The sequence below is a fragment of the Methanocella arvoryzae MRE50 genome, from assembly GCF_000063445.1.
GTDB lineage: Archaea > Halobacteriota > Methanocellia > Methanocellales > Methanocellaceae > Methanocella_A > Methanocella_A arvoryzae.
In genome coordinates this window covers 2621369-2677948 of sequence record NC_009464.1, presented here as the reverse complement: position 1 = coordinate 2677948, position 56580 = coordinate 2621369, and the positions used below count along the sequence as shown (strand labels likewise).

Annotated in this window: 54 protein-coding genes (2 of these 54 only partly in view); 27 read left to right on the top strand and 27 right to left on the bottom strand. The window is 55.5% G+C overall.

What is annotated here, in order from left to right; genetic code table 11:
- Positions 1 to 767, top strand: the 3' portion of a protein-coding gene (gene aspS, locus RCI_RS13125) for an aspartate--tRNA(Asn) ligase (RefSeq protein WP_012036936.1). It extends 538 nt beyond the left edge of the window; the window shows 767 of its 1305 coding nt (coding positions 539–1305); the start codon falls outside the window, past its left edge; its stop codon occupies positions 765 to 767.
- Between the two features lie 532 nt (positions 768 to 1299).
- On the opposite strand, the gene RCI_RS13120 is transcribed toward aspS, so the two are convergent.
- Together RCI_RS13120 and RCI_RS13115 are read right to left on the bottom strand one after the other, a co-directional pair.
- On the bottom strand, positions 1300 to 1962 hold the full coding sequence (locus tag RCI_RS13120; RefSeq protein WP_012036935.1) for an MBL fold metallo-hydrolase: 663 nt from the start codon (positions 1960 to 1962) through the stop codon (positions 1300 to 1302).
- A 357-nt stretch (positions 1963 to 2319) separates the two neighbouring features.
- On the bottom strand, positions 2320 to 2586 hold the full coding sequence (locus tag RCI_RS13115; protein ID WP_012036934.1) for a DUF504 domain-containing protein: 267 nt from the start codon (positions 2584 to 2586) through the stop codon (positions 2320 to 2322).
- A 112-nt stretch (positions 2587 to 2698) separates the two neighbouring features.
- On the opposite strand from RCI_RS13115, the gene RCI_RS13110 reads away from it, so the two are divergent.
- Complete coding sequence (locus tag RCI_RS13110) at positions 2699 to 3703, top strand: stage II sporulation protein M (RefSeq protein WP_048198621.1); 1005 nt, start codon at positions 2699 to 2701, stop codon at positions 3701 to 3703.
- A 177-nt stretch (positions 3704 to 3880) separates the two neighbouring features.
- Entirely contained in the window at positions 3881 to 4243 is a 363-nt protein-coding gene (locus RCI_RS13105; RefSeq protein ID WP_148266632.1) for a hypothetical protein, read from the top strand.
- Positions 4244 to 4286: 43 nt separating this feature from the next.
- Here the strand turns inward: RCI_RS13105 and RCI_RS13100 are convergent, their stop codons facing one another.
- The 8 genes from RCI_RS13100 to gyrB all read right to left on the bottom strand — a co-directional run bounded on the left by RCI_RS13100 (position 4287) and on the right by gyrB (position 15760).
- The gene (locus RCI_RS13100) at positions 4287 to 5660 is read right to left on the bottom strand and encodes a transglutaminase domain-containing protein (RefSeq protein ID WP_012036931.1); all 1374 of its coding nucleotides are present in this window, start codon (positions 5658 to 5660) and stop codon (positions 4287 to 4289) included.
- Positions 5661 to 5737: 77 nt separating this feature from the next.
- Complete coding sequence (locus tag RCI_RS13095; protein ID WP_048198616.1) at positions 5738 to 6544, bottom strand: ABC transporter permease; 807 nt, start codon at positions 6542 to 6544, stop codon at positions 5738 to 5740.
- Positions 6537 to 7502, bottom strand: coding sequence for an ABC transporter ATP-binding protein (locus RCI_RS13090; RefSeq protein ID WP_012036929.1), 966 nt, complete (start codon positions 7500 to 7502; stop codon positions 6537 to 6539). Before RCI_RS13090 ends, RCI_RS13095 begins: the two co-directional genes overlap by 8 nt.
- Before the next feature lie 271 nt (positions 7503 to 7773).
- Positions 7774 to 8511 carry a GltB/FmdC/FwdC-like GXGXG domain-containing protein gene (locus RCI_RS13085; RefSeq protein ID WP_012036928.1) on the bottom strand — a complete coding sequence of 246 codons (738 nt, stop codon included), beginning with the start codon at positions 8509 to 8511 and terminating at the stop codon, positions 7774 to 7776.
- A 1-nt stretch (position 8512) separates the two neighbouring features.
- Positions 8513 to 10024, bottom strand: coding sequence for a glutamate synthase-related protein (locus RCI_RS13080; protein ID WP_012036927.1), 1512 nt, complete (start codon positions 10022 to 10024; stop codon positions 8513 to 8515).
- A complete protein-coding gene (locus RCI_RS13075; RefSeq protein ID WP_012036926.1) occupies positions 10024 to 11118 on the bottom strand; it encodes a class II glutamine amidotransferase in 1095 nt (364 codons plus the stop codon). Before RCI_RS13075 ends, RCI_RS13080 begins: the two co-directional genes overlap by 1 nt.
- A 247-nt stretch (positions 11119 to 11365) precedes the next feature.
- On the bottom strand, positions 11366 to 13846 hold the full coding sequence (gyrA, locus tag RCI_RS13070) for a DNA gyrase subunit A (RefSeq protein WP_012036925.1): 2481 nt from the start codon (positions 13844 to 13846) through the stop codon (positions 11366 to 11368).
- A gap of 6 nt (positions 13847 to 13852) precedes the next feature.
- Complete coding sequence (gyrB, locus tag RCI_RS13065; protein ID WP_012036924.1) at positions 13853 to 15760, bottom strand: DNA topoisomerase (ATP-hydrolyzing) subunit B; 1908 nt, start codon at positions 15758 to 15760, stop codon at positions 13853 to 13855.
- A gap of 495 nt (positions 15761 to 16255) precedes the next feature.
- On the opposite strand from gyrB, the gene RCI_RS13060 reads away from it, so the two are divergent.
- From RCI_RS13060 to RCI_RS13035, 6 genes are all read left to right on the top strand, one after another.
- Entirely contained in the window at positions 16256 to 16906 is a 651-nt protein-coding gene (locus RCI_RS13060; RefSeq protein WP_012036923.1) for a S4 domain-containing protein, read from the top strand.
- A 123-nt stretch (positions 16907 to 17029) separates the two neighbouring features.
- On the top strand, positions 17030 to 18238 hold the full coding sequence (locus RCI_RS13055) for an anaerobic sulfatase maturase (protein ID WP_012036922.1): 1209 nt from the start codon (positions 17030 to 17032) through the stop codon (positions 18236 to 18238).
- Positions 18239 to 18250: 12 nt separating this feature from the next.
- On the top strand, positions 18251 to 19756 hold the full coding sequence (locus RCI_RS13050; RefSeq protein WP_048198612.1) for an arylsulfatase: 1506 nt from the start codon (positions 18251 to 18253) through the stop codon (positions 19754 to 19756).
- 38 nt (positions 19757 to 19794) lie between these two features.
- On the top strand, positions 19795 to 20868 hold the full coding sequence (locus RCI_RS13045; RefSeq protein ID WP_173363049.1) for an HAD family hydrolase: 1074 nt from the start codon (positions 19795 to 19797) through the stop codon (positions 20866 to 20868).
- Positions 20852 to 21220 carry a DUF1622 domain-containing protein gene (locus tag RCI_RS13040; RefSeq protein ID WP_148266631.1) on the top strand — a complete coding sequence of 123 codons (369 nt, stop codon included), beginning with the start codon at positions 20852 to 20854 and terminating at the stop codon, positions 21218 to 21220. The genes RCI_RS13045 and RCI_RS13040 overlap by 17 nt, the downstream gene beginning before the upstream one ends.
- The gene (locus RCI_RS13035; RefSeq protein WP_012036918.1) at positions 21195 to 21593 is read left to right on the top strand and encodes a YidH family protein; all 399 of its coding nucleotides are present in this window, start codon (positions 21195 to 21197) and stop codon (positions 21591 to 21593) included. Before RCI_RS13040 ends, RCI_RS13035 begins: the two co-directional genes overlap by 26 nt.
- Before the next feature lie 28 nt (positions 21594 to 21621).
- Here the strand turns inward: RCI_RS13035 and RCI_RS13030 are convergent, their stop codons facing one another.
- Positions 21622 to 22482: a bile acid:sodium symporter family protein gene (locus RCI_RS13030; protein WP_148266630.1), complete on the bottom strand. Its 861-nt coding sequence runs from the start codon at positions 22480 to 22482 to the stop codon at positions 21622 to 21624.
- A gap of 96 nt (positions 22483 to 22578) precedes the next feature.
- Here RCI_RS13030 and RCI_RS17080 point away from each other — a divergent pair, with 96 nt between their 5' ends.
- Positions 22579 to 22716 carry a hypothetical protein gene (locus tag RCI_RS17080; protein WP_158308918.1) on the top strand — a complete coding sequence of 46 codons (138 nt, stop codon included), beginning with the start codon at positions 22579 to 22581 and terminating at the stop codon, positions 22714 to 22716.
- A 118-nt stretch (positions 22717 to 22834) separates the two neighbouring features.
- Here RCI_RS17080 and RCI_RS13025 read toward each other — a convergent pair whose 3' ends face one another.
- Together RCI_RS13025 and RCI_RS13020 are read right to left on the bottom strand one after the other, a co-directional pair.
- Entirely contained in the window at positions 22835 to 23143 is a 309-nt protein-coding gene (locus RCI_RS13025; protein WP_012036916.1) for a hypothetical protein, read from the bottom strand.
- Between the two features lie 146 nt (positions 23144 to 23289).
- Entirely contained in the window at positions 23290 to 24129 is an 840-nt protein-coding gene (locus RCI_RS13020; protein ID WP_012036915.1) for a DUF362 domain-containing protein, read from the bottom strand.
- A gap of 11 nt (positions 24130 to 24140) precedes the next feature.
- Between RCI_RS13020 and RCI_RS13015 the strand changes: the two genes are divergently transcribed.
- The 3 genes from RCI_RS13015 to RCI_RS13005 all read left to right on the top strand — a co-directional run bounded on the left by RCI_RS13015 (position 24141) and on the right by RCI_RS13005 (position 25631).
- Positions 24141 to 24353 carry a hypothetical protein gene (locus RCI_RS13015; protein WP_012036914.1) on the top strand — a complete coding sequence of 71 codons (213 nt, stop codon included), beginning with the start codon at positions 24141 to 24143 and terminating at the stop codon, positions 24351 to 24353.
- Between the two features lie 28 nt (positions 24354 to 24381).
- Positions 24382 to 25038 carry a tetratricopeptide repeat protein gene (locus tag RCI_RS13010; RefSeq protein WP_012036913.1) on the top strand — a complete coding sequence of 219 codons (657 nt, stop codon included), beginning with the start codon at positions 24382 to 24384 and terminating at the stop codon, positions 25036 to 25038.
- A gap of 113 nt (positions 25039 to 25151) precedes the next feature.
- Positions 25152 to 25631, top strand: a complete 480-nt coding sequence (locus RCI_RS13005; protein ID WP_148266628.1) for a hypothetical protein — start codon at positions 25152 to 25154, stop codon at positions 25629 to 25631.
- Between the two features lie 12 nt (positions 25632 to 25643).
- Here the strand turns inward: RCI_RS13005 and RCI_RS13000 are convergent, their stop codons facing one another.
- Complete coding sequence (locus RCI_RS13000) at positions 25644 to 27209, bottom strand: FAD-dependent oxidoreductase (RefSeq protein WP_012036911.1); 1566 nt, start codon at positions 27207 to 27209, stop codon at positions 25644 to 25646.
- A gap of 315 nt (positions 27210 to 27524) precedes the next feature.
- Between RCI_RS13000 and RCI_RS12995 the strand changes: the two genes are divergently transcribed.
- Positions 27525 to 28232, top strand: a complete 708-nt coding sequence (locus tag RCI_RS12995; protein WP_012036910.1) for a hypothetical protein — start codon at positions 27525 to 27527, stop codon at positions 28230 to 28232.
- A gap of 2 nt (positions 28233 to 28234) precedes the next feature.
- On the opposite strand, the gene RCI_RS12990 is transcribed toward RCI_RS12995, so the two are convergent.
- A complete protein-coding gene (locus RCI_RS12990) occupies positions 28235 to 29605 on the bottom strand; it encodes a dihydrolipoyl dehydrogenase (RefSeq protein ID WP_012036909.1) in 1371 nt (456 codons plus the stop codon).
- 168 nt (positions 29606 to 29773) lie between these two features.
- On the opposite strand from RCI_RS12990, the gene RCI_RS12985 reads away from it, so the two are divergent.
- Together RCI_RS12985 and RCI_RS12980 are read left to right on the top strand one after the other, a co-directional pair.
- A complete protein-coding gene (locus RCI_RS12985) occupies positions 29774 to 30958 on the top strand; it encodes a hypothetical protein (RefSeq protein WP_048198607.1) in 1185 nt (394 codons plus the stop codon).
- A 72-nt stretch (positions 30959 to 31030) separates the two neighbouring features.
- Positions 31031 to 31744 carry a 4Fe-4S double cluster binding domain-containing protein gene (locus tag RCI_RS12980; protein ID WP_012036907.1) on the top strand — a complete coding sequence of 238 codons (714 nt, stop codon included), beginning with the start codon at positions 31031 to 31033 and terminating at the stop codon, positions 31742 to 31744.
- 26 nt (positions 31745 to 31770) lie between these two features.
- Here the strand turns inward: RCI_RS12980 and RCI_RS12975 are convergent, their stop codons facing one another.
- Positions 31771 to 32229, bottom strand: a complete 459-nt coding sequence (locus RCI_RS12975) for a flavodoxin domain-containing protein (protein ID WP_012036906.1) — start codon at positions 32227 to 32229, stop codon at positions 31771 to 31773.
- Positions 32230 to 32454: 225 nt separating this feature from the next.
- Between RCI_RS12975 and RCI_RS12970 the strand changes: the two genes are divergently transcribed.
- Both RCI_RS12970 and RCI_RS12965 read left to right on the top strand, forming a co-directional pair.
- Positions 32455 to 32880 carry a hypothetical protein gene (locus tag RCI_RS12970; protein WP_012036905.1) on the top strand — a complete coding sequence of 142 codons (426 nt, stop codon included), beginning with the start codon at positions 32455 to 32457 and terminating at the stop codon, positions 32878 to 32880.
- A gap of 459 nt (positions 32881 to 33339) precedes the next feature.
- Positions 33340 to 34314, top strand: coding sequence for a transposase (locus RCI_RS12965; RefSeq protein ID WP_048198606.1), 975 nt, complete (start codon positions 33340 to 33342; stop codon positions 34312 to 34314).
- A 442-nt stretch (positions 34315 to 34756) separates the two neighbouring features.
- Here RCI_RS12965 and RCI_RS12960 read toward each other — a convergent pair whose 3' ends face one another.
- The 3 genes from RCI_RS12960 to RCI_RS12950 are packed head-to-tail and all read right to left on the bottom strand — an operon-like array spanning position 34757 to position 37860.
- The gene (locus RCI_RS12960) at positions 34757 to 36034 is read right to left on the bottom strand and encodes an MFS transporter (protein WP_231844849.1); all 1278 of its coding nucleotides are present in this window, start codon (positions 36032 to 36034) and stop codon (positions 34757 to 34759) included.
- A 43-nt stretch (positions 36035 to 36077) separates the two neighbouring features.
- Positions 36078 to 36929, bottom strand: coding sequence for an ABC transporter permease (locus RCI_RS12955; RefSeq protein ID WP_012036903.1), 852 nt, complete (start codon positions 36927 to 36929; stop codon positions 36078 to 36080).
- Position 36930: 1 nt separating this feature from the next.
- Positions 36931 to 37860 (bottom strand): ABC transporter ATP-binding protein, encoded by a 930-nt coding sequence (locus RCI_RS12950; protein WP_012036902.1) that lies wholly within the window; start codon positions 37858 to 37860, stop codon positions 36931 to 36933.
- A 162-nt stretch (positions 37861 to 38022) separates the two neighbouring features.
- Here RCI_RS12950 and RCI_RS12945 point away from each other — a divergent pair, with 162 nt between their 5' ends.
- On the top strand, positions 38023 to 39768 hold the full coding sequence (locus tag RCI_RS12945) for a helix-turn-helix domain-containing protein (protein WP_012036901.1): 1746 nt from the start codon (positions 38023 to 38025) through the stop codon (positions 39766 to 39768).
- Between the two features lie 33 nt (positions 39769 to 39801).
- On the opposite strand, the gene RCI_RS12940 is transcribed toward RCI_RS12945, so the two are convergent.
- Positions 39802 to 41232: an aldehyde dehydrogenase family protein gene (locus RCI_RS12940; RefSeq protein WP_173363048.1), complete on the bottom strand. Its 1431-nt coding sequence runs from the start codon at positions 41230 to 41232 to the stop codon at positions 39802 to 39804.
- Between the two features lie 410 nt (positions 41233 to 41642).
- Positions 41643 to 42227 (bottom strand): hypothetical protein, encoded by a 585-nt coding sequence (locus RCI_RS12935; RefSeq protein ID WP_148266627.1) that lies wholly within the window; start codon positions 42225 to 42227, stop codon positions 41643 to 41645.
- Positions 42228 to 42338: 111 nt separating this feature from the next.
- Between RCI_RS12935 and RCI_RS12930 the strand changes: the two genes are divergently transcribed.
- The 4 genes from RCI_RS12930 (at position 42339) to RCI_RS12915 (ending at position 45474) form a co-directional block, all read left to right on the top strand.
- A complete protein-coding gene (locus RCI_RS12930; protein ID WP_012036898.1) occupies positions 42339 to 43283 on the top strand; it encodes a class I SAM-dependent methyltransferase in 945 nt (314 codons plus the stop codon).
- A gap of 331 nt (positions 43284 to 43614) precedes the next feature.
- A complete protein-coding gene (locus tag RCI_RS12925; protein ID WP_012036897.1) occupies positions 43615 to 43989 on the top strand; it encodes a non-histone chromosomal MC1 family protein in 375 nt (124 codons plus the stop codon).
- A 348-nt stretch (positions 43990 to 44337) separates the two neighbouring features.
- Positions 44338 to 44523 (top strand): hypothetical protein, encoded by a 186-nt coding sequence (locus tag RCI_RS12920; protein WP_048198604.1) that lies wholly within the window; start codon positions 44338 to 44340, stop codon positions 44521 to 44523.
- Between the two features lie 108 nt (positions 44524 to 44631).
- Positions 44632 to 45474 (top strand): hypothetical protein, encoded by an 843-nt coding sequence (locus RCI_RS12915; RefSeq protein WP_012036895.1) that lies wholly within the window; start codon positions 44632 to 44634, stop codon positions 45472 to 45474.
- 458 nt (positions 45475 to 45932) lie between these two features.
- Here the strand turns inward: RCI_RS12915 and RCI_RS12910 are convergent, their stop codons facing one another.
- On the bottom strand, positions 45933 to 46292 hold the full coding sequence (locus RCI_RS12910) for a sirohydrochlorin chelatase (protein WP_012036894.1): 360 nt from the start codon (positions 46290 to 46292) through the stop codon (positions 45933 to 45935).
- Entirely contained in the window at positions 46289 to 47563 is a 1275-nt protein-coding gene (gene thiC, locus RCI_RS12905; protein ID WP_012036893.1) for a phosphomethylpyrimidine synthase ThiC, read from the bottom strand. The genes RCI_RS12910 and thiC overlap by 4 nt, the downstream gene beginning before the upstream one ends.
- A 62-nt stretch (positions 47564 to 47625) precedes the next feature.
- On the opposite strand from thiC, the gene RCI_RS12900 reads away from it, so the two are divergent.
- Entirely contained in the window at positions 47626 to 48252 is a 627-nt protein-coding gene (locus RCI_RS12900) for an MBL fold metallo-hydrolase (RefSeq protein ID WP_012036892.1), read from the top strand.
- 98 nt (positions 48253 to 48350) lie between these two features.
- Here RCI_RS12900 and RCI_RS12895 read toward each other — a convergent pair whose 3' ends face one another.
- Positions 48351 to 50108, bottom strand: coding sequence for a PKD domain-containing protein (locus RCI_RS12895; protein ID WP_048198602.1), 1758 nt, complete (start codon positions 50106 to 50108; stop codon positions 48351 to 48353).
- Between the two features lie 513 nt (positions 50109 to 50621).
- On the opposite strand from RCI_RS12895, the gene RCI_RS12890 reads away from it, so the two are divergent.
- Both RCI_RS12890 and RCI_RS12885 read left to right on the top strand, forming a co-directional pair.
- Positions 50622 to 51119: an Lrp/AsnC family transcriptional regulator gene (locus RCI_RS12890; protein ID WP_012036890.1), complete on the top strand. Its 498-nt coding sequence runs from the start codon at positions 50622 to 50624 to the stop codon at positions 51117 to 51119.
- 193 nt (positions 51120 to 51312) lie between these two features.
- Positions 51313 to 51807: an Lrp/AsnC family transcriptional regulator gene (locus RCI_RS12885; RefSeq protein WP_048198600.1), complete on the top strand. Its 495-nt coding sequence runs from the start codon at positions 51313 to 51315 to the stop codon at positions 51805 to 51807.
- Between the two features lie 78 nt (positions 51808 to 51885).
- Here RCI_RS12885 and RCI_RS12880 read toward each other — a convergent pair whose 3' ends face one another.
- The gene (locus tag RCI_RS12880; RefSeq protein WP_012036888.1) at positions 51886 to 52335 is read right to left on the bottom strand and encodes an Lrp/AsnC family transcriptional regulator; all 450 of its coding nucleotides are present in this window, start codon (positions 52333 to 52335) and stop codon (positions 51886 to 51888) included.
- 187 nt (positions 52336 to 52522) lie between these two features.
- Between RCI_RS12880 and RCI_RS12875 the strand changes: the two genes are divergently transcribed.
- Positions 52523 to 53962: an RAD55 family ATPase gene (locus RCI_RS12875; protein WP_048198598.1), complete on the top strand. Its 1440-nt coding sequence runs from the start codon at positions 52523 to 52525 to the stop codon at positions 53960 to 53962.
- A gap of 342 nt (positions 53963 to 54304) precedes the next feature.
- Here the strand turns inward: RCI_RS12875 and RCI_RS12870 are convergent, their stop codons facing one another.
- Together RCI_RS12870 and RCI_RS12865 are read right to left on the bottom strand one after the other, a co-directional pair.
- Positions 54305 to 55366, bottom strand: coding sequence for an aminopeptidase (locus RCI_RS12870; RefSeq protein WP_012036886.1), 1062 nt, complete (start codon positions 55364 to 55366; stop codon positions 54305 to 54307).
- Positions 55367 to 55529: 163 nt separating this feature from the next.
- A protein-coding gene (locus RCI_RS12865) for a DUF7289 family protein (protein WP_012036885.1) crosses the window boundary here: on the bottom strand, positions 55530 to 56580 show its 3' portion. Its footprint extends 1034 nt past the window's final position; only the last 1051 of its 2085 coding nucleotides appear in the window; the start codon falls outside the window, past its right edge; the stop codon is at positions 55530 to 55532.

Sequence of the window (56580 nt, the reverse complement as noted above, 5' to 3'; positions counted from 1 at the left end):
ATTTCGACAGGGAGGCTTTCCTGAACCAGAGCCCGCAGCTCTACAAGCAGATGATGATGGCCGCCGGCATGGACCGGGTGTACGAGATCGGCCCCATCTTCAGGGCAGAGGAGCACGCGACCAGGAAGCACCTGAACGAAGCCACGTCCATCGATGTGGAGCTCTCGTTCGCCACGCATGAGGACGCCATGATCCTGCTGGAGAACACCATCGCCTACGTGTACAACTATGTAAAGGAGCACTGCGCCAGCCAGCTTAAAGTGTTAAACATCGACCTACAGGTGCCAAAGACACCATTCAGGCGGGTGCCGTACACCGAGGCCGTCGAAATCGCGAAGACCAGCCCGGAGTGCGCCCACTTAGAGCTGGGCGACGACCTGGATACTGCAGCAGAGCACGTGATCGGCGAGACCATCGGCGAACACTACTTCATCGTGGACTGGCCGACCAACATCAGGGCATTCTACTCCCAGGCCTACGACGATAGGCCGGAAGTCTGCAAGGCCTTTGACCTCATGCACCCGCGCATGGAATTGTCGTCGGGCGCCCAGCGTGAGCACCGGGTCGACAAACTGATAAAGAACTTAGAGGACCGGGACCTGAACCCGGACAGCTTCAAGTTCTACCTGGACTCCTTCAGGTACGGCATGCCCCCACACGCAGGCTGGGGCCTGGGTGCAGAACGTCTGCTCCAGACGATGCTCAACCTGAACAACGTCAGGGAAGCAGTCCTGTTCCCGAGAGACAGGGTCAGGATCACCCCCTGATCCCCTTTTTCACTTTTCTATTTCAGCTTGCAAAACGAACGCTGCGCTGTGCTATTCCTGATTGCTAACGTGTGGTGAGACTGCAAAACAAACGCTGCGCTGTGCTATTCCTCACAGATTCCACGGATTACGACAGAATCCACAGATTCCTACTCGATAGCACAGATGACGCAGAATCTGATGATTCTGACGGATTTCACAGATAAACAAAAAATAATCTGATTAAGTACTCTTATGATTGCTATCATTGATCTAATAGTATTAGCGTATTTCTTCTGTGATATCGAGTAGTAATCTGTGGATTCAGCAGAGAAATCTGTGGAATCAATCAGAATCTGTGGCATCTGTGAGGATTAGCACAGCGCAGCGTTCGTCTTGCTATCTCGGGAGCCAGTGCAATCACGCGGGGCACAGCGCAGCGTTCGTCATCCTTCACTAGAGTATACGCAAGAGCTATACACCATACAATTTGATCGGGCATCAGTTAAAAAAGTTTCAGTAACGACTGTATATGAAACACTGCAAGATAATTCTATAATAAGAACTTCTTCCGGACCGTCGATGCATCCCACCGGTTCCCGTGGCCGGGATAGATGTACCTGGATCCGCTATCCAGCACCTTTTTGAGCCCGGCACCGATCAGCTCCGGGGATTCGGCGAAGGGTGGCATCCCCGGCCTGTTTTTGAATACCAGCGCCGCAAGATTGTCGCCGACAGCGCAGCTACCGTCGGATGCGAGCACGGCAAGCGATCCTATAGTGTGGCCCGGCATAGTGAGGACTCTGGCATCTATACCATAAGAGCTCAAGTCCATATCCTCTTTGACGATTACGTCGACCTTGCAGGGGGTCACCTTTGCCCCGGTGAAGAGCCCGATCATCCTCCCGGCCAGGCTGATAGGCACGACTGGGGCACTTTCACCCTTCTCGATATAGCTGGCGTCGGGCCAGCCGGCCATAACCGGAACGTGGAGAGCATCTTTCAGGGCGCTCAGGCTGCCGTAGTGATCGCCGTGGCCGTGGGTGAGGATGATGAGCTTTACCTGATCCCTTGCGATGCCATCAGCCTCCAGCGCGGCAAAGATCTTTTTCTCGTGCCCCGGCAGGCCGGCATCGATGATGGCTACAGCTTTGTCGTCTTTCAGAAGGTATGCATTTGTGAAGCTGTTTCCGGTGGACAGGATGGTGGAGGCCATGCGGGAAAATTATCAGTCAAAGTTATATAAAGATATTCTGAGCAATCGCCTAATTAAAAATGGATTTTCAGGTAGAGGCTATGAAAAATTGAAAGTTGGCCCGGTATAGGTCGAAAATACCGCCAAGTCCGCCAAGGTGCCAAGTACGCCAAGATAACAATTTTTCATGGAACGCCAAACTATAATTAGTGATCGGCGTGGTTCCGATAGAAAAAGTCCCTGGCACCCAATGAAAAAATTAGCTCTTGGCGAGCTTGGCCTCTTGGCGGACTTGGCGGTATTTTCGACTCATACCAATGAAAATTTTTCATGCAACTGATCCGCCGCAGGAGTCGGTATCGCTGTAATCAGCCACTGTCAGTGCCTCAGAGTATGCCTGTACCACAGCCGGTCGAAAATTATGCCGCCCCGGTAGTCTATCCTGTATATGCGATGGTACGGGATTACAGCGCCGGACTCCAGCTCCAGACCGAAGGCCCCTATTTCCTTGATCTCGTCACCGTTCACCGTAGCCGAGTCCCCGGGGCTGCCCCGGCTCACATAGTAGATGGTTGCATCTGAGAGGCTTTCGCCGGCCTTCCATTTGAGCCTGTTCAATACATCCCGCGGGCTTACATGCATCATCTATAAGATATGATGAAAGGACAGATTATAATTTAGTCCGGGAAGCCCCGGGAATTTCCTGTGCTTCTGCGTGCAGGTAAAACTTTAATATTTGAATATTGATCATCCAGCTATGCGCCTCCTCGAAGATGTCAAGACTATCTTCCGCAAGGACTGGAAACTGTTCCTGATCATCAATGCCATATACTTTGGCGCCATTCTCCTCGGAGCCCTGATCGCTCTCGCATACCCCGACCTGCAGATATCTTTGATAGCGGCTACCAGCCAGACCTACGGCTCGGCAGGCCCGCTCTCCATAGTCGGAGACGCTTACCTTTCAGGCAATATCATCATAGCAGCAGCAATTACGTTCGTGGTTAACTTCTTCTTCGGGACCGTCGGCATGATCATCATACCCTCGCTGATCCTGCCATTTTGGGCACTGCTCTTCTGCGCTTACAGGGCTCTGCTATGGGGCATCATGCTGGTCGTGCCCGTTCCAGGCATTATGCCGCTGAGCGTTCTGGCACCCCACTACCTGACGCTCCTGCTGGAAGGGGAGGCCTACGTCGTAGCGATGTTTGCCTGCACCAGAGGGCTGATTGCGCTGCTGAAGCCGCAGTCGTTCGGAACCGATTCCCGGCTGCAGGCATACAAGAAGGCGATCATAGACATCGGCAAGCTGCTGATCGTGGTGGCGTTGCTGCTCGGCGTAGCGGCAGTCTATGAGGCGGCAGAAGTCATACTGGTGGCAGGCACCGCCGGCGGCGCCACTCAGGGTGGCCAGTTCGGTTTCTACGACGAGGAGTTCGGGGCTAATTCCAGCTACTCCAACTGGACACAGACAATCCCTGGCAACTCGTCAGCATGGACAAGCTTTGGCCTGAGCACCGGGAAGCTGACCAGGATGCACTTCGAGAGTTACGGTACTCCGATCGACGTCATGATCATGGATAAGAACAACTTCACCGCGTATAATTCTGGCACCGCAGGGTGGAGCGCCTACGTGACAAAGGAAGACGCCGTCAACGAAACCTTCGACTTCATCCCTCCGCACGATGACGTATACTGGATTGTCATGAATAACGACGGGCCGGAAGATGTGAAGATACGCATGCAGCTCAGGTATAAACTATAGGCGAGCCATATAGTTGTCAGCGTGGACGTGTTCGAGGAATCGCAAGCAAGGGCAGGGCCCGGTCACTATATACTGTAGAGTCCTGAGACCCGACGCAAACCTGCATTTCAGCCCGTGTTCATAAGTATAGCATGCCCACATTTTATCCCCGCTATTGCCGAAACCTCACCGGGGATAATGATGTGCAGTATAAGAATACGTCACCTTACAATTGCCGTGCTGGCGGCAATAGCCATCTTAAGCCTGGTCATGCCGGCTGCGGCGTTGAACCCTCAGCCTTTACCGCCGGGCGTATACGGTAATTACCAGCAGTACTACCAGACAAATCCCGCGTACTCTACGAATGTGATCGGGCAGCAGCCGGTCGGTTACACGGTACAGCCTCAGTTCTCGGCGCAGCCTCTGGTGTCCCAGTACCAGCCATACCAGTACGGATCTCTGCAGACATCGCCTTCGGACGTCATGCTGAATCCGCAGCCGCTGCCGCCGCGTGACCTGAGCCGGTATCCAGCGTATTATACCCAGTACCGGGCGCTTTAATAAATAAGGCCGGCTGTGCCGATTTCTTATTTCTTTTCAGCCATTACTTGATCTTTACGGGCGGTCCCGAGATGTAGATCGCAAACTCCTCGGCGGCTTCAACCCTGGTGCCCGGGGCGGTACCCCTGCTCAGCGAAATCCAGTAGCCTCTGGCATCGCTGTGGCCGTAGGCCTGGGTGACTCCGAACCAGGTCTTTAGGTCCGCTTTGACTGCTTCATAGTCGTCGGAAGTGTTCGCTACAAGTATTTCCGGGTAGTAGTACAGCTGGTTGTTTTTATAGTAGGCTATGATCCGGGATTCCAGGCCGACCGAGGTCGTCAGCGAGCACATGAGGACGCTGTAGTCCCTTGAATTGCCGCCGAGCGCCTGAGTCAGGGTGCTGGCTGGCAAGCCCTGGGAGGTCAGATCGTCAGTATAGTTCCACCGGGTATTCACAAACGTGTAGAGATCGTAGGCCTGCCTGATTTTGTTGGCCCCCGAGTTTGCGGCGATATGCTCGGCTGCAAAAGCGGACACTGCCGGACTATCTATGTTGATCAGGGGCTGAATCCGGAGCGCTTCTGTGGCTACGTTCTGAGGCTCGGAGACCGGTTCCGGGGCAGGCTCTGGCGTGGCCGTGACCTCAGGCTCTGCAGTGGGGAGGGGGGTGGGTTGCGGCACCGGTGTGGGCGCATAAAGCGAGGTGAGGCCATCGAATGCTTCAGGCTTTAGCACGTAGGCGCCGGCTATCGCTGCGATCAGGATGACGAGAATAAGCCCTATTGCGAGGGGGACCGTCATTGGTCGGGTTTTCCGGGGCTTACGTGCAAGAGGCTCAGCTTCAGGCGATTTCTCCTGCGCGCTAACAACAGGCTCGGCAGGGCTGGCCTTAACTTCGGGAGCGACAGGCTCCTGGCTCGGTTCAGGCTCAGTTATAGCGGGGGGTGCCGGCTCTTCTGGCGCGGGCTCTTCTGACGCAGGCTCTTTTGATGTAGGCTCTTCTTGCACAGGCACTTCTTGCACAAGCACTTCTGGCGCAGGGACTTCTTGCGCAGGCTCTTCTAACGCTGGCTCTTCTGCAACGACCTTTTCCTCTGTCCGGGGGACAAACACGTCTTCGGGCAGCTGCCTGCCGCTCCGGGGCGAGGCGTTGACCAGCCGGGAGATCTCTTTCTCCTCGTATGCGGGGTCGTTAGCCGGGATAGTCGGGAAATCCAGGTCAAGCTCGACATAGTACCGCACGGCCCCGCCTATCTCCGTAAGGACAGGATAGTATAGCCGTCCCTGCTCGTCCTTGAATATCTCCTTCTCGTTACAGTCTATGGCACCCTCGTAGAAGAACTCGCTGCCATCGCTGCCGACCAGCCGGAAGGCTTCAAGGCCGTTCTTCTTATACACTTTTGGCTCGAACAAGGTGTTACCCCGTAGTGGGTTCATATATCTCAGTCACCCTATTTTATCCTTGCCGTGCCCGGAATACCGATCTTAAAAAAAGGGCATGCTGCCCCTCCAAACTAAATTTCCAGCTTTTCCACCCTACACAGCGAGCCGGCGATGAAGATCACGATCCAGACGACCGTTGCAAGGATCGGCATTGCTATCTCGGCCGTCAACGGCGTACCGAGAGATACTGCTGTGGCTATGTCGACGAGCTTCCAGGGGGTGAAGTAGGCCGACTGGCTAAAGAACATCGGCACAAGGCCGCCAAGCATGAAGAAGCCGATCGCGGAGCCGAGGACCAGGCCCCGGGAAGTCGTAACTGTGCCGAGCAGGAGGAGCAGCGCCATGTAAAACATACATGCCAGCCAGATCAGCGCGAGGCCCCCGATGAAGGGCAGCAGGGCTATCGTGCTGCCATGGAAGAGAGAGATGACTGTGTAGGACAGCGCACCCTGCAGGAGTACCATGATCACGGTCATGCCGATCGTGCTGGCGATCAGCTTGGCGATGACGAACGCTTTTCTGGACAGTGGCTTTGACAGCAGCCATTCGATTGTGCCGGAATCTCGCTCTTTGATGATGGCGTCGTGGGTGAGAATGATGACTCCGAAGACCATGGCAAACCCGGCGATGCTGAAGAAGAGCTCTGAGCCGAGAACTGCCAGGCTGCCCATGTCCTGGATCTCAGTCTCGTCAGGCGGCGCCACGTGGGTCACGATATAGAGGGTGGCGGCCAGAAGGCCGGTGACGACGACGGTCCAGACGAACATCTGGATCAGCCATCTTTTGTCGCCCCACCAGAGGCGGTTTTCTTTCTTCAGCATGTTGGCCAGCCCAAGGGTCCAGCCTGAACCGGTTACCGGCTGCATTGTTTCAGGCATTGCACTTTTCCTCCTGCACAAATCTCATGAAAACGTCTTCCAGGTCGTATCGTTCCCTGCTGAACTCTTTGACAGCTATAGTTTCATCCCGCAACAGCAGGCGTAACAGTTGTCTTTCTGCCGCTTTCTCGTCCGTGATCGTCAGGTTCCACACAGAGTGCCCGTTGTCTGTCGTCGAGGTCACAGAGGAGATCCACGGCTGAGTGGTAAGAGTAGAACGGATGCCGGCTGGGTTGCCAGCCAGCACCAGCTTGTACACTACTCCTTCCCGGGCGGTGAGCAGGTCTTCGATCGGCGCCATGGCGATAAGCGTACCCTTGTTCAGGATGGCCACGGTATCGCTGACTCGCTGCACGTCGTCGAGGATGTGGGTGGAGTAGAAGATAGTAGTCCGGTTTTTCAGGCTACGCATGACCTCCAGAACATCCCTCCTGCCCATCGGGTCGAGCGATGCTGCAGGCTCGTCAAGGATGAGCAGGTCGGGATTGTTGATCTGCGCCTGCGCGATGCCCAGGCGCTGCAACTCGCCGCCGGAGAAGCCCTTGATCTTGCGATCGGCTTTATCATCCAGCCCGGTCATCCGCAGAGTTTCGTCGACGCGCCGCTCGACCAGTTCGGCAGGACCTTTGTAGAAAAAGCCCGCCGTGAACCTGAGAGTTTCCCTGGCAGTCATGTAGTCGTAATACCGGGGATTCTGGGGCAGGTAGCCGATTCGCCTGCGGATCTCCGCGCTATCCCGGGCGATGTCCAGCCCGAAGACGGTGCCGCTGCCAGCAGTAGGCTTGATCAGCCCGAGCAGCAGCTTGATGGTCGTACTTTTGCCAGCGCCGTTAGGCCCGAGGAAGCCGAAGATCGAGTTCCTGGGCACCTTTAGATCCAGTGACTTCAACACTGGCCTGCCGTTGTAAGATTTTGTGAGGCCCCTCGTGCAGATCACGAGGTCTTTGTCCGAATTCATGTAAGTCGCTCCCTTATGAGTGTTATGGATTTCGATATATGAACAATCAATAGGTATTGTTAATCTATATGCATATAGTTTGATTATGTACCTATTGTACATAGGTACATAGCAGCAATCAGTATATAAAAGTTTTCAGGGGGTCAAGTGACAATGAAAAGAAACAGTGGAGATAGCGTTCGCTGGCAGAATGCAGAGGTTTAAGGAGGCGCTGGAGGTAAAAAGGTTAAAGGCTTGAAGCAGTCTGAAAAAGAAAAAAAGAAAACGGTTATTAGCTCACGTACATGTTCCCGTAAGGCCTCGACGATTTTGGCACCAGCTTGATGAACGGCTTGCTCATGACCTTGCCGTAGTCGAAATTGAAGTGCTGGCAGTACTCTCTGATCAGCGGCTCTAGCAAGGCGATGTCTGAAACGTCCAGTTCGACTTTTTTGACGTCCCTGGCGAGGTAGCGGTCCTCGATGTCGCCCCGGATGTAGATGGCGCCGCCGTGCATGCCTGAGCCTACGTAGTCGCCCGCAATCGGATTGCCGTCAGAGTCGTTCAGCCCCAGCAGGACCATGACACCACCGGCCATGTACTCGCCGAAGAAGTTGGAGGCGTTGCCGCCGATGACGATGTAGGGCACGTTGTCCTGGTAGGCTTTCATGTGGATGCCTACCCGGTATCCCACGTCGCCCTGGACAAAGATCTTGCCGCCCCTCATGGCATAGCCGATCACATCGCCGGCGTGGCCATGGATGATGACTTTACCCGAGTTCATGATGTTGCCGATGCTGTCCTGGCCGTTGCAGTGGACCTCGATCTCGGGGCCGTCCATGAAGGCGGCCATGTCATTGCCCGGAATGCCGTAGATGTCGATCTTGATATTGCCCCGCAGGCCATCGCCGATGAACTTCTGGCCGCAGACGTTCTCCAGGACCAGAGCTTTTTCGCCCTGCCCGGCGAGCTCGTGGATCCGCTCGTTCAGTTCCTTATAGTGCATCTCGTGTGCGTCTATTTTGACCATGTTATCTCCCCGCAGGCTTTATTCCAAGTATATTCAGCGTCTTTTCGTCCAGGCCGATGCCTCTGAGACGTTCTCTGCTGCCCCGGAGGCTCTCGATTGAATTCACTCCGAGAGCGCCGAGCACTTCCTCCATCTCATGGCCCCAGGCGTGGATCAGGTTAGTCAGGCGCTGCGCACCCTCCTCAGGGTCCAGCCGGGCCGTTAGTTTCGGGTTCTGGGTCGCTATGCCCCACGAGCACTTGCCCGTGTTGCACTTCTGGCAGACCCTGCAGCCCAGTGCCACCAGCGCCGACGTACCTATAACCACTGCGTCCGCGCCCAGCGCGATCGCCTTGATCATGTCGGCGCTCTGCCTGATGCCGCCGCCGCAGAGGATCGAGGCCTGGTTGCGGATGCCTTCCTGCCTCAGCCGGTCATCGACTGCCGCGATGGCCAGCTCAACCGGTATGCCGACGTTGTCCCTGATGATACGGGGTGCTGCGCCGGTGCCGCCCCGGAAGCCGTCGATTGTCACGAAGTCGGCTCCGGCACGGACGATGCCGCTGCAGATGGCGGCGATGTTGTGGACGGCCGCGACTTTGACACCTACAGGTTTTTTGTACCGTGAAGCCTCCTTCAGCGCGAAGATGAGCTGTCCGAGGTCCTCGATCGAATAGATGTCGTGGTGCGGGGCCGGAGACAGCGCGTCCGTACCCTTAGGGATCATCCGGGTACGGGAGATGTCTTCGCTGACCTTCTCGCCCGGCAGGTGCCCGCCGATGCCCGGCTTGGCCCCCTGGCCGATCTTGATCTCGATGGCAGCGCCGTCATTGAGGTACTCGGCGTGGACGCCGAATCTGCCGGAAGCGCACTGGACGATTACGCTGTTCCTGTGCTGGTATAGATCCTGGTGCAGCCCGCCTTCGCCGGTGTTCATAAGGATGCCTGTGCGCTCGGCCGCCAGCATCAGGGACTTGTGGACGTTGTAGCTGACCGAGCCGTATGACATGCCGCCGAACACTATCGGAAAGTCCAGCTTCAGGTTCTGGGCCATCTCAGTCCTGAGCCTGGGCAGGCCTGCCTCTCCGTCGAACTCGAGCCAGGCAGGCTTTCGGCCGATGTAGGTCCGAAGCTCCATCGGCTCCCTCAGCGGGTCGATGGGCGGGTTGGTGACCTGGCATGCGTCGATGAGCATGTGGTCCCATAAGATGGGATACGGCTGGTCGCAGCCCATAGCTGTAAGCAGGATGCCGCCGGTCTCCGCCTGCTTGAGGATGTTCTTCCTGTGCTGGGCGGAGAAGTTGGCGTTGTATTTGTAGGCCAGCGCATTATCCTCGATGCGGATGGCGTGCTTCGGACACATGGTAGCGCAGCGATGGCAGGCCACGCACTTTGCGTCATCCGCGATGATCTCGTGATATTCCTTGCTGTAGGTCAGCGCTTCGAAGCCGCACTCGTCCACGCACCGCTTGCACCGGGCGCACTTCCGGTCGTTGATGTTGACCGTGAACTCGGGAGGAACCTGTGTTGCCATTATACCTCCTCCTCAAGCAGGCCGATGACCGGCGTACCGGCCTTCGGCGCCCAGACCTTGTCCGGCTCGGGCTCGATGATCCTGATGCCGGCCTCTTCCGAGGACATGTACAGGAAGTCGTCCTTCTCCGCGGCAATCATGGGCCGCAGCTTGATGCGGTCGTTGAGGCCGATCACGCCGCCCTTGAACCCGACGAGGATGGAGAACGGGCCGTTCATGAGCGCTCCGCTGTAGACCATCCGTAATGCCGTGTATGCCTGCCTCTCGGCCTCGGGCATGGCGTCGATGTCCTTCCAGAACGGCGGTGCCAGGGCAGCCGTAGCGACACGGATGGGCAGCTTGTGCCTCCTTACTAATAAGTCGAATAAGTATGCGATGACCTCGGTGTCGGTCATGAGCTCCATCTTGTAGCCGAACATCTCGAGGTAGCGCTTGTTGATGCCGTACGAGGAGATTTCGCCGTTGTGCACGACCGACCAGTCGAGGAGCGCCATCGGGTGTGCGCCGCCCCACCAGCCCGGGGTGTTCGTCGGGAACCTGCCGTGGGCAGTCCAGAGGTAGGCGTTGTAGTCTTCGAGCTTGAAGTAGTGGGCGATATCTTCCGGATAGCCCACTCCCTTGAAGCCGCCCATGTTCTTGCCGCTGGATGAAATGTATGCGCCGGCGACGTTCGAGTTGACGTGCATGACATGCCGGACTACATGATCCTCCTCGTCCGCGCTGTCGTCAGCAAAATTCCTTTCGCCCACCCGGACGAAGTAGCGCCAGAGCAGCGGGGCTTTACCGATATTTGCGGTCTTGCGGGTAGGGATCTTCTCGTCTTTCTCCACGACAAAGTACTGTGTCAGGTAGTCCTCCAGCTGTTCTTTGGCTTCCTCGTCGTCGAGCATCACATGGAACGCGTAGTAATCCTTATACCTGGGATAGATACCGTATGCTGCGAAGCCTCCGCCCAGGCCGTTGGACCGGTCATGCATGAGGGCGATCGACTTGATGATCTTAGTACCGTCGATGCGCTTGCCTTTCCGGTTAAAGATGCCGGAGATGGCGCATCCCGAAGGTATGTGTCCGAGATCACTTTCCTGCTTTAGCATAAGTAGCCCTCCTGCCTGTAATTATCCGGGTGTTGGTGGTTCCGTCCCATATGGTATTCAACTCGCTTCCGACTTCATGTATATATAATGTGTCTATGGTGGGAAATGCTATGTCTACTTTTAGTATATAAACTTTACTTGACTATAAGATGCGGGATTTCAAAAGGCAGGTGCTGGAAAATATGTAGAGCGGGCTGATGGACAGCAACTGAAAAAAAGAGAAATCGCCACAACAGTGGCGATCGGCTTAGATCTCGTCTTCTTTCTTCTCCGACACGAGCCGGGCGACCGCCACGACCGAGTCCTCCGGCCTCATCTTCATGACCCGGACGCCCTGAGTGTTCCTGCCTATTTCAGGAATGTCGGTGACGTTCATCCTCGTCATCATGCCCTCCTTGCTGGCGATGACGATCTGGTCGTCCGGCATGACGCTGATAACGGCCACAACAGCACCGTTTCGCAGAGTGGTCTTGATGTTGATCATGCCCTGGCCGCCCCGGTGGTGGGCGGTGTACTCCTCGATGGGGGTGCGCTTGCCGAACCCGTTCTCGCAGATGGTCAGGACCGACTGGCCGGGGCTGACGATTTCCATGGCAATGACTTTGTCGTTCTCTGTCAGGCGGATACCGATCACGCCCATGGCAGGCCTGCCCATGGTCCGGACCTCGCTTTCGGAGAACCGGTTGCACTTGCCGTTCCTGGTCGCGATCAGGACTTCCTGGCTGCCGTTCGTCATCTTGACCGAGATCAGCTCATCCCCGCTTTCGAGGCCGATGGCGATAATGCCCGTGGACCGGATGTTCTGGAACGCCGACAGGGCGGTCTTCTTGATGGTGCCTTCCCTGGTGCACATGACCAGGAAGTGCTGGTCGTCAAAGGTCTTGATCGGGATCATGGCGTTGATGGCCTCGCCGGGCTCGATGTTGATCAGATTGATGATCGCCTTGCCCCTTGCCTGTCGGCTGGCTGCCGGCGGGATCTCGTAGACCTTGAGCGAATAGACTTTGCCCTTGTTCGAGAAGAACAGGATGTTGTCGTGCGTCGAGGCCACGAATAAGTCGACGACAAAGTCCTCTTCCTTGGTCTCCATGCCGACGATGCCGACGCCGCCCCGGCGCTGGGTCCGGTAGGTGTCGACAGGCATCCTCTTGATGTAGCCGGTGTTGGAGATGGTGACGACCACGTTCTCGACCGGGATGAGGTCCTCGTCCACAATCTCGCCGGCAGACTCCACGATCTTGGTCCTCCGCTCGTCGCCGTACTTTGCTTTCATATCCAGCAGCTCGGCCTTGATGATGTCCAGCACCATCTGGGGGCTGGCCAGCACTTCGTTGAGGTGTGCGATCTCCTTAATCAGGTCTGCCCGCTCATCGTCGATCTTCTGCCGCTCCAGCGCAGTCAGCCTCGCCAGCCGCATGTCGAGGATGGCCCTGGACTGCTCGTCGGACAGGCCGTACTTCTCCATGAGGGTGGCCTTCGCTTCGTCGGCGTTGGCGGAGCCCCTGATGATCCGGACGAAGTCGTCGATGTTGGTCAGCGCTATCAGCAGGCCGGCCAGGATGTGCTCTCTGGCCTGTGCTTTCTTTAATTCGAACTGGCTGCGCCTGGTGACTACTTCCTGCCTGTGCTTGATGAAGTAGCCGATCGTCTCCTTCAGGCTCAGCGTCATCGGGGTGTTGTCGACGAGGGCGATGTTGTTCACGCCGAAGGTCGACTCCATCTGGGTGTGCTTGAACAGCTGGTTCAGGATGACGTTCGCGTTGGCGGCCTTCTTGAGCTCGATGACGATGCGCATGCCGTCCCGGTCAGACTCGTCTCTCAGGTCAGAGATGCCCTCGATCTTCTTGTCTTTGACCAGATCTGCGATGCTTTCGATGAGCCTCGCCTTGTTGACCATGTAGGGGATCTCGGTGACGATGATGGACATCTTGCCGTTCTCGTCCACGATCTCGGCCTTCGCCCGCATCCTGATGCTGCCCCTGCCCGTGAGGTAGGCCTCCTTGATGCCTTCCTTGCCGTAGATGAAGCCGGCGGTCGGGAAGTCCGGGCCTTTCACGTAGTTGAGCAGCTCGATCGGCTCGATCTCCGGGTTGTCGATGACTGCGATGGTGCCGTCCACGATCTCGCCCAGGTTATGGGGCGGGATGTTGGTCGCCATGCCTACCGCAATACCGGACGAGCCGTTGATCAGCAGGTTGGGCAGCCTGGCAGGTAAGACGACAGGCTCTTTCAGGGTTTCGTCGAAGTTGGGGGCGAAATCTACGGTTTCCTTGTCGAGGTCGGCGAGGATCTCTTCGGCGATCCGCTCCAGCCGGACTTCGGTGTAACGCATGGCCGCAGCCCCGTCGCCGTCGATGCTGCCGAAGTTGCCCTGGCCGTCGACCAGCGTGTAGCGCAAGGAGAAGTCCTGCGCCATCCTGACTATAGTATCATAGATCGCCGCGTCGCCGTGGGGGTGGTACTTACCCATGACGTCGCCCACTACTCTCGCGGACTTCTTGTAGGGCTTGTCGTGGGTGTTGCCCAGCTCGTACATGCCGTAAAGGCACCTGCGATGCACAGGCTTAAGGCCGTCCCGGACGTCAGGGAGAGCTCTCCCTACGATGACGCTCATCGCGTAATCGATGTAGGAGCGTTTCATCTCCTCCTCGATCTGGACGGGCAGTAAAGTTTCCTGAGTTTGCTGTTGCTGAGGTGATTGTGGTTGGGGTTGTTTTTCGTCTGCCATTTCAGATCACACATCCAGGTTCTTGACGAACTTCGCGTTCTTCACGATAAACTCCCTTCTCGGCTCGACCTTGTCTCCCATGAGGAGGGTGAAGGTGCGGTCCGCCTCGATGACGTCCTCCAGCTTGACCTGGTACATGGTCCTCGTGGCGGGGTCCATGGTCGTAGACCAGAGTTGCTCGGGATTCATTTCACCGAGACCTTTGTAGCGCTGGATGCTCACGTTAGTCCTGCCCATCGCTTCCAGAGCTTCGTTCAGCTCCCTGTCGCTGTAGACGTACTTTTCCTCCTTGCCCTTCTTAATTCTGTAGAGGGGCGGCTGAGCGATGTACACGAAGCCGGCTTCCACGATCTGCTGCATGTACCTGTAGAAGAACGTGAGGAGCAGCGTGCGGATGTGCGCGCCGTCCACGTCGGCATCGGTCATCAGGATGATCTTGTGATACCTTGCTTTATCGAGCACGAAGTCTTCGCCGACGCCAGTGCCGAGCGCGGTGATGAGCGCCCGGATTTCGGCGCTCTCCAGGATCTTGTTCAGCCTGGCCTTCTCGACGTTCAGGATCTTGCCTCTCAGCGGCAGAATGGCCTGAAACAGCCGGTTCCTGCCCTGCTTGGCGGAGCCGCCTGCAGAGTCTCCTTCTACGATGTATAATTCGCACTTGCTGGCATCCTTCTCGGAGCAGTCGGCCAGCTTGCCTGGCAGAGTGCTGCCCTCGAGCGCCGACTTCCTGCGGGTAAGTTCCCGGGCTTTGCGGGCTGCTTCTCTTGCCTGGAATGCCTGGACTGTCTTCTCAATGATCTTCCTGGCGTCAGCCGGGTTTTCCTCCAGGTAGTCGTTCAGCCCGTCGCCCACAAGGGATTCGACAATGCCCTTGACGTCGCTGTTGCCCAGCTTGGTCTTGGTCTGGCCCTCGAACTGGGGGTTGGTAAGCTTGACAGAGATAATAGCGGTCAGGCCTTCACGGATGTCTTCGCCGGAGAGAACCATGTCGCCCTTGAGCATGTTGTTCTTCCTGGCGTAGTCGTTGACCGTCCTGGTCAGCGCTGCCCTGAAGCCGCTCAGATGGGTGCCGCCTTCGTGAGTATTAATATTGTTTGCGAAAGCCAGGATGACCTCACTGTAGCCGTCGTTATATTGCATGGAGATCTCCACTTTCGTCGTGTCCTTCTCCCGCTCGAAGTAGATCGGCTTCGGGTGCAGCACAGTCTTGTCCTGGTTCAGGTACTCGATGAACTGGTTGATGCCGCCCTCATAGTGGTATTCGGCGCTCTTCTGGGCGCCGAGGTCGGACAGGGTGATCCTGATGCCCTTATTCAGGTAGGCCAGTTCTCTCAGCCTGTTGGCGAGTATGTCAAACTGGAACTCTACGGTCTCGAAGATCGACTTGTCGGGCTTGAAGGTCGTCTTCGTGCCGGTCTGGTCTGTCTCTCCGATGATCTTGACCTCGCAGACAGGCTTGCCCTTCTCGTAGCGCTGGAAAAAGACCTTGCCGTTCCGCTTTACCTCCACTTCCAGGTACTCCGAGAGCGCATTCACTACCGAAACGCCCACGCCATGCAGGCCGCCGGAAACCTTGTAAGTCCGGTTATCGAACTTGCCGCCCGCGTGGAGGATAGTCATGACTATCTCGAGGGCTGGTTTCTTGTACTTCTCGTGCATCTCGACAGGGATGCCTCTGCCGTTATCAGTTACTGTGACGCTGCCGTTGGGGTTGATGGTTACGTCGATCGCATTGCAATAACCGGCCAGCGCCTCGTCGATGCTGTTGTCTACGACCTCGTAGACCAGATGGTGGAGGCCTCGGTAGTCAGTAGAGCCTATGTACATACTGGGCCTTTTTCTGACCGCCTCAAGGCCTTCTAGAACCTGGATGCTGGAAGCATCGTAAGTTTGTGCCGGGACTTCGTTTGACATTCTAAGCTATTCCTCTCATCAGTTTTTGGAAAAAGTTTGATAGGAGCGTTAGTGATTCTCAGGCCAAAAGAAGGGCCCAAAATGAACTACTATAAGCTCATTTATCAGTATATGTAATTCTGCCAATAATACTCCCGCATAGCATATATATTTATTCGTCCTGCGAGCCCAAAATTTGGCCGCCATAAGCTTTTTCGAAAATTATTCGACAATTGTCGATGCAAGTGCTGAAAAATCACTGACGTGGCTTTTATGTGCGTCATATAAACGTTATCCACAAAAAAGTGAAATAAAAGTAAGCATTTTTTCGACTACCATGATGAAAGTATAACTTCAAAGCGGATATACTGCCACACGCTAATGTTGGCAGGCGGTTACCAGGTCAGCGATCGCCGTGGGGACACACTTTCAGCCGGCTGTACGATAACTTTTATCTCCGGGCAGCATATTCAGTCAGACGGCAAACGATGGAATGATGCCGAAGGATGAGAACGTATGAGGCTCGATGAATACCTCGTCTCAGAAGGGCTGATCGCCTCCCGCAGCCGGGCGAAGCGGTACATTCACCGGGGCCTGGTGAAGCTGAACGGCGAGGTCGTCACCAAGCCCTCGAAACAGGTGAAGCCCGGCGCCATTATTGAGATAGCCGAAGAAGACCGGCCGGAAGGGTACTTCAAGCTCAAGGGCATCCAGAATCAATCTGGCATACTCAGGCCGGGCGACAGAGTGCTGGATATCGGCTCCAGCGCAGGCGGGTTTTTAATGTATGCCTCGGGCATCGCCGACGAGATCGTGGGCATCGAGTACAGCGAAGAGTTTCGGGAGCCGCTGGAGGCTGTTATGGAAGAGTACCCGAATGTAAAAGTGCTCTTCGGGGACGCCTTTAACATGGACCTCACGCCGCTCGGAGAGTTCGACGTAATCCTGAACGACATGACAGTAGAGCCGGCAATGTCGATTGAAATTATGGCCCGGTTCCTGCCTCTGCTCAGGGGAGGAGGACGGGTGCTGCAGGTGCTGAAGCTCGATAAGATCAGCGATGTCGAGCCGTTTTTGATCCTGCTTGAGAAAAAGGGGCTTGAGATAGTCAAGGTGATCAGGCCCGAAAAGCGCGAGGCTTATGTCATCGCACGGCCAAAAAGATAAGGGGCTCCGCGGGGGAAGTCCCAAAAGATAGAATTTTTCGTTTTTACCCGGCAGCAGGATTTCAGCTATAGCGGCTGATTAAGCACACATCTGATCGCAGACCCATATCATAAGGTCAGAGGTATGAGACAGATGACTCCTCTGCCAGCCTTTCATGTCATGGCCAAGCCGACCGGTGCCCGGTGTAACCTGAGCTGCGACTACTGCTTTTTTCTGAAGAAGGACCGGCTGTACCCTGGCAGTAGCTTCCGGATGCCGGACGAGGTGCTGGAATCCTATATCAGCCAGACTATCGAGGCCCACAAAATACCACAGGTTACCATCGCCTGGCAGGGCGGCGAGCCGACGCTCATGGGGCGGGACTTCTTCAGGCGGGCCGTGGAGCTGGAAAAGAAGTACGCAAGGGCAGGCATGCACATCGAGAACACCCTGCAGACCAACGGTGTCCTGCTCGACGCAAGGTGGTGCCGGTTTCTGAGGGAGAACAAGTTTCTGGTGGGGTTAAGTCTGGACGGACCCCGGCACCTGCACGACGCCTATCGTCACGATAAGGGAGGAAACTCTGTGTTCGACCGAGTGGTAAGGGCGGCAAAGCTCATGCAGAAGCACCGGGTTGAGTTCAACATTCTGTGCACGGTGAACTCGGCGAACAGCCGGCACCCGCTGGAGGTATACCGTTTTTTCAGGGATGAGTTGAAGACGCCTTTCCTGCAGTTCATCCCAATAGTAGAGATCGATCCTGCCACCGGCACGGTAACGGATCGATCGGTCAGCCCTGAGCAATATGGCAAATTCCTCATCGATATCTTCGACGAATGGGTCGGCAGGGACGTGGGGAAGATGTTCGTTCTCTTCTTTGACGGGGTACTGATGTCCTACCTCAGGGGACGCTCGTCTCTGTGTGTCCTGCGCCCGACATGCGGCGACGGCGTCGCCCTCGAGCACAACGGCGACGTGTACTCCTGCGATCACTTCGTGGAGCCGGCGCACCTGCTGGGGAATATCACGGAGACGCCGATCGGTGATTTGGTGAGATCGGAAAAGCAACAGTGCTTCGGGCGTGCCAAGTCAGATACGCTGCCACAGTACTGCCGTCAGTGCAATTATCTTTTCACCTGCTACGGGGAATGCCCCAAGAACCGGATATCGGCAACTCCCGGCGGAGAACCCGGCCTCAACTGGCTCTGCCCGGGCCTGAAAGCCTTTTTCCGGCACACCGAGCGGCCGATGCAGATCATGGCAGAGTTGCTACATCGAGGGCGTCCGGCCTGTGATATCATGAAAATCTTGCCCCGGAATCAAGAAGACGGCACTCATAAATCCCTGCAGTAGGGGAGATTGAGAATGGCAAAGAAGGCAGATAAGCCAAACATCATGGTTATCTGGGGCGACGACATCGGCATCACCAACCTCAGCATCTACTCGCATGGACTCATGGGCTACAGGACACCGAATATTGATCGCATAGGCCATGAAGGCATGCTTTTCACAGACAGCTACGGAGAACAGAGCTGTACTGCAGGCCGGGCCGCGTTCATCACCGGCCAGAGCGTGTACCGCTCCGGGCTGAGCAAAGTGGGATTGCCGGGCGCAAAGATTGGCTTGCAGGCTGAGGATCCGACCATCGCCGAGTTACTGAAACCGCTGGGCTACGCCACCGGCCAGTTCGGCAAGAACCACTTCGGCGACCGGGACGAGTTCTTGCCAACGATGCACGGGTTCGACGAGTTCTACGGCAATTTGTATCACCTGAACGCCGAGGAGGAGCCGGAGCTGCGGGATTATCCCACGGAGAAGGATTTTCCGAACTTCCGGAAGAACTTCGGCCCACGGGGTGTACTGCACTGCTGGGCGAAGCCGGACGGAGGCCAGAAGATCGAGGACACCGGTCCGCTCACCCGTAAGAGGATGGAGACGGTGGACGAGGAGTTCCTGGAGGCGGCCCAGGCCTTTATTAAGAAACAACATAAGGCTGGCGTGCCGTTCTTCGTGTGGTTCAACACCACGCACATGCACTTCCGGACTCACGAGAAGCCCTCGTACAAGGGCAAGGCAGGGCGGTGGCAGTCGGAGTACCACGACGTCATGATCTACCATGACTGGTGCGTGGGCGAGATGCTGAAGCTGCTCGACGACCTCGGCATCGCCGACAATACTATCGTCATGTATAGCACCGACAACGGGCCCCACCGGAACTCCTGGCCCGACGCCGGCACGACTCCTTTCAGGAGCGAGAAGAACACCAACTGGGAGGGCGCTTTCCGGGTGCCGCTGCTGGTGCGATGGCCCGGGGTTATCAAGCCCGGTTCGGTCTCGAACGAGATTGTCAGCCACCTGGACTGGCTGCCCACCTTCCTGGCTGCCGCCGGCGAGCCGGATATCAAGAAAAAGCTGTTGAAGGGGCATAAGGCAGGCAAGAAGACGTTCAAGGTTCACCTCGACGGCTACAACCTGCTGCCATATCTGTCCGGCAAGGAGAAGAAGAGCCCGCGTAACGAGTACTTCTACTTCTCTGATGATGGGGACCTGCTGGCCATGCGCTACGATAACTGGAAGTTCGTGTTCCTGGAGCAGCGGTGCCACGGCACCTTGCAGGTGTGGGCAGAGCCGTTCACTAAGCTGAGGCTGCCGAAAATTTTCAACCTGCGCACCGATCCCTTCGAATTTGCCGACATTACCTCGAACACCTACTGGGACTGGATCTTCGACCATGCGTTCGCGCTGGTGCCCGCGCAGCAGGAAGCGCAAAAGTTCATGGAAACGTTCAAGGCTTTTCCGCCACGGCAGAAGGCGGCGAGCTTCACGGTCGAACAGGCCAGCGAGCAACTCAAGAAGCCGGGCGGTGACTGAGGCGCTGGCCTGTGCCGCCGTCGATTCGAGGTCCGAACATGGCCTGTTACGGCGCGACCGGTCGGGCCGGGCAGGCGTTCATCCTGGCCCTGGCGATCTTGCTCACGCTCGGCACCTGCTGGCCGGGCACCGGCGCGCCGGACGATCGTTTCAGCGGAGCCGAAACCGGGGAACGGGTTATAACGGCCGGAGTCGGATGCGATCCGTTGCCTTCGTGGAACGATGGGCCCACAAAACAGGCGATCATGGACTTTGTCGCCAGAGTGACTGCCGAGGATAGTCCCGACTTTGTGCCTGTGGAGGAGCGCATCGCCACCTTCGACAACGACGGCACCCTCTGGGTGGAACAACCCCTGTATGTGCAGGGGATTTTCGTGTTCGACCAGGTCCGGGCGCTGGCTCCGGAGCATCCCGAATGGCAGGAGCGGCAGCCGTATAAGGCCGTGCTCGAAAACGATACAGCCGCCTTGGCCAGCCTGAGCGAAGAGCAAATCGCCGACATGGTGCTGACCGTGCACGCTGGGACCGAACAGGAAGAATTCATCGGGGCCGCACGGGAATGGCTGGCAGAGGCCCGCCATCCGCGCTATAACACTTCTTACACCAGGCTGGTTTACCGGCCGATGCTGGAGCTCATGGACTACTTACGTTCCAACGGCTTCCGGGTGTTCATCGTCTCGGGCGGCGGGGTCGATTTCGTCCGGGCCTTCTCCGAGGAGACCTATGGAGTGCCCCGGGAGAACGTCGTCGGCAGCAGCCTGGAGTATGAGTACGGGGCTGACGGGCGGCTGACGAGGCTGGCAAAGCTGAGTAAGTACGACGATGCCGGGGGCAAGCCGGAGAGCATCGCGCTACACATTGGCAGGCGGCCGATCTTTGTAGCCGGCAACTCGGACGGCGATCTCGCAATGATGCGCTATGCGGCAACAGGTAGTCGTCCATACCTGAACCTGCTCGTGCACCACGAGGACGCACGGAGGGAGTATGCCTACGACCGCGAGTCGCACGTCGGCCGGCTTCGGGAAGCCCTGGACGAGGCTAGAGCACTTGGCTGGCCCGTCATCAGCATGAGCCAGGACTGGAAGCGGATATTCGATGATGGAACTATCTAATTACCTGCTGATCCTTGTAGACTGGATCGAGCTACTGGCCAATTTGATCAGCGTCCTGATCATAGCGGCGGGCATCGTCGTTGCATCCGTCAAGGTACTGCAAACGGTCCGCAAGCCGGACCTGTTACACTATAACAAGGCCCGTCTGGCCTTTTCCCGGTACCTGGTGATCGCCCTGGAGTTTCAGCTGGCTGCCGATATTGTCAAGACCGCCGCGGATCCGAACTGGACAGACCTCGGCATTCTGGCGGTCGTGGCCCTCATCCGGACATTCCTGAACTTCTTCCTGCAGCGCGAGATGAAGGAGGAAGAGCGGGAGGTGGAGCATGCCGGCAAGCCCGTCCCGGGATAAGCCACCCGATCTCGGCTACCAGCGCACCCGCCTCGCGGCTGACCGCACCCTGATGGCCTGGATCCGGACTTCTGTATCGATGATCAGCTTTGGCTTCACCATCTACAAGTTTTTCATGTACCTGCGCGAGTCAGATCTCATCTCCGGCAATATAGCCCTGCACGGGCCTCGCAACCTGGGTCTGGCGCTGGTCGGGCTGGGCACTTTCCTCCTCGCGATGGCCATCGTAGAATACCTCCTGTACCAGAGATGGCTGAGCCGGGAGATGCAGGTGAAGTTTCCCCTGTCTACTGCGCTGCTCGCAGCGGTGCTCATTTCGCTGATCGGTGTCCTCGCGTTGATCAACCTGCTGTACAACATCGGGCCGATATGATCGGCCTCAGCCCTGGCAGTAGTAAGGTTCAGGACGGTTCTACTCCATGCACTATCTTTTGATACCTGGCATAGATCAGGCCTGCCACGGCGGAGATGACCAGGTAGGGTATCAGTACAGGCAAGGCATTCTCGAGAGGAGTAAAAGTCGAGGCTATCAACAAGGCAAGCCCCACGTTCCGGGACGCACATTCCAGGGCCAGCGTGGCCTGCTTCTCCGGCTGTCCGGCTACTACCAGGCGGCCCGCTACGAGGGCCCCTGCGATCACCAGCACAATAGCGACATATGACTGAAGGTCCAGCGTCAGCAGCAGGTGATAGGTAGACAGCAGTAAAAGCAAGACCACCAGGGCCATGACGATGCCCGACAGGGCTTCCAGCGGGCTGCAAAGCCGTTTAGCCAGCGCCGGAAACAGCCAGCCCGCAATCATGCCTGCAAGGATCGGCAGGAGGATGGAGGCTCCAATCTGCCCTGCGACAGCCAGCAGACTGATCTCAAGCGGGAGGCCTGTAGCCGTAGATAAAAGGGCTAACGTGACCGGTGTCGTTACAATTGCGAGAGATGCCAGCGCCACGTGAAGGCTTACGGCATACTCCATGGCGCCACCCGCCTTAGGTATTTTTTTAAGCACCAGGGGAGCCGCCGGCGAAGCGGCCAGGATCAGCAGCCCGACCGCCGTAGCCCTAGCCGGCCTGACAAGTGCAATGACAATTATAGTTAACAGGGGCACCAGCACGTCGACTGCGAGCAGAGACTTCAACAATAACCCCGGACGCCTGCCCAGATACCACAGATCGCCGGGACGGACGCTCAACCCCCTGGAGAACGAGTAGGCGAAGATGCTGGCTGCCGCCCCGGCTTGTATGATTGTCAGTATTGTGTCTGTCATAGTTACCTGTGCTGCCAGTATTCTGCTGGCTGGGCTCACATAAGCTGGAAATCCCGGGACAGGATCTCGTTGCGACCATCATCGTGACCGCTCTTCATGCTCGACATGATGGCGAACGCGTCCCTGGCCAGAGTGCCGCTGAAGCTGGGATTAAATGCAGGTATTATGGCGTTACTAGCCTCGGCATCTTCGGCACTTTTCGCCAGCTATCCATCGGCCATACCACAGGTATGAGAGATGGCGCATTAAAGGTTATAAAAGGAGATGACGACGGCCGGAGTGATCATTTCAAGGCTGGAGTAATCCATCACTTCGGCATCGACATAATGTACGTAAGGCAATCTCTATGGGTTTACCCGAAGATTGCACCCATGCCTTCGGCTGCCTCATCCTCTTCCTTGTGGATGGCGTCGAAGACCATCTGTTCCTCTTCACCAGTGAGCTTCACCAGCTCGATCCTGGAATCGGCGATCTTCTTCACGGCCTCTGTGAACTTGTCTTCTGATGCCGCCTTGACATATAGATAGAAACCGCTCTCCCTCTTGTTGCCCAGCAGCTTTGCTTCCCGGTCGGTGGGGCCGAGCCTCTTGAAGAAATCGTCCTCAAGTAGCTTTTCGACTTCCGGCTTGCTCTTGCTCTCGTAATAGTATGCTGCTTCCATTCTTACACCTTAAACTCTTGATGTCTTATGCCTACTGTAACTGGCCGTTAATATAACTATGCCACGTATAGTATGGGTTCTTCGGTCAGGCCTGACTACTTGCCGATCTTCCTGCGACCTTTTAAGCCTGGCCGAAGGCGCTCGTATCACATCTTATAATGTTTCCGTAGCAGGCTGATCGTCTCGCCGATATAGTCAATCTTATCCAGGTCATTCTCCCCCAGACCTGCCTTTTTTGCCAGGGCAAGGTAGGGCACGTCGTCCGGGCAGAGGCCCATGAGGAACGAGCCGATGGCATCGGTGGCCACGAAATCCTCCCCCGCGATGATGACGTTGGAGGCGATCGGATCGCAGGCCAGCTCATGCCGCTGGCAGCCGAGGATACCATCGATCACAGTAAGCTCAGGTCCGAAGGCCCGGTTGAGGTCTACGATCTTCTGCGCCAGGTCGTCGTGCATGATGCCCTTGGGCAGAATGCCGCCCATCATGTTTTTCATGGACAGGGTCGAGAGTGACCAGCAGTGCACCTTCAGTTTCGGCACCGACAGGATACAGTCATATTCTGTGAAGGAGCGGGCGACCTTGACGGACTTGAGCGACCGGCCTCCCTCTATCTTCACTTCCACGTGGGGCTCGGCGTTCAGGTCGATCAGCTTCACGCCGTAGCCTTTCAGCTCGTCGGTCAGCCCGACTTTCTGGAAGGTTTCTATCGTGTTGAAGCTGGCCATGCCGCCCTCGCCCACGGCGAACTCCGAGTTGCTCCAGCCATGCTCCAGCAGGTACTCCACGATGCCCCTGACGACCCGGGGATCGGTGGTCACGCCGGTCGATGGGTCGCTGTTGTTGACATAGTTAGGCTTGATCAGGATGCGCTGGTACCGCTCCAGAATTTTGTCCGCGTGGATTATCTCCAGCGCCTGTTTCGGCCCGTTGACAGGATCGGTGGTACGTAAGACAGATACAGGTTTACTCGTCAAGCGGCTCACTACCGTGTTCTATGAATGGTACGATCAGTATAATTAAAAATATTATCGAAGTGATCGCCAGAATAGCTCGCCGGGCCGTCGATAAAACTGATTGCGGATATACTGGCCTGCAGGAGAAAGGGGAAAAGCAGGATTTACTTAGGCAGCTTGGGCAGGTCTTTGCAGGCATCTGCGATCTTTCAAGACCGCCCCGCAGAGGTATTTATAAGGAGAATTACAATTAAACGCTATAGTATTGCCCGGGAGTACAGCATGCAGGATAGCGCAGATAGTGAAATAAGCCGCCTGTACAACAGAGGCCTGGATCTGCTCGGCAGAGGGGATAGCAGGGAAGCCGTCAAATGTTTTGACCGGATCTTAAAGCTGAACCCTGACAGCATTAGCGGCTGGTATGGCCGTGGCCTGGCCATGAAGGCGAGCGGAGACCTGAACGCTGCGCTCGAATGTTTCGACCGGGCGCTGTCCTTAGATCCGGAGTTGACAGAGGCGTGGCAGGAAAAAGGCCTCGTATACCAGAGTGCCGGAAACATCGATGGCGCAATACTATGTTTTTCCTGTGCTGTAGGCATTGATCCGCTGTACGCCCCGGGCTGGTTTTCCAAAGGCCTCGCACTGCAGGAGAAAGCCATGGAGAGCGAGGACTATGAGTTGTTCAGGGAGTCTGCCGAGTGCTTCGAATGCGCGCTGAAGATGAGCCCCGGGATGACGGAAGCCTGGTTTGGCAGAGGAGTGTCGCTGCTGATGCTCGGGCAGCCGCAGGAAGCCGTCCGCTGTTTCGATCACGTGATCGAATCCGACCCGGTCCATGCCGGGGCGTGGTATAACAAAGGCCTTGCTTTAAAAGAGGCGGGTGACAGGCCAGCCGCAGAAGCCTGCTTCAGTCTGGCCCGCAAACTGGCAGAGCCGTAGTCCCTTTTCAGGTGACAGGCAATCATCTGTGGCATCCCCGGCGGCACAACTTTTCTTCAGAGCCGTTTTTCCCTGCGGTGAAGTTCATCAGAATAATTGTACAACAGGCTAATATGAAGCCTAGAGTTCCCGCAAGCGTGAGCGAAGAGTACGAGAGCCTGTACCAGAGCCTTAAGGACGCCGTCAACGTGCCGGGCAACATCGGCCTGGCAGCCAGAGATGCCTTTCGCCTGGCGCAGTCTCACTATAACAAGGATTTCGAATACGCCCTGCCCCCTCTGAAGTACCTGCCCACCATGGCAAACGAGAACATCACCGGCGAGATCGAGAAGATCAGCAACATGACCGCCCGCCTGAAGAGAGAGCTTCCCCACATGAAGCGGGAAACCGAGAACATCATCGGAGCGCTGGAAAAGCTGGCAGAGGTGGCCCTGCGAGAGGACAAGAGGGAATACCACGGGCTGGCACGAGCATTTATCAGGTTCATGCAGAGGGAAGACCAGATCCTGTATCCTGCAGCCATCCTGATAGGGGATTTAATAGAGGCGAAAGCGGAGCTTGAAGGGCAGAAGCTGGCGCAGCTTCACGCCTGACCTGAAAAGGATTTAGTGTCTGGCTTCCATCTCGCCGCCGGCCCTTTTTCCCTTATCGTCCAGCCGCTTCAGAGGTTTCACCGTCGGGCCGTGGAGGACGCTGCCATCGTAGCCGAACCATGAGCCGTGGCACGGGCATTCCCATGTTCTTTCCCCGTTGTTCCACTCGGTATAGCAGCCCATGTGGGTGCACTGTGGCGTTACTGCGTGGACCTGGCCTGAGGCTTCTTTGTAGACGTTGGCCTTGTGCCCCCCATATGTGGAGAAACCTGCACCGCCGGCAGGGATTTTCTCCAGGGGCTCCGGGCCTTTCAGCCTTTCGCCGACGAAATGCTTCATGATGAAGCCCTGAGTGGCCAGCAACTCGCCCGCCTCTTTCGTGAGCTTGACCCGGTGAGGATCGTAGGCTTCTTCCCAGGGGCTGGAGCCTTTCAGGATCAGGTCGGTATTGATCATGGCAGCAACCGTGCCGTATGTCATGCCTGTGCCTTTGTACCCGGTGCCGATGTAGCAGTGCTTCATGTTGGGCATCCGGCCGATGAAGGGCACGCCATCGAAGGTATAATAGTCCTCAGTCGACCAGCTGTAATCGATGGATGCGATTTTGTACCGCTCCCTGGCATACTGCTCCAGCGCCCGGTATTTCTGGATCGTGTCAGTCACTTTGCCAGTCTGGTGATCTTCGCCCCCGATGATGACCAGATTACCACCATCTGCGGGAGTAGTCCGGATATAGTGACAGGGCTTCTCGGTACTGTAGAACATGTCCTGCGATACGTCGCCTTCGACCCGGACGCCGAGGACGTAAGAACGGCAGGCTTTCATCCGCGTCACCAGCAGGTCCTTCATCGTAAACGGGACCTGGGTGGCAACAATGACGTGGTTTGCCAAGACGTTGCCATTGTAGGTCTTGACTTTGCAGGTTTCTCCGTCGTCGATGTCGGTGGCCATGGTGTTTTCGAACACGTAGCTGCCGTCACTGTTGATCGCCTGTGCAAGCGGCAGCAAGTACTTTCTCGGGTGAAACCTCAGCTGGTTTTCATATCGAATCGCCCCGTAGTTCTCGAACGGCAGGGGAGCCTTATCTACGTAGGAGACAGGGAGGCCCAGGCGCTTGTTCGCCTCGAACTCGTCTTTCAGGTCTTTGAGATCCCCCTCTTCCGATGCGTACACATACTCTGCAGGGCGGGCCATGTCACATTCAATGCCGTACTCCCGGGCAGTCCGGGCGATCTCCTCGATTGAAGCCTGCTGCGAGTCTGCGATCATGCGGGCCTTCTTTTCTCCGAAGGTCTCGATCAGCTCGCCATATTGCAAAGCCTGCGCAGACGAGACGTGAGCGGTCGTATAGCCCGTAGCCCCGTGCAAGATCCTCCTGCCCTCGATCAGCGCGACCTTGAGGCCGGCATTCTTCAGCTTTAGCGCGCTCGTAATGCCCGTGATGCCCCCGCCGATGACGGCGACGTCCACCTTTAGATCGCCAGACAATGGAGGATAGTCCGGATCATGCGTGCTGGCAGTCCAGAACGACTCGGACCTGCCCTCTACTCCGTGCTTGCCATCCGATTCTGCAACCATAACAAGACCTCTGTCAATGCCTGCCGGCAGCCCAGCAGTAAGTTTGTGAGATCAGGTCAGTCGTAGCCATGATAGCCTTATTTGAAGTATTATCCATGTCGTGCGGCCCAACTCCGCGTTTACGCCGCAGCCGTGGAGAGAACATCGAGACAGCGGGACTGCCTGCCGGGCTATCGAGGATTTCATAGCGGTAAAGCAGGAAAGGCGAGGTCCTGTCCGGTTACCGACAAAGGGGTTTTTATAGCTCTTCAACACCTAATACTGATAAGGTAGATAGTGAGACTAAATACGAATAGTTGACCCCGGGGGGATATTGTGGAAAAATCAGCAATAGTTAAGGTGATCGTATCGCTGGGCGGCCTTGCTCTGGCTTTCGCGCTCACCGCAGTTGTTTTCCAGTATGTAGTGCCGGATGCCGCAGGGCTGCCAAAGGATTCGATCGTATCGACGATCATCACGGTCGTCGGAGCGATGGCCCTGGCGATCGTCGTCATCTCGATCATACTGTCAATCCTTTACATCTACGACTCGAGGCTCAAGAAGCCTTACGAGGACCGCCTGAAAGGCGTGAAGCGAGAGATGGAAAATTCATCTTCGTTCTGGAGGATCGCCCTTCTGACGATCGTCACCCTCGCCTGGATGGCAGTGCTGTACTTCTTCTGGAGGGACATCCCGATAATGGTGGAGATGCATTCCGGCACCTTGCAGCCGCTGTTCACAGAGAACTTCGCCGTGTTCGTACCCATATTCATGGCGCTCGGGGCAGGCATGATCATTGCTAATCTGCTGTACCTGCTCCCGTTGGGCAAGTGGATACCCTCTCTATGCGAAGTGGCAATGAGTATCGTGAGCCTCGTCCTGTTCTACTGGATCCTGCAGGTGTTCCCGTTCAACCCGGACCTGCCCGAAATGGGTAAACTGGGCCTGGCCCTGCTGCTGGTCCTGGCGATCGTGGGATCGCTGATCGACATCGTCGGCAAGCTCTGGAAGACCTTGAAGATCATCATCTACGGGAAGGATTAGGCTCAGGCAGGCTGGAGGTTCCCGAAGGCCCTCATGACAACTTCGCTCAGGGCGGGATGAATGACCTGGGTTGTGTACAGCGGGCCCAGATCCTGTCTCCCGCAGTTCATCATGTAGGCGACCTGCTGTACCAGTACTGCGGCGTCCGGGCCGACTACCGAGCAGCCTAATATTTTTTTATTGTCCGCCGTGACCACTACTTTGACGAAGCCGTCATGATTATGCATCGCTATACCTTTGGCTGTCTGGATATACTTCGCCCGGCCGACCAGGACTTTGATGCCTGCTGCTTTTGCATCTGCCTCGGTCATCCCTACGTGGCCTACCTGAGGATGGGTGAAGACTGCGTGAGGCACTGCGTGCTCGTCCACCTCCATCTTGTGCTCGCTGAACATGTTGGTGTATACGACTTCCGCGTGATAGTTGGCCGTATGCCGGAACATGTACCTGCCGATCGCGTCGCCGATGGCCCAGATGCCGGGAACGCTGGTCTCCAGGTACTTGTTGACTTTGATCCAGCCTTTAGCATCGGTTTCCACTCCGGCCTTCTCTGGCTTGAGCAGGTCTGCGTTCGACCGCCGGCCCAGAGCTACCAGGATCTCGTCGGCCTCGAATGAGGCGGTAGTGCCATCCTTTTTGCTTTTTGCGTAAACGACCTTCCTGTCGCCCTCTCTCCCGACCTTATCCGCCTCGAAACCGGTTTGTACGTGGACATATCTGGACATGACTTTAGTAACAGTATCGCTCACTTCGGGGTCTTCATCGTTCAGCAGCACAGGCGGGCGGCTGACTATGGTTACATCAGCGCCCATTGCCGAAAAGAAGTGAGCGTACTCGCAGCCGATGTAGCCCCCTCCAATGATGATCAGGCTTTTCGGCATCTCCCTGAGTTGCAGGAGCGATACGTTATCGAGATATCCGGTTTCCTTAAGGCCGGGTATAGGCGGTATCGCCACCCGTGCACCAGTGGCAATGACGATTTTCGGCGCGGTGATCTCATGGCTTCCGACCTTCAGGGTGTGAGGGCCGGTGAACTCTGCCACGCCCTGGTAAAATGCCAGATTTTTCGCCTTGCGAAGGCCCTCTTCCATTCCCTGGCGCTCCCCGTCGACAAAGTTCCGCATACGCTCCATGATCTGGCCGAAATCGGGCTTTATCGTGGTTGCGACACCGATAGCCGATGCTTCCTGGGCCGCCCGGATCACGTCCGCAGGGTAGATCAGCATCTTTGAAGGGATGCAGCCCGTATTCAGGCAGGTGCCGCCTGTCGGCCCTCTGTCGGCCAGTGCCACTTTGCTGCCGTCGCTCAATGCGTAACTTACGATCTGATCGCCTGCTCCCGAGCCTATGACTATTAGATCAAAGGTCTCCATGCACAGCCTTCCGCCAGACTAGTACGCCCGGTGAGACGACATATCTTATGCGGGACAAACACGGGCAAGGGTGCCTCGGCCGCCGGAGTTATACTCCGGTAAATCTGATGATAGCTGTTTTACCCTGCAGTGACGATGCTACAGTCACGTGATAATGGGGGGAACAACATGGCCAAATTCAAACCTCTGGATATGAAAGGCACGCCGATCGACGACCAGTTCATGAGCTGGAACGAGATGATCAAGGAGCCTTACGACAAGGAAACTACGGACGCTTACACCAAGACCCGGGTTATCCTGATGAACGGCATTGAAAACAACTCTGTGATCACATCGCACGCGATGGCTCGCCTCATCAGGGATGATGAAGTTAAGAAGCAGATGGCGATCATCAGGCGGGCGGACTCTCAGCACCAGGAGACCATCAACTGGCTGAACCCGGCCAGCGCTTCGGTCCTGGAAACCACCGTCAGCTACGAGCAGGTTGCCGTCGATCTGACAGCTAACCTCGCCAAGAACGAGCCTGACCCGTACTTCAAGCAGGTGCTGGACTTCGCGCTGCTGGAGGACTTCGATCACCTGTACAGGTACAGTAACATGATGATGCTGCTGGAAGGCAAGGATGCTACGATGATCACCCAGAACAAGACCGACATCAAGCCCGGCAGACCCACCGTCGTCGAGCACCGGCATCCGGTGGACGAGATGAGGAAGCACTTCGACAAAGAGACGGCCAGCCTCAAATCGAAGATGAACAACGAGACCATCGTCTCAGCAGAGCAGCAGACCATGCTCTTCTACAGGTCACACGGCTACCAGTACGGCGACGACCTGGCGAGAAAGCTGTATGCGGAGATCGCCGAGATCGAGGAACAGCACGTCTCCCAGTACGAGCTGGTAGGCGACCCGAACGTGACCTTCCTGGAGAAGCTGACACTCCTGCAGCTGAACGAAGCGTACAACTACTACTCATGCGCCCAGACAGAAACCGATCCTCGCATAAAGAAAATCTGGGAGAGATTCTGCGCAGACGAGATCACCCACTTCAACATGTGCGCTCAACTGCTGGAAAAGGTCGAGGGCAGGGACGTCATGGACGTGCTGAAGCAGGACTCGATAGAGCCGCTGATCGTCTTCGAGCCCAACAAGGACTACGTTAACGACGTTCTGGAGACCCAGGTGAACCTCCAGCCCTACAACATGGAGTTCATGGACGCGAACAAGCTGCCGGGAGGCTGGCTGTCCTACACTTACAGGGAGAGGGTCAACGCCGGAGGCGTGCCGTCCGAAGACGTGATCGCCCGGGCGCAGAGCGCACTGGCGGCACCGGGAGGAGCTACAACCGGCGAGTGACGCGAGGTAGTTTCACAGCCGCCATGCCTTGCACACGAAAATATTCATTGTGTTAGAGAGCTACTCTGATCTATGCAACCAGTAGCTCTCGAAGACCGGATCAGGGAGATTGCCAGGCAGGAAGGCGTGGACTTTTTTGGAATAGCCGATCTGGCCGTGGCTAAGGAAGAGCTTGCGAGGCAGGGTGGGCCCGGGATGGCGAAGTACCCCAGGGCTATTTCGCTGGGCATCCGGCTGTTTGACGAGATCGTGGACCAGCTGCCCGACCGTAAGAGTAGGGCGGTGGCCGTCAGCTATCGCACTCACTGCTACGACGTGATCAACCTCCGGCTTGATGAAGTTGCCTCGAAGATCGCGGGAGAGGTCCAGCGGGCCGGACACAGGGCGTACCCGGTCCCTGCGTCTGCCAGAACGGATGATGAGCGCATCTGCGCTGTCTTTTCCCACAAGCTGGCCGCCCACCTGGCAGGCCTGGGCTGGATTGGCAAGAGCTGTCTGCTGGTGACACCTGAAGCCGGCCCGAGGGTACGCTTCGTCACCGTGCTCACAGATGCCCTGCTGCCCGCGGGAGAGCCGATGGAGGTGCAGTGCGGGAACTGCACGGAGTGTGTCGACGCCTGCCCGGTCCAGGCCTTTACTGGCAGGAATTTCCGGGAGGACGAGCCCAGGGAAGCCCGGTACGATGCCCGGAAGTGCGAGGCATACTTCAAAGCCATGGAAAAGGAAAGCGGGCCGGCAGTCTGCGGCATGTGCCTGTATGCCTGCCCGCACGGGTTAAAGACCTGACGGACAGCGCCCGCACAGGGGTAAAATCAGGCATTGAGGTCGACGGTCCGCCGGATGCGCTTGAGCATCGCGGCAACGTCCCGGCCAAGGAGCTTGCACCCATCGATCTCGTTTTCCGAGGGCTGGTACTTCACCCTGATCACCGGATCCAGTACCTTAAAGCCCAGCGCCCGCAGCTTTTCCGCCACCATGATCGGGCCCTGGCCGCTCCAGCCGTAGGAGCCGAACACGACAGCGATTTTTCCACTGCAATCCTGAATGCAGAGGCTGTCGATCAGGTGGGTGATCGGCCTGGCCGGATGATAGTTGAAGGTCGGGACGCCAAAGCCGACGGCGGCCGCTGTGAGGATATCTTCGGGCTTCACGTCGAAAGCGTCGGCTAGCTCTGCGTCGACATGCAGCGACTGCGCCCTATCCTTGATCGCCTCTGCCAGCGCTCTTGTGTTGCCCGTAGTACTGTGGCATACGATGAGGAATTGCGCCATAGTGAGAAATTTGATTGTAAAAGTATATAAGTATCTGAATGTGAAGCCAGCATTGCTGCGAGAAAAATCAAAAAATGTTCAGGATAATTACCCCTCGTAGTCGCTATCGTCACTTGCTGATTATGCTATTGTGCAGCAGGCGGTTACGCCTTACTTTCGGCCCGCTCATACCATCAGGCTATTATACCTTGAGACAATTGTGATGTCGCCAGCAGGAGAAAACGTATGGATCACATTGTATATGTCACCAGATCATCCGCAGAGCTGAAGGAACTACTATCGGGCGAGCGCCGGGCGATTGTCAGAGGTTCGCTGGGCAAGCGGGCCCCCTACGGCAAAGTGAAGGCGGGTGACATGCTCTTTTTCACCACCGGCAACGGGACCAGCAGAGTCAAGGCCACGGCGGTCGTCAGCAAAGTCTACGACTCCCCGAAGCTGACCCCTGAAGAAAATGAGTCGATTCTCGATGACCACGACGAAAAACTACAGCTGACCGAAACCGAAAAAGAAAAGCTCTCGAAGAAACGGTACCTCACCCTCATCGAGGTCGCCGACGTCAACCCCGTCGTGCCCTTCACTGTCACCGCTTACGGCTCCGGCGAAGATGACGACTGGGAAAGCTTCGATAACATCGACAGCGTCATTCAATAACAAGTGGCATATGAATCGCAAAGACTCTAAGCAAGCTGTCTCATATTTCGTGTTCGTTATACGGTAAGGAGATAGTATCCTTACTAGAGAATCGGTATGATCTTATACCACTAGTTCGCCCGCCAGGCCGCCTGCAAGCAGGCGTCCATTGCGGGCGATACAATGACGAACGCTGCGCTGTGCCGGGACACAGATTTACAGTATCCCCGTGTTTGTGGTGTTGGTGGTTGGGTTGCTGGTGGTTTGGGGGGTGGAGTAAAGTGAGGTATTTGTGTGGGGGCGGGGTTATCTCATGGTTTGTGGTAATAACGTATGAGACAGCCTCTTCCGCCCTCAGATGTGAATCATAAGTGTGTTGGTTTAAAGTCTTTATCTCGGGTGTTTAATGCATACTTCCAGTTCAGTAGGGCTGGTTGGTATTTCCTCCTATTGATCTGGTGTGCGTTGGAAAAGACTAGTATGGAGGATTTGTCTGAAAAATTGTTTTTCAGCAGCGATCAACTCTTTGTATTCTTGGGGCGGATGAGTATTGAAGAGATCACTTGCGGGGTGAACCTGCTTCTGTATCATTCTTTCAAGTTGTTATGGAAAAGAGCGGTTCAGTATTGTCCGGATATCGTGGATTCACCGGTCCTCTTGGCTATTGATACTACGGATAAACGGTATTATGGAGTCGATAATGAATATGTGCATCGTACTTTGAAGATGGAGGGGCGGAAGAAGAAACGGGTTAGTGTTCTCCGGTATGCCTCGATCAGTATCGTGGCGAAGAACTTTAAATTCACTTTGGGGGTTACGCCTAAAAAGAGGGATGAACCCCTGGACCGGGTGGTGGAACGACTTTTAAAGTTGGTCCCGGAGGAACTCAGTGTTTTCGCAGTGCTCATGGATAAAGGATTCTACCTGAGCAGTGTTATGAAAACAGTGGACAAGCAGGGTTACAAGTACATTATACCGGTGAAACAGTATGGTAGCATGTCCCTCCTGTACCGGTTGTTAGAGCTTACCGGAGTGTCTCATTGGAAGTACACGATGCGTGGTGGGGAGTCTTTGGAGTACACGTATGACGTGTACCTCGAGGATCTTGGAATTGAAGCGTACTGTGGCTTCGCTACCAACCTCCCGGTAACCAGGATGAGTTTCACAATTCTTGCTGAAGCGTACACTAACCGTTGGAATATCGAGAACGGGTATAAAGAGACTAAGGAGTACACGATAAAAACAAACAGTCGGAATCACGGTTACCGCACCTTAGTATTCGGTTTAAGCCACCTAATCCTGAACCTGCACGGCATCATGAAAAAGACACATCAAAAAGCAAAGATCACTGTTAACCAGATGAAAAACATGCTGAAACAATTTTTGGAAAGAATTTTACAACTACCTAAGAGACCAGACAACATGATCTCAAAACACCTAAAAGTTGCCTGGTAACAGCCAACCGGATAGCTCAGGCTATCAACAAAAACCTATTAAACCCCCAATTTTTAACACCGACTCGTAAATAAGCCCGCCCCCGGATAAGCACACCAATCCCACCCCACACAAACCACACCCACCCAACCACCACCACACACCACGTGGATACTGGATTTAACAGATTGTACAGATTGCACAGAGGAATATCGTAGATAAAACAGGTAATGGTCGCCTTTACCAGCCTGATTCGACGATCATCTGTCTAATCTGTATCATCTGTACAATCTGTGTCCAGGCACAGCGCAGCGATAGTGTTGCTGTCTCACCGAACCCGGGCAACCAGAGAACGCACAGCGCAGCGATAGTGTTGCTGTCTCACCGAATCTGGACAAACAGAGAGCATCTCTGCGACGCTTTTCCCTAAGTTCTTTTCGCCTTTGCGCCGAAGTAGTTCAAGTTAGATTTTTCTCGTCTGGATGGTAAGGACTACTGCACTCGCGGAAGACTCTTTTTCCCGCTCTATCTTCATGAAGAACACGTAGTAAGCGACTGCTGCGAGCAGGTATACCACACACGTGATCATGTATGGCAGGAGGTAGTTGTCATTGGCCATCATGATGCCGCTTACGTAGGTGCTCAAGGCCAGGAAGAGATACCAGCCCATCGATGTTAAGCTGCTGACGGTAGCCCGTTCCCGGTCGCCGAGGAGTTCCATGTTGAAGTTAGAGATGGCCGGGTTGGCCATGTTCATGAAGGTCATCCGCATGACGTAGGCGAACCCTGCGAGGTAGATGTTCGTGGTCACGGCGATCAGGATGAGGAAGGGTATCGACAGGAGCTGGGTGATGGCGATGGTCCGGACTTTGCCGACACGCTCGGTCAGCAGAGGGATCAGCAGCAGTCCGATAATCATCGTCACCTGGCCGATTGAGAATATGACGCCGATCTGCTCAGTCGGTGCGGCCAGCACTTTGTGGAAGTACACGTTGAAGAAGGGCACGATCATGCCTGCCCCGATGCCGATGAGGATGTTGACGGCGACGAGCCGCTGCACAGTAGGTGTCCTGATGACCTGAGCCACCATCCTGAGCCGTTCGGATCGGTCCGCCACCGGAGGCCGGTTTTCCTTTATCATCGCCAGTGGTACCAGAGTGATCAGGACTGCGATAAGGGACAGGTAGAGCGTGTACCGGTAGGGCAGCACCGCCTCAGGGCTGACACCGGCCGCTCCCGCGATGACCGTCGGCAGCATACCGCCGCACAGGTTGCCGAATATGGCCGCCACGGTATAGACTACGGAGTTCATTGAAAAGAGGTACATCCGCTCTTCCCCGGATGAGTTCTCTGCCATGAACGGGTTGCCGGCGACGATAGAGAACGCCATGGCTATGCCATAGCAAACTCCCATGAACAGCAGCATCCACCCGGTAGCGATCGTGTAAAGCAGGGCCAGGGCGACTGCCAGCAGTATGCTGGAAAGTACCAGCGTATTTTTCCGTCCGATCCGATCGCAGACTATCGCTGCAGGCAGTGCAAACAGCCCTGTCGAGACCGACATGACAGACAGGATCAGGCCGAGGAAGTCCTCGTGGTAGCCCAGCTTGAGCACGTAGAGGTTGAAGATGACCCCGTAGATGCCCGCGTTGAGCGCCAAAAAGAACTCGTAGGCTAAAAATTTCCGGGCATTTGGCGTGAACTGCCTGACTCTCGATATGTATGACCCTATGCTGTACACGTTTTCCACCTTGTGCGCCCGAAAAAGAAGGGTGCCGGCCGGTTCAGGCCGACATGTCCTGGTTCTCGAACAGCAGTATAGATATGATCAGCAGTACCGCCGTGTAGACTACGAGGAATACGACGTTTGCCCAGAGAGGCATGCCCACCGCCGTCTGCTCCATTGCCGGGTCGAGCAGCTGAGGCATGATATCGTGGGCCAGCGGGTCAATCCATACCATGATCTTAGCGTAGATCGGGTAGTCTTCGAAGCCGCCCAGGAAGAATATGGCTCCGCCCGAAGCTACGTTGTAGCCGACGATGTTGCCGATGATACTGGAGAACCACAGGCCGATCCACGCCATGATAGAGCCGATGATGGAGATGAACGGGTTCTTAGTGACCGTGGATATCAGCACGCCTATGGCGACGTATACAGATAGCATCAGAACCATCGAGATCAGGCCTCCGGCTACTGGAAGCAGATCGCCTGCCGCAGGGTACTTGCCTGTCAGGACAGCAGTCGCAAGGTATGCGAAGATAGCGCTGGCAAGGAACAGAGCAGCGACCACGCTCAGGCACCCCAGGAATTTGCCGAAGATGACGGAGCTTCGGTCTACCGGTTTGGACAGCAGCTGCAGAATGGTGCGGTCCTTCCGCTCCATGGAGATGGTGTCGGACGAGACGATGACCGCGAGGAGTGCCAGCACGATGTTCAGGTTGCTCATGATGGCCAGCACCATGTGGGGCTTGAAACTTTCCGTACGGGTCATCATGACCACTGCGAAGGTGAGCAGCAGGGCAAACCCGAAGTAGAATATGCCCAGGATGATGAATCGCTTAGACTTCAGGTTGTCTTTGAACTCCTTGACCGCGATCGTCTGAATGTTCTGGATTTCTTTGCCGCTGATCGCCATGTTACCCCTCCTTTTTCTCTCCGATCACCTTGAGGAACGCGTCCTCCAGCGTCGGCACGATTTCCTTGATCTCCCGGACCCGGAAGCCTGCTCCGACCAGGGCTGCGTTGACGTCTTCTGCGACCGCTGGCTCGTCCATGGTCAGGTGCAGCCTGCCGTCCAGGATGCTGGCGCTCTCCACACCCTTGACTTTCCTGGCGGTCTCCACAAACCTGTCGTCGATCATAGGCGAGGAAATCTCGAAGGCGGCCAGGGTGCCCTTGCTACTCCTCAGGAAATTCTCGATGGGTGTCTGGACAAGCATGTGCCCGGCTTTGATGATCCCGACCACGTCGCTGATCTCCTGCACCTCGTGCAGGATGTGGGAGGAGAGGAAGATCGTGACATTGTCCTTTTTGAGCTTCCTGATGATCTCCCGGATGTCATGGGAGCCCTGTGGGTCCAGGCCGGTGGTCGGCTCGTCCAGGATCAGCAGCTTAGGATTGCCCAGCAGAGCTATTGCGATGCCCAGCCTCTGCCGCATGCCGTGAGAGTACCCCTTCACCCGGTCGTCGCCGCGGCCTTCGAGGCCCACCTGTGCAAGGAGTTCCGGGATCCGCTGCTCCAGGTCTTCCGCGCCGATCAGTTTGCCAAAGTACTGCATGTTGTCGGCGCCCGTCATGTTTTCGTAAAACGCCGGCCTCTCGGGCAGGTAGCCCGTCAGCTTGCGAATCTCGTAGTGCTGAGTGATAATGTCATAGCCAAGGACTTTCGCAGAGCCGCCATTGGGCTTCGTAAACCCCATGAGCATGCTGATCGTCGTCGATTTTCCCGCTCCGTTAGGGCCCAGGAAGCCGTAGATCTTGCCCTCCTCGACGGACAGGTTCAAATCGTTGACGGCGACGATCTTACCGAACTGCTTCTTCAGTCCATGCGTTTCGATCGCGTTCATAGCATCATCTTCCGGTAATTAGGATTGTTATGTATGAAACCTTTTTTCTATAAATACTCTATATCGCAATACTGAAACAAAACCGACATATTGTTATACTAAAAGTTTGAAAGAAGGTTTGAGTAGTACAACATCCATGTTGTACTACCATGGGGTGGATGCTTGGAAATTGACAAAAAGGCCGTCGATTCTCTGACTTCTTTCGGCCTTACCGAATACGAGGCGAAGGTTTACCTCGCGCTGGCAACCAGAGGAGTCCAGAAAGCGAGCGCGCTGGCCGACATCAGCGATATCCCCCGGCCCCACGTCTATTCTGTCATCAAGCTGCTCCACGAAAAAGGCCTCATCATCATAATCCCCGAAAAGGTGGCCAAGTACCAGGCGGTGCCCATCGAGACAGTCCTGAACAAGCTGCTGCAGGACCGCATGGAGTCGATCAGGTCTCTGGAAGCGATCGGCAAAGACCTGACCAGCATGATCAGCGAGAACAGGAATAAGTCAGAGGAGGAAAGCGGCGAAAAGGTCCGGCTGTATAACGGCCGGTGGGCCATCATGGATCTTATCCACAAGATGATGGGCAGGGCTACTTCTTCGTTCAAATTCATCACCAGCGACCGGGGCTTCTTATTAACTGCCGCTGCTTACGAGCAGGACATTGCAGCGCTGGAAAAAAGGAAAATTACCGCCCAGTTCCTGCTCCCGGTCGAGAAAGACACCATCACGATGGTGGAGAGGCTGTCGAAAAAGGCCAGTATAAGGCACCTGGACAGCACGGACAGGCTGGATATGCTGGACCCCGCCGAGCAGGAAAACGCCTTCCTCAGAGTGGTAGTGGTGGACGATTCCGAGGTGCTGTTCGTGAGGGCGACGCCTGGAGGCGGGGACGAGTCGGCCATCTGGACGTCCCAGAAAGAGCTGGCAAAAATGATAAGCCTCATGTTCAGGCACATGTGGAGAAACGCCCCGGACCTGACTTCTAAAAAGGCAGAGATAGAGACTGGCCGCAAGCCAGAGCATCTCACGCCCATCTACGGAGACGTCGAGCTGGACGGCGTGCTGCGCATGATACTGTCCAATGCCCAGACGCGCCTGCGCTGCGTCATATCCCAGGACCAGCTGGTCTACAATTTCAACACCATAATCGCTGAGATCAGGAGCAAAGCAGGCAAAGGCCTGAAAGCACAGATACTGGTCTCCATCAGGAACGACTTCGGCCGGGGCCATACGCTCGCAGGCAAATTCGGCGACATCGCGGCCATTGTCGACACCATGAAGGCGCTGGGAGTAGACATCAGGCACCCGCTCGAAGAGAGTATTTTATCCATGTACATGAACGACGAGGAAGTTTTGTTCAACCTCCTCGGGGAAAGCGCCACTTCCTCTTCCGGCGGAAACATCGGCGTATATACGAACCACTACGATACGATCGCCCGCATCACCGAGCACTTCGACAGGCTATGGGATAAATCGATCGACGTATCCGAGAGGATTTCGGAGATCAACCGGTATATATCCAAAGAAGTCGTGAAAGACGGCGAGGAAGGCATCAAAAAGTACTTCGAGCGCCTCAGCGGCCTCAACCTCGGCCACTTCGCCATCAAGACCTCCGACCCTGAAAATAAGACGATCACCATCATATGCACAGACTCAGCCGAGGCCAGGCTGGAAGTGAAGAAGGCAGCCCACAGCGACATCTGCGAGTCCGCCCGCAGCGCGTTCAGGTCTTTTGGAGAGTACGTCTACGAAAATACCCACATGGCCTGCTCCGAGACAAAATGCATCTCCCGCGGCGACCCCTTCTGCGAGTTCCACCTCTACCCCGCTGAGAAAGACCGCAAGGCAGTCAGCAACGAGCTCGTCAAGTTCTTCGAGTCCATCAAATCGGAGCGTAACAAGCCTAAAGTATAGCCTTTTTGGACAAAAATCTGAGGAAAAAGCGTGCTATGGATTGATTAGCACGCTTTTCAGCTCAGTATACTGGTCGATGACCTCAAGGCCATTCTCACGCCCGAGGCCGCTGTCCTTGATGCCGCCGAAGGGCAGATCGGGCGGGACTTTGGTGTGCTGGTTGACCCAGGTGATGCCGGACTTGAGGCGTTCGCAGCCGATGGTGGCGTGCTCGATGCTCTTTGTCCAGATGGAGGAGCCGAGGCCGTATACGGTGTCATTGGCGCGCTCGATGGCTTCGTCGAGGTCTTTGACTACCACGACCGGCAGGATGGGGCCGAAGATCTCTTCTCTCATCAGGATTGAGTCGGGTGCGACGTCGGTTATGAGCGTGGGCAGGTAGAAGTAGCCCTTATCGAAGTCGGGGCCTTTAGGCGCTTCTCCGCCACACAGGATCTTGCCCTCGCCGTTCGCCCGGACGGTTTCGGCCACTTCTGCAATGCGATCTCGCTGCTTACGGTTATTCATGGGCCCCATGTCTACGCCGTCGGCCATGCCGTTGCCGACTTTGAGGGAGGCGATCTTTGCATGGAGATGGCGAATGTACTCGTCTGCAATCGACTCAAAGACAAACAGCCGCTTTACCGCGGTGCATGTCTGGCCGCAGTTGTAGAACCGGCCTCTGACAGCGCCATCGACTGCCGCTTTCAGGTCGGCGTCGTCGCACACGATCATGGGGTCGCTCCCGCCGAGTTCCAGCGTCACCCGTTTCAGGCTCGCCGAAGCGGCTTCCATGAGGTGTTTGCCCGTGCTGGTCTTGCCGGTGAATGAAACTTTGCGAATCCGCGGGTTTCTGGCGATCTCGTCGCCGATGATGTCGCCTCTGCCGGTCACGACGTTCAGGACCCCGGCAGGCAGCCCGGCCTCTTTCATAATGTCGGCAAGTCGCAGGCATGTCAGCGGGGCGGTGCTGGCGGGCTTGAGCACCAGTGTGTTGCCTGCCACCAGTGCAGGCCCCACTTTCCAGCTCATGAGCAGGACCGGGACGTTCCACGGGATGATTGCGCCGCAAACGCCGATAGGCTTACGCAGCACTGCCCCATACCGCTCGTGAGCCAGAGGTACGAGGCCTGTGCGAAGGCTGGCGGAGATGCCCGCGAAATACTCCAGTGTGTTGGCAAAGCCTTGAACTTCGTCCCTGGCTTCCCTGAAAGGCTTGCCCTGTTCAGAGGTGAGCAGGACGGCGAGGTCTTTCGTCCTATCGCGGACGATCTGGGCCGAGCGGAAGAGAATTTTGCCCCGCTCCCGGGCCGTAGTGGCCGACCATTTCTCGAAGGCTTCCTCGGAGGCGTCCACCGCCCCCCGGACGTCGTCGATATCGCCGGCCGGCACAGTGTCGATGAGATCGCCGGTCGCGGGGTTATTCACGCCGAAGCGCTTTCCAGATCTGGCTGGAACTGCTTTGCCGTTGATGAACATCTCCATAGCAATCAAGCGTAGTATGACGCTGCTACTACTTATTTGTAAACGTCGAGTGTAACGGCTGGAGTCTGTACAGAGTTTGTACAAACTATGTACAAACTCTGTACAAAGAAAAGATAAAGAAAACATACAATGGTGGGAGTAACGCCATCTCCGCGCAAGGCGGAGTATCCCTGCCTTTCTACCCGGGATTGACACGGAATCACGGCCACCTTCTTCGCAAGGCGAAGAGGATCGTTCTCCAGAGGAGATTCCGTGAGAGGCTTACTCCCGATCATCATGTAGGCAAAACGGGATAAATAAATTTGGGCTGAAATATTCTGTAATGCGACGATATGCAGTACACCATTGAGACGCTATGGCATTTTGGCCCGCGGAAATTTCGAAAGGCTGTAGCGAGTCCCATATGTCGATCAGGTTACACTCTTACCAGTCCAGCGATACCTGTTCCTGTGCTCTTTGATTACGTATCCCTGCGCGGCCAGGTGATCAAGCACCCCTCTGCAGGCGTTGTACCAGTAGTTGATCTCGTTTGTGATGGTGGACCTGGTACGCGGAAACAGTTCGCTGATGACTACGTTGCGGTCTACGACGCCTTTTTCGATGAGAAACGGGATCAGCTCGTCCCTGACTGCCCGGGCGTTGTCGGCAGAAACGTTTTTGATGGTCACCAGCTCCCCGAAAACGTCATGCGGCGGGGCGGCAGCTTTCTCGATCTTGCCAGTGGTAAAGCGGTGCTCGCCCGGCTTCGCCGCCATGCACTGCTCAATAGTATCTTCAAGCGCCTGGATCCTGCGCTCCAGCCGGAGAAGTTCGGCATCGTGGCTTTCCGGTGGCTTCTCAGATCGCATCCGGTCCCGCAGCACCTTGTTGATGAAGGTAGACACCTTCAGCTCGTCCTTGTTGCGGTAGACCCACTCGAGGACATCGTCGGAAAGCGAAATGCTGATCTTCCTCACGTGCCTCCGGTGATGCGGGCTCCGGTCAGGGGATGCCATAAAGGATCATTCACCCCACGTAACCATATTTGTATCCACCAGCCGAAGCGCCCGAATGCCACGTATGCCAGCACAGTAACCTATATGCTAAGAACGCGCTGATTAGTGCTTATGCTCCTGAACGATCTGCTGAAGACCACCGAGGACGTATTTTTGATCGAAAGCAGCTACGAAGGAATCGAGATGAACCTGAAATCCATGGGATATCTCGACAAGCTTCGTAGTCTGCCGGAAGGCTCGATTGAGGCAACGGTGACGATCAAGGATAAAAAGGGAAGCAACCTGGGCATCGCCTACAAGAACCGGCACCCGGATGGAGATTTCTGGTTCGTGATACCGTATCCCTGTGCGCCGCCGATGCGCCGGCAGACTGAAGCAATGGTTACAAGCATTTCCGCGTCAGGAGCGATCGCTTCCGCTAAGTCCAGAAAGGTAGATGGAGAGACGTTTTCCAGAGCTGTTCGCCAGTACATGTCTACCAGCCTGGCGGAGGGGGCCTTCTGTGACTGTACGAAGGAGAAGGAGCCGCTGTCGTTTGCCCGTAACGACAGGCGAGGCACGCGGATAAGAAAACTGATACAAAAGACAGCCGGTGAGCACGGTAAGGATCCTGAAAACCTGAACGCGCTGGAGATCTGCTGCGGCAACGGCATGTCGACGATGCCCTTACGCAGGACCTTTAAAACAGTCCTGTCGGTAGATAACGATCGCTGCGCCGTCTGCAACGGCCTCTACCACGGCATCCTGGTGCCTGAGGATACCGCTGTAGTAGACGCCATGGAGCTTTCCAGGTTCGGGCTGGGAAAATTCGACGCCGTCGTGGGTTTCATGTTAGGTGCGATATACGAATTCAACAAGCCCATGTGGAGAAAGATCATGGAGGAGTCGGTTAAGATGCTAAACGACGACGGTTTCCTCCTGCTTACTGTCAGCAAGGAAGACGAGATGGATTTCATCTCAAAGACGTTTGCGTCGATGGGTATCGAGGGCGAGGTGGTCGATAACCGCCAAAAAGATAGCATTTACGATAGCTGGGCCTTTGTTGCTGTGAGATAACCGGGCAACAGGCATAGAAATCTTTTTATACGTCGGTAAATCACGTGTATATAAACGTGTCGTTCCAACTTCCCGAAAAATGGTATTTAATGGCGCTACTCGCCTCATCATCTCAAGGCTTGAGGATTTCCTGAATATCGAAAAGTTTCAGTACTATTATTATTCTCCAAGGTTTAGAGTACGTCAGCCCCGTTGCTAAAGCAGGCCCGAAAATAATTCATTCATTATACATATAAAAGTTTGAGAGATTTCACGCGTATCACCACAATACTTATATACTAGCATATCATTCTCTTGATCAAATTATTACACTGCAGAGAGTGATTAAGAAATGGCAACTGAAGGCAGGGAAAAGAGGAACTTTGGATTGATCAACGAAAAGGGCGAGGAAATTGGTACGTTCAGCGGCGCACAGCCGAGGGACGCAGCCCTGAAGGTCGCAAACCGGGGCATTACCAGCATCGTGCTGAGGGAGAAGGGAACCAAGAAGCTCCACTACTTCGTCGGCAAGAGGGAACTCGTCGCAGTGCCCAAGAACGCACCCGCCTGGATCCAGGACGCAGCCAAGAAGAACAAGGGTAAGATCTTCAAGGCAAACGTCGAGAAGATCGGCACCGCTCAGCTCCAGTTCGTGAAGCTCGAGAGGAATGACAAGTCGTTCTTCAAGATCCCCAAGAAGGCCGGCGAGAAGAAGGGCAAGAAATAAGTCTTAATTTTTACGCCGGAGTGCCTGCAGCGCTCCGGATTCAATTATTTTAGCTTATACGCATTTTCTATCAGTCTTTAATGCAAAATAGCCATATCTTGCAGAGATACGGGAATACTGCACGAGATATTACAAGCTATTGACGGCCTGATGCATTTAAGCCCCCTAAATCAAAAAATTTTAAAAATTAACGGCCGTCTGGTATGCCGATATTGGACAAAAAAGGCGTATGCAAAACTATATATGGGTTCGAAGCCTTGTTAGATTGTAAAAGGAAGTATATAGCTGCCTCCGGCAAGGGGTTACCAGATCTCTTTGGGCCCGCCGGGCAGAAGGAAGTGAAAATTTATGGACGCTGTTCGTATCAACGTCACACAGGTCCTGGGCGCAATGGTCGGCCTGCTGGTGATCGTCGCTGGCGTCTTCGTTAACGTTAGGAATTTCGGCGCGGACATACCGCTGCCCAACATTGCCATAATCATTGTTCTGGGCATTGTTCTGTCGCTGGGCATTTTTCTGCTGTCCAGAGACTGAATAAGTCAGGCATAATTTCAAATCGCCGGCCGCCAGGCCAGATAAGACCTTTTAAGCGAGGGCACTAGGATAAAGCATTAATATGAGCTCCGGCCAAATGAGCTTACCATGAAACCGGGCATCAGACACGGGCTCTTAATTCTGACCGGCCTGGCGGCCGTGCTGTTTATCATCTTCTTCACAGCCTACGGGCTTACGACCTACGGGTCTATCAGGGGAATAGTCGGCAGTATCGCGGCGGAGACAGACCAGGCTGCATCGCTCCACAATCAGTACGTGGCGATGATCGGCCACTTCTCAGGCAACCACGGAGATACGTTCACATACCGGTTCGGCGGCCTGCCCGTCTCGGTCGATAGAAGCGAAGTAGGAACCCTGGACGAAGCAGGGACTTTGAATCTGTTGCTGGACATGTACACTGCCAACATTTACCATGTCAAGTTCAGCACTGGCCTGATGGGAAAAGTAAGCAGCCTGTTCAACGCCGACGCCAACTTTGCCTGCAGCCTGCTGGCGCTGATCGCTTTTGCCGCGTTCATCTGCCTGGCCATCGCCTCAGTGCTCCCGTACTGGGAGGGCAGCCTGGGCAAAAAACTCAAGGACGAAGGCCTGGTCATCATCGCCTTTTGCGCCCTCGCGTTCTTCGTCTTCCTGATTGCCCCCGCGCTCATAAAATCGATGATATGGGGTGCTATCCCAAGCTCTGACGTAGCCAGAGACATCATCCGCATAATCGAGTCCAGGATAGTTTCCTCGCTGCTCCTCGACGACATCCTCGTAGCGCTGGTCGGCGCCCTCATCTTCGCCATCGGGTACGTAGTCGACAAAAATGCGGGCAGCGGCATAGCCCCAAAGACAAGGCAGGAAAACGCCAGGCGCCCCGCCCAGCCCCCGGCCCAGCCGAAAGGCGGACAGCAGCCGCCTCAGAAGCCAAAGTATAAAGGGCTCTGAGGGCAAGCCGAACGTCGCGCCGTGCGTTCTACCGGTTGCCTGGGTGTGGTGAGAAAGCAATACGAACGCTGCGCTGTGCAAAACCTCACAGATTTCACGGATGATGCAGAATCTGATGATTCTGCCAGAATCCACAGATTTCTACGGATAGCACAGATGATGCTCGATTTCACAGATAAATAAAAAAATATTCTGATCGACTGTCGTATGATTGCTATCGGTGTTCGAATAATATTAGAGTATTCCTTCTGTGATATCGTGTAGTAATCTGTGGATTCAGCAGAGGAATCTGTGGAATCAATCGTAATCTGTGGCATCTGTGTGGATTGGCACAGCGCAGCGTTCGACAACGTTCACCCACACAGAGACAACTGTTCACGATTATCCCTGTAATAGTGGCCAGCACAGCGCAGCGTTGGACTTGCTGCTTCGGGGTAGTCTGTGAAATCAGGTCTTTCTTATAGAGTGTACATCACTCGCTCCTCGATGAGCCGGACGATATGCTCTGACCGCCCTAAAGGCTCAAGAAGTATGATTTCTTTACCGTTAACGACGCCTCCCGGGGGCGTGATGTCCAGCTCTTCGGGGATGGTCGCCCGGGTGTGGTAGCCGTGGGCAAGGAGCAGGGGCATGACGATGATCCGGTCTGCATCAATGGCCTGTACTGCCTCTGAGATCCTGGGCGGCTTCTCGAGGTAGCAGGCCTGTACAGTGGAAAAGCGGCCTGATTTTGAGAGCTGCTCGACATAGAAAGGCAGCACATCGTCTGCCCGGGGGTCTCTGCTGCCGTGTCCGACAATTAAGAGAGCGACCTTCATCTCTTGCTTTCCTTCAGGGCATCCTTGACGATCTTGATGGCGCAGAGGTCGCCGCACATGGAGCAGGCGTCGCTGGCGGTCATCCGGGTTTCCCGGATATTGCGAGCCTTTTCGGGGTCGATGGCCAGCTCGTACTGCTTTGCCCAGTCCAGGCCGCCTCTGGCCCGGGACATGTCCAGGTCCCTGGCTCTGGCCAGTTCCCGCTGGCCTTCCTTTACCGTGTCCGCTACGTGGGCGGCGATCTTCGTCACGACAGTTCCCTCCCGGATGTCGTCTGCAGTAGGTAATGCCAGGTGTTCTGAAGGAGTCACCATGCAGAGAAAATCAGCGCCGTACATACCGGCGATAGATCCTCCGATCGCCCCTACGATGTGGTCGTAGCCGGGGGCGATGTCGGTCACCAGCGGGCCGAGCAGGTAAAGCGGCGCATCTCTGGTCAGCTTTTTCATAGTGCTCACGCTCGTGCCGACTTCGTCAAGGGGAACGTGCCCGGGCCCTTCCACCATCGACTGCACGTCCTTTTCCCGGCACCGGCCCACAAGCTCTCCCAGCGTGATCACTTCCATGAATTGGGCCCTGTCGCTGGCGTCTGCCATGCACCCGGGCCTCATGCCGTCGCCGAGGCTCAGCGTCAGATCGTGCTCAGCCGCTATTTCCAGCAGATAGTCGAATTCCTCGTACAGCGGATTTTCCGCCTCGTTGTGGAGCATCCAGGCAATAGTAAAGGCGCCGCCCCGGCTGACCACGTTCATCACCCTCGGGTCACGCCTGAGGCGGTCCAGCGTCGACATGGTTACTCCACAGTGAACCGTGATGAAGTCCACGCCGTCTTTTGCGTGCTCCCTGATCGAGTTGAAGATGTCGTCGGAGGACATGTCCACGACGTTCTTGCGCTTCCTGGCCGCATGGTAGATGGGCACTGTGCCGACGGGCACGTCGATCTCTTTCACGAGGCGGCGGCGCACTGCGTCGATGTCGCTGCCCGTTGAGAGATCCATGACTGCGTCTGCGCCGTACTTTACCGCCACCCGGGCTTTTTCGACTTCGTCAGCGGGGTTATCGTAATCCTTTGAGGTCCCTACGTTAGCGTTAATCTTGGTCGACATGTACTTGCCGATCGCCCTCGCCGGAAAGTTTCTCGCCACATTTTTGGGGATGACGACCTGCCCCGAAGCCAGAAGGCCCCGCAGCTGGTCAGCACTAACGCCCTCCCGCCTGGAAACTTCCCATATATCGTGGCTTATGCCCTTTTTTGCGTCACGGATCAACATGATGAATGGCCCATCCTGGTTAAATACTTTAAAACACTAAACACCTTGTGAGGCGCTGCCGGATGAAGGTGATTAACGTCAACGGGGTCTTTTACGACTCCAACGCATATTTACTTGACGCAAAACGTAAAACCCTTGTGGATGCAGGCATCGACGGGTCGAGGGTGCTAAAAAGCCTGCCTGAAGACCTAGAGCTGATCATCCTCACGCACTGCCATTATGATCACATAGCGGCGGTCCCCGAGATTGTGAAGGCTACGGGAGCGAAAGTAGCCATGCATGAGGCGGACGTGCCCTTTATCAAGAGCAGTAAGATCAACTGCGCCAGGATGTTCGGCAGCGATTCTCCTGAGCTCAAAGTGGACATGGTACTCAAGGACGGCGACGAGATCGACCTCGGAGACGTAAAGCTCAGGGTCATCCACACCCCGGGCCATACTCCGGGCAGTATTTGCCTGTACGAGCCGGTATCGAAGGCCATGTTCACCGGCGATACAGTATTCGAGGAGGGGGGCTTTGGCCGGACAGACATAGGAGGCAATCCTGAGCACATGTTAAGCTCTCTGGCGACCCTGACCAGATTCGAAGTGGTGACGCTTTACCCCGGACACGGCAACATCGTCGCAGAAAATGCGCCAGAGGCTTTGCGGACGTCCCTGAAAAGCGCCAGGTTCATGTTGATGATATAAAAGAAAAAGAGGGCACAGGTAACCGCGGGAGGCTGCCAGCCTCCCGGGCGTTCATTACCCCTGTGTTTATGGTTAATCTTTATTGTTTATTTTTTGTTTTAGTTTTTCCTGCCCACGAAGAACAGTACGCCTGCTACGACGAGGATCGCTGCAAGGACAGTGACGAAATCAAAGCCCGGCGATCTGGCCGTAGTCGGAGTGGCTGTGGCGTTGCCTGCGACAGCAGAGCCGTCAGTGGTAGCGTCTGTGGTCATGTTGGCAGTTTCATTGGCCGCGCCTGCGGTGATGGCAGATCCTGCAGATGCCTCGTCGAGCGGGATGCTGACCAGCTTGTTATCGTCGAGGTTTACAGCGATGGTCTTAGCCACGTAGCCGTCCGCGCTGACTGCGAGGTCATAGTTGCCAGCCTTGAGGCTGTCGAACCTGAACTCGCCGTAGGCGTTCGTCTTCTGCATGACGTCGTCTAACACGACGCTGGCATCACTTATGGGCTGGTTGTCTGCAGCGCTGATAACCTGGCCGGTTACCGAGTACGTGGCCGGGCCAGAGGCCGGGTTAGCTATCTGAGTAGTGCTGCTCTTCCTCGGATCGCTGACAGTGTAGCCGCCTTTGCCATCGTAGGTGACGATCGAGTCAGGCGAGTAGAACGGGTACTGGCTGAAGGCGAGGGCATCCTCCGGGTCAATTATGCGGTCTGCAGGAGCCGGTATCGGGTCCGGGATGGCAGCCGGATCGGTCACAGTGATCTTAGTGTAAACGGGCTCGCTTTCGCCCGCAGCGTTAGCCGCCACGAATTTTACAAAGTAAGTGCCTGCGTCGTTAAACGTATAAGTCAGGGTCGAGTCAGTACCGATCTCATTCCCGTTGATGGACCACTGGTAAGATGTTGGCTCGTTAGTTGCAGTACCCACGAAGCTTACTGTCAGCGGCACATCTCCGCTAACCGGATCAGCTGTGACGCTGACTACGGGAGCTTCAGAGGGAGCGATAATCTTCGGCTCTACGACTACCTGGACGGTATCCTCGCTGGAGCCGCCGATGTTGCTCGCAGTAAACTTAACAGTGTAGGTGCCCGGGACGTCGTACTTGTGGGTGGCTGTGAGACCGGTGACAGGCTCAGACCCGTCTCCGAAGTCCCACACGCAGGAAGTCGGCGAGTTTGTGGCCGTGCCTTCGAAGTTGACGACCAGCTCGGCAGGCCCGCTCAGAGGCCCTGCGCTGGTGATCGTGGCTACGGGTGCGGGAGTCTCGGGGGATGTCCAGGTGACACGGTACAGCACAGGCAGGTTATATCCGCTTCCCCTGCCAGCCTCCTGGTCGGCAAGGTTATGTTCGGTTGGAGCGCCGTTGTTGTCAAACCTGATATAGATCTTAGTCGGCACGCTTCCGACGTTGATTTCCTGGACGAAGGACCCTATCTTGAACTTGTAGATATTACCATCAGTGGAAGATATGATGGCATAGTGAGCCTCATAGGGTGTCCTCCAGTCGTGGCCCAGTAGTACACGGTTGCCGTTGACATTAGCATAGTAGCTTACATCAGCCGGGTTGTAATCGATGGTTACAGTCCGGCCATCGGCAGTCTGGACACCGACTGCAGTGTAGGAGCTTAGGTTACCATACTTGAACTGGATACTGCACTCGAATGCACCGCTGGCTCCAGTGTGGATGGGGTAGGTGGCCGTTCCCGAGTCTTCAACCATCGCACCCTTAGTGATGTCGTTGCTGATCCAGTTCCCTGTCAGAACCCAGCCCTGATCGGTCATCTTACCGCCCGTGAAATCATCAGCCACGGCAGTAGTCGTAGATAGCAACATCATCGCTATCAGCAAAAGAGATAATATCGCTCTTTTCATGTTTGTCCTCCTAAATCGATTGCTTAACAGGGGAATACTTCCCTTGGACTTACCATGGACAACTCTGGTATCAAGCGTTGTCAACAGAATAAGCGTATTTTTAAAATTATATCAATATAAAAAACGGATTATCATATACAAATTCCCTATTAATTGGATATAGCATTACAGCAAGTCAATTTAGAATGCCGCAAAAGAGGCCGTGAAAATGATAAAATATGTTTATATTTAGACAAGTATTTTATTATTTTACTGCGACATCACGCCAGAGAAGGGCCGATATACCGTAGTCAGGGTCGGGTGCGGAATTAGATGTGCCTCGACTGAAACCGATGATAGCAGGCGCTTATTAGAAACTGGTATAGAAAAAAACATTAAAAACCACATGGGAATTAATATAATTTATCAATAATTGCCGGTTTTTATTTTATTTTTTCGTATAAGTACCGCTATATATTTTAATAATATTAATCCCCGCAAGTAATAACGTTATAATGAAATCGGTAGAGGACTATGGCTTACAAATCGGTTAAGGACCTGGATGCTGTCGACATCAAGATTATTGAGAAGCTGTGCAAAGACTCGAGTGCCTCGCTATCCGACATAGCGCAGGAGTTGGGAGTCTCCGCATCGACGGTGCACAAACGCATCAACCAGATGAGGGAGAACCACATTATCGAGCGATTCACTATCCTTTTCGATCCCTCGATACTGAACTTACGTACAGTCGCGTTCGTAGGTATCGAGCTGGAGCGGGACGCCCTCATGGGCAAGAAAAAGGAAGAGGTACTTGGATCGCTAGCTGAGATACCGTATATCATGGAGATCCATGAAACCCTCGCTCCGTTCGACCTCATCCTGAAGCTCCGTACCAGAAACGTGGAAAAGCTAAGAGGGATCATCACGAGCATTGCTGCCATAGACGGCGTAATGGCAACCAATACTATACTGACTACCAACAGGATTCTCGAGCGCTACGTAGAAGTCCCTAACTCGAATTCCGGCGTTTAAGGCCATGCATGGATAGTACATGATGGCTGAGGTGCCAGACACCTTTTTCACCAGGGGGAACTCTGGCAACTTTATCGCAAATTTTATTGATTATGCCCATTTTCTGATAATTCTTTTACTCGCCCGGGTAAGGTTTATATACGTATAGCAAGCTATTAACTATGTTATCTCCTCCTTTGCGACAGTGAATGAAATGAGCTCCAAGTTCAAAGGCAACCTCGACGACACAGACCTCTTTATCATCAGGAGACTCTGCGAAGACAGCAACACTTCGCTCGCCGCCATCGGTGAAGAGCTGAATGTATCGCCTTCCACCATCCACAAGCGCATTTGTCGGCTGAAGGACGGGGGGATTATCGAACGCTTTACCATCCTGTTCGACCCTTCGATTCTCGAGCTCAACACGATCGCCTTTGTCGGCATCGAGCTGGAACGCAGCGCGATGGTGGGCAAAAAGAAAGAGGAGGTCATCAACAGACTGCTCGCGCTTAGAGAAGTGCTGGAGATCCATGAAACTCTGGAGCCATTCGACCTCATGCTGAAGCTCCGCACCAGAGACGTAGACCTGCTGCGGGAAGTCATCGGCAACATATCGGCCATCGACGGAGTCATGGCGACCAACACGATCCTGACCACCCGCAAGATCCTGGAGACGCCACTCAAGTACGACAATCTGAAAGAAGTCTGATCCGGGATTACTGGTTTTATTAAAGGCAACGCGAAAAATGGATGCTGCGCCGGGCAGCGCAGCATTGGGTTACGTAAGTTACATTATATCTGTGAACGCCATCTCGCGCACGGAATCCATCACGATCTTGGTCTCGATGTCCTTGATGCCGAGCGGGGCCACTTTGTCGCTCAGGATCCGCTTCATCTCATCGTAGTCGCAGGTGGCCATCATGAACGTCAGGTTGCGGTCGCCGCTGGTGTGGTACACCTGCAGGACGTTCTCTACTCGCTGAAGTCTCCGGGTCACTTCGTCGAGGCCGGCCGGGTCCACCTTGCACTGGATGATGGCATAGCAGTCAAGCCCTGCTTTCTTCTTGTTGATGACGACAGTATAGCCCTTGATGACACCATCCTCTTCCATGATGCCGATGCGGTCACGGACAGTCGATTGCGCCCTGTCGATCTTCTTGGCGACTTCCTTATACGTCATTCGTCCGTTGCGCTGCAGGATGTTCAAGATTTTTTTGTTCATTTTGTCGATCTTCATAGCACCATTCCCGGCAAGATTTTTGTAATTATATAATTAAAACATCATTGCGATATATATAATTATCCTGTCTAGAACCCATTAATTATTATACGCCTTTAGAGATAACTATTACGGGCATAGCTTTATAATATCCCCGAGATAAACCTGCTTGCTGATTATAAGTCAACTAGCAGGTGTTGCGACCATGGGTAAAGACACTGTCACCACAGGTATCGAAGGACTCGACGAGCTGCTCTGCGGCGGCCTGCCAAAAGGCTCGACTGTGCTGCTGTCCGGGCCTCCGGGAGCCGGGAAGACAGTGCTGGCGCTCCAGTATGCATTTTACCACGCCAGCCGGGGAGAGAGGGTCCTGTTTGTCAGCACATGCGAGCCGCTGTACAAGGTAAACCGGTACGCTTCCAGCCTGTCGTTCTACAACCTCGACCTGATCAGCGGGGGCATCAACATGGAGTTCTACGACCCCAAAATTAAAAGAGGATACGTGGAACTGCAGGACTATTCCCTCGGGCAGATGGTGGACGAGCAGTACGTAGGCGACTTTTTCGACGGCATCCAGAAGAAGGTCACCCGGAGGAGCATCGATCACCTTATCGTAGACTCGATCACCTCGATCAACATGCTGATCGGAAACGAGATCGACCGGCGGAAGAAGACGCTGCTCTTCAGTGCCTGGGTTTCCCGCATGGGCTGCACTACTCTGCTCACCGCAGAGCAGTCCGAAGGCGACGGGACCGAGCGGTTCCTCACCGACGCGATCATCGATCTCGGCAGCACTGAGATCAGCCCCCTGTGGAGCACCGACACCCTGCAGAACACCCGGGGCCGGACCATCGGGGTCACGAAGCTCCGGGGCAAAAGCCACCTGAGCGGCAGGTACCTGTACAATATCACCCGCGACGGCATCAGGATCCTCCCGCCCGGAAGGATAACGATAAGCCGCAAAGGCGCCACTACCGGCATTCCTGACCTCGATGCCCTGACCGGCGGCTTCTCTACAGGTGAGCGGTGGCACTTTAACACCGACGGCAGAGAACCCTTCGGCAGCATGCTCCGGCAGATGATCGACGCTGCCCTGAAAGCTGGAGAAGGCGTCGTGCTCTTCGCCCCATCCCTGGGCATCACCGACGAGGTTACGCTGGAGGAACAGCTCGGCCCCGAAGCAAAGGAAGCCCAGAAAGCCGGCCGCCTGATCATTGTACTCAAAGGCCCTGTCGCGGGAAAAGCCCTGGGCAGCATCGTGTCCTTCGCTACAGAACAGGCAGGCGGCCTCGGAAAGCTCGCCCCGGAGATCACCTCGCTGACAGCCGGAAAAAGGCACGGGTGGATAGCCTTCTTCGACCTTGAAGGGCTGGGCGAGGAGTGGGATACCACTCATGCCAGAAACGTCTTCGCCGGCCTGGTCGACGCCCTCGCAGCCGCAGGCATGACAGTGATCACCTCCGCAGACATCGGCTACGGCGCCGGCCTCTCGCCCACGATCGAGCAGCACACTGACGTAGTCGTCGACACCTGGAAAATGGACCTCTACTGGCTGCTGCGCGTGAGAAAAGCGCCCGGAGCGGTCAGCTACGAGCCCCATGCGGTCAGAGTCGACGAGGGGAAAATAAGTCTCATGAAGCTATAATATAGATACATGTAGAACCATTCACCACAGAGACCCACAGAGAGCCTGTTTACCACAGAGGCACAGAGAAACACAGAGAACAGCTCACCACAGAGGCACAGAGAAACACAGAGACTTACTATATTATTGATTATGCACTTGCCCAATTATCAGAAAATCTCTGTGCATCTCTGTGCCTCTGTGGTAAACCAAAACTCTGTGAGCCTCTGTGCATCTCTGTGCCTCTGTGGTAAAACAGCCACTCCGTGAGTATCTGTGGTTAGACTTGTATCTCCGGGATATTATGGTAGAAATTTGTGTTAAAAAAGAGATGCGGCCGGCACGCTGGCCGGCGCAGCCGGCCTAGAAGTTGCTGAGGAGCTCGCCGTTCTTCATGATCTGCTTCCCGTCGACCCACATATCCGGGTTCATGACGAGGCAGTCCTGATGAATGGTCGCCTCTGCGTCGTAGTCGTAGTTGCTGCCGATGGCGAAGTGGACGGTCTTGCCGAGCTTCTCGTCCTCCAGCAGGTTGCCGGTCATCTTCGCTGCATAGTTGATGCCTATTCCCAATTCGCCGAGGTGGCGGCAGTTCTTCTCCTGTTCCGCCATACCTTTTTCCCGGGCCATCTGTTCGCCTTTCATGATGACGTTCAGAAGCTCGGTGGCCTCTTCTCCACCGGTGATCTTGTCGACGTAGCCGTCTTTAAATGTCAGCCTGACCGGCTGCTTCGGGATCATCGCTTTGGGAACCAGGTCGATGGTGCCGTCGAAGACGATGGTACCTTTCGTGCTGCCCACGACTGGCGATATGAAAGTTTCGCCTGCGGGCAGGTTGCCGCCGGAGCCTGGGGCTGTGTAGTTGCCGTCGTCCAGCATAGCCTTGCGCCCGTCGATGGAGAAGGTGACGTCGGTGCCTGCCGGGGATGTGACGTGGACTTCTTTGCCCGCATCCAGCACCTTCTTGAGGCGGGCTGCGAGTTCCTGCATGGCCTGGTAGTCGACTGCTACGCAGCGCTCGAACATGGCCACGTTAGTGGTCGGGGACCAGAAACCTCTGACCCTCCTGTCGCCGTCCATGACTTTGTCGATGATGTGCTGGTACTTCTTGCCGTCCCGGCCGACGTAGCCGATGTTCAGGCCATAAGGATCCTTACCCAGCTTGTGGGCGGAGAGCGAGACGTAGATGTCGGGCTCTGCCTCGATGGCTTTCCGGACCAGCCGCTCGGCGTACGTGTAGGTCGTCTTCATCTCCTGGACCATGATGACGGGCTTGCCGCCCAGTGCTTTCGTCTCCTCGAAGATCGCCTTCGCGATCGGGAATACTTCTCCCTCGAAGTTGGTGATGATCAGGACTTCTTCTCCTTCCCTGAGGCCCATGACGTCTCTCATGGCCACTTTTGCTGCTTCGTTCAGCGTCGCCAAAATAACAACTCCGTAACCTGAGTACTCTTATGCACTCATCTCTATAATAGTCTTTCATCGCCCTTGACAGCACAGGGCTACCGGGACAGTAAAAAATGTATGCAGTACGGGGACCGGCTATACAGCTCCCCGTACTGTCATCCTCTTTTCCCGGGTACCAGCACTAAGTGACCCTGAGTTGCAGAGTCTTGCTCACGGTAACGCCATTCATATCGGTCGCCCTCACGACTACGGTGTACGCGCCCTTGCTGAGACCGGTACCGATGGCCACATCGTTCTGGTACTCCCTCCAGGCCGGCGGACTGCCGGAATCGTCTCTGATGCCGGTCATGGCAGTCGGGCCGTAGATTGTGCTGCCTGAGGGCGAATAGATGGTCAGGGTAGTGCTCTTGAGGTCCTTCGTAATGCCGAAGGGATCGGTCACCTTCGCCCAGACGCGCAGTGTGCCCGACTGGGGGATCGTGCTGACAGGGTTGCCGTTCGTGTCGCTCAGTTTGAGGTCGCTGACGGCCACATATGTTGGCGTACTCATGGACACTCCGGAGGGATATCCTGAGCCCTCGTAGATGGTGAGTCCCGACAGGCCCACCAGGGAATAGCAGGTTACCGTCAACTCGAGGTGGCTGCCTTTAGGCGCGGTAATAGGGCCCTGCTGAGCCATGGACATCCTCAGTATGGAGACGTCGTCGTTGCCGATAAGTTCAAGCGAAAGTAGCTCGCCCTTGCCTGCAGACATCACCGTCGTACGTGCCCCGGAGGCCTCCACGATCTCCAGCTTAGCCGATACGCTGTTGATCAACGTTAATAATCCGTCCTTCTTAATGTACAGGTCTGTGTTGGACGGCTGCTGGATAACGTAGTCTGTAGCGAAAGCAGGAGAAGTCCACTTCTCACTGGTCTGGTATAACCCGAGTATCGGGAAGGGAATCGTTGTACTTCCGTCCGCAGGCATGGCCGTGCTCATGGAGCCCGATTTTGTCAGGTAAAGCGACTCTGTAACCACAGGCCTGTTCACGACAATCTGGGCTGTGGCTGGAGCGCTGCTACCGCCAGCGTTGCTGGCTACCAACGAGACGGCATAGGTATCCGCAGTTGTGTACGTGTGAGATACGCTCGAACCATACATGTGGGGGCTGCCGTCGCCGAAGTCCCATTCGAACGAAGTCGCATTATTCGTGCCGCTACCCAGGAAGTTCACCGTAAGCGGAGCGGTT

Excerpts from the sequence above, each read along its gene's own strand:
- RCI_RS13075 (WP_012036926.1), bottom strand. The coding sequence starts at position 11,118 with ATGCTAAAGCAGGAAAGTGATCTCGGACACATACCTTCGGGATGCGCC.
- RCI_RS12980 (WP_012036907.1), top strand. The coding sequence starts at position 31,031 with ATGCAACCAGTAGCTCTCGAAGACCGGATCAGGGAGATTGCCAGGCAG.
- RCI_RS12920 (WP_048198604.1), top strand. The coding sequence starts at position 44,338 with ATGGACGCTGTTCGTATCAACGTCACACAGGTCCTGGGCGCAATGGTC.
- RCI_RS13095 (WP_048198616.1), bottom strand. The coding sequence starts at position 6,544 with ATGCCTGAAACAATGCAGCCGGTAACCGGTTCAGGCTGGACCCTTGGG.
- thiC (WP_012036893.1), bottom strand. The coding sequence starts at position 47,563 with ATGTTGATCCGTGACGCAAAAAAGGGCATAAGCCACGATATATGGGAA.
- RCI_RS13105 (WP_148266632.1), top strand. The coding sequence starts at position 3,881 with ATGATGTGCAGTATAAGAATACGTCACCTTACAATTGCCGTGCTGGCG.
- RCI_RS12910 (WP_012036894.1), bottom strand. The coding sequence starts at position 46,292 with ATGAAGGTCGCTCTCTTAATTGTCGGACACGGCAGCAGAGACCCCCGG.
- RCI_RS13060 (WP_012036923.1), top strand. The coding sequence starts at position 16,256 with ATGAGGCTCGATGAATACCTCGTCTCAGAAGGGCTGATCGCCTCCCGC.
- RCI_RS13100 (WP_012036931.1), bottom strand. The coding sequence starts at position 5,660 with ATGAACCCACTACGGGGTAACACCTTGTTCGAGCCAAAAGTGTATAAG.
- RCI_RS13115 (WP_012036934.1), bottom strand. The coding sequence starts at position 2,586 with ATGATGCATGTAAGCCCGCGGGATGTATTGAACAGGCTCAAATGGAAG.
- RCI_RS12915 (WP_012036895.1), top strand. The coding sequence starts at position 44,632 with ATGAAACCGGGCATCAGACACGGGCTCTTAATTCTGACCGGCCTGGCG.
- RCI_RS13085 (WP_012036928.1), bottom strand. The coding sequence starts at position 8,511 with ATGGTCAAAATAGACGCACACGAGATGCACTATAAGGAACTGAACGAG.
- RCI_RS12985 (WP_048198607.1), top strand. The coding sequence starts at position 29,774 with ATGGCCAAATTCAAACCTCTGGATATGAAAGGCACGCCGATCGACGAC.
- RCI_RS13010 (WP_012036913.1), top strand. The coding sequence starts at position 24,382 with ATGCAGGATAGCGCAGATAGTGAAATAAGCCGCCTGTACAACAGAGGC.
- RCI_RS13040 (WP_148266631.1), top strand. The coding sequence starts at position 20,852 with ATGATGGAACTATCTAATTACCTGCTGATCCTTGTAGACTGGATCGAG.
- RCI_RS12990 (WP_012036909.1), bottom strand. The coding sequence starts at position 29,605 with ATGGAGACCTTTGATCTAATAGTCATAGGCTCGGGAGCAGGCGATCAG.
- RCI_RS12970 (WP_012036905.1), top strand. The coding sequence starts at position 32,455 with ATGGATCACATTGTATATGTCACCAGATCATCCGCAGAGCTGAAGGAA.
- RCI_RS12875 (WP_048198598.1), top strand. The coding sequence starts at position 52,523 with ATGGGTAAAGACACTGTCACCACAGGTATCGAAGGACTCGACGAGCTG.
- RCI_RS13110 (WP_048198621.1), top strand. The coding sequence starts at position 2,699 with ATGCGCCTCCTCGAAGATGTCAAGACTATCTTCCGCAAGGACTGGAAA.
- gyrB (WP_012036924.1), bottom strand. The coding sequence starts at position 15,760 with ATGTCAAACGAAGTCCCGGCACAAACTTACGATGCTTCCAGCATCCAG.
- RCI_RS12975 (WP_012036906.1), bottom strand. The coding sequence starts at position 32,229 with ATGGCGCAATTCCTCATCGTATGCCACAGTACTACGGGCAACACAAGA.
- RCI_RS12890 (WP_012036890.1), top strand. The coding sequence starts at position 50,622 with ATGGCTTACAAATCGGTTAAGGACCTGGATGCTGTCGACATCAAGATT.
- gyrA (WP_012036925.1), bottom strand. The coding sequence starts at position 13,846 with ATGGCAGACGAAAAACAACCCCAACCACAATCACCTCAGCAACAGCAA.
- RCI_RS12955 (WP_012036903.1), bottom strand. The coding sequence starts at position 36,929 with ATGGCGATCAGCGGCAAAGAAATCCAGAACATTCAGACGATCGCGGTC.
- RCI_RS13015 (WP_012036914.1), top strand. The coding sequence starts at position 24,141 with ATGAATGGTACGATCAGTATAATTAAAAATATTATCGAAGTGATCGCC.
- RCI_RS12925 (WP_012036897.1), top strand. The coding sequence starts at position 43,615 with ATGGCAACTGAAGGCAGGGAAAAGAGGAACTTTGGATTGATCAACGAA.
- RCI_RS12900 (WP_012036892.1), top strand. The coding sequence starts at position 47,626 with ATGAAGGTGATTAACGTCAACGGGGTCTTTTACGACTCCAACGCATAT.
- RCI_RS12880 (WP_012036888.1), bottom strand. The coding sequence starts at position 52,335 with ATGAAGATCGACAAAATGAACAAAAAAATCTTGAACATCCTGCAGCGC.
- RCI_RS12895 (WP_048198602.1), bottom strand. The coding sequence starts at position 50,108 with ATGAAAAGAGCGATATTATCTCTTTTGCTGATAGCGATGATGTTGCTA.
- RCI_RS12940 (WP_173363048.1), bottom strand. The coding sequence starts at position 41,232 with ATGGAGATGTTCATCAACGGCAAAGCAGTTCCAGCCAGATCTGGAAAG.
- RCI_RS12950 (WP_012036902.1), bottom strand. The coding sequence starts at position 37,860 with ATGAACGCGATCGAAACGCATGGACTGAAGAAGCAGTTCGGTAAGATC.
- RCI_RS12935 (WP_148266627.1), bottom strand. The coding sequence starts at position 42,227 with ATGGCATCCCCTGACCGGAGCCCGCATCACCGGAGGCACGTGAGGAAG.
- RCI_RS12885 (WP_048198600.1), top strand. The coding sequence starts at position 51,313 with ATGAGCTCCAAGTTCAAAGGCAACCTCGACGACACAGACCTCTTTATC.
- RCI_RS13045 (WP_173363049.1), top strand. The coding sequence starts at position 19,795 with ATGGCCTGTTACGGCGCGACCGGTCGGGCCGGGCAGGCGTTCATCCTG.
- RCI_RS13120 (WP_012036935.1), bottom strand. The coding sequence starts at position 1,962 with ATGGCCTCCACCATCCTGTCCACCGGAAACAGCTTCACAAATGCATAC.
- RCI_RS12965 (WP_048198606.1), top strand. The coding sequence starts at position 33,340 with ATGGAGGATTTGTCTGAAAAATTGTTTTTCAGCAGCGATCAACTCTTT.
- RCI_RS12930 (WP_012036898.1), top strand. The coding sequence starts at position 42,339 with ATGCTCCTGAACGATCTGCTGAAGACCACCGAGGACGTATTTTTGATC.
- RCI_RS13025 (WP_012036916.1), bottom strand. The coding sequence starts at position 23,143 with ATGGAAGCAGCATACTATTACGAGAGCAAGAGCAAGCCGGAAGTCGAA.
- RCI_RS13030 (WP_148266630.1), bottom strand. The coding sequence starts at position 22,482 with ATGACAGACACAATACTGACAATCATACAAGCCGGGGCGGCAGCCAGC.
- RCI_RS13035 (WP_012036918.1), top strand. The coding sequence starts at position 21,195 with ATGCCGGCAAGCCCGTCCCGGGATAAGCCACCCGATCTCGGCTACCAG.
- RCI_RS13055 (WP_012036922.1), top strand. The coding sequence starts at position 17,030 with ATGAGACAGATGACTCCTCTGCCAGCCTTTCATGTCATGGCCAAGCCG.
- RCI_RS13005 (WP_148266628.1), top strand. The coding sequence starts at position 25,152 with ATGAAGCCTAGAGTTCCCGCAAGCGTGAGCGAAGAGTACGAGAGCCTG.
- RCI_RS13000 (WP_012036911.1), bottom strand. The coding sequence starts at position 27,209 with ATGGTTGCAGAATCGGATGGCAAGCACGGAGTAGAGGGCAGGTCCGAG.
- RCI_RS17080 (WP_158308918.1), top strand. The coding sequence starts at position 22,579 with ATGCTCGACATGATGGCGAACGCGTCCCTGGCCAGAGTGCCGCTGAAG.
- RCI_RS13050 (WP_048198612.1), top strand. The coding sequence starts at position 18,251 with ATGGCAAAGAAGGCAGATAAGCCAAACATCATGGTTATCTGGGGCGAC.
- RCI_RS13080 (WP_012036927.1), bottom strand. The coding sequence starts at position 10,024 with ATGGCAACACAGGTTCCTCCCGAGTTCACGGTCAACATCAACGACCGG.
- RCI_RS13090 (WP_012036929.1), bottom strand. The coding sequence starts at position 7,502 with ATGAATTCGGACAAAGACCTCGTGATCTGCACGAGGGGCCTCACAAAA.